Annotated in this window: 54 protein-coding genes and 1 pseudogene (1 of these 55 running past the window's edge); 16 read left to right on the top strand and 39 right to left on the bottom strand. The window is 39.5% G+C overall.

Annotated elements, in window-relative coordinates:
* The 9 genes from urtD to pxpB all read right to left on the bottom strand — a co-directional run.
* Positions 1 to 52 carry the 5' end (the start) of an urea ABC transporter ATP-binding protein UrtD gene (gene urtD, locus ACT6XC_RS03665; protein ID WP_287395292.1) on the bottom strand. The gene continues 815 nt to the left of window position 1, outside the view, so 52 of the gene's 867 nt are visible here — the first part of the coding sequence; the start codon lies at positions 50 to 52; its stop codon lies off the left edge, out of view.
* 120 nt (positions 53 to 172) lie between these two features.
* A complete protein-coding gene (locus ACT6XC_RS03660; RefSeq protein ID WP_443740835.1) occupies positions 173 to 1,279 on the bottom strand; it encodes an ABC transporter permease subunit in 1,107 nt (368 codons plus the stop codon).
* 12 nt (positions 1,280 to 1,291) lie between these two features.
* Positions 1,292 to 2,155: an urea ABC transporter permease subunit UrtB gene (urtB, locus tag ACT6XC_RS03655; RefSeq protein ID WP_288516849.1), complete on the bottom strand. Its 864-nt coding sequence runs from the start codon at positions 2,153 to 2,155 to the stop codon at positions 1,292 to 1,294.
* A gap of 121 nt (positions 2,156 to 2,276) precedes the next feature.
* Complete coding sequence (locus tag ACT6XC_RS03650) at positions 2,277 to 3,446, bottom strand: transporter substrate-binding domain-containing protein (RefSeq protein WP_078931548.1); 1,170 nt, start codon at positions 3,444 to 3,446, stop codon at positions 2,277 to 2,279.
* Positions 3,447 to 3,609: 163 nt separating this feature from the next.
* A complete protein-coding gene (locus ACT6XC_RS03645; RefSeq protein ID WP_443737952.1) occupies positions 3,610 to 4,476 on the bottom strand; it encodes a carbon-nitrogen hydrolase family protein in 867 nt (288 codons plus the stop codon).
* A complete protein-coding gene (locus tag ACT6XC_RS03640) occupies positions 4,476 to 5,633 on the bottom strand; it encodes an iron-containing alcohol dehydrogenase (RefSeq protein WP_443737953.1) in 1,158 nt (385 codons plus the stop codon). Before ACT6XC_RS03640 ends, ACT6XC_RS03645 begins: the two co-directional genes overlap by 1 nt.
* Positions 5,634 to 5,648: 15 nt before the next feature.
* Positions 5,649 to 6,974 (bottom strand): aminotransferase class III-fold pyridoxal phosphate-dependent enzyme, encoded by a 1,326-nt coding sequence (locus tag ACT6XC_RS03635; RefSeq protein ID WP_443737954.1) that lies wholly within the window; start codon positions 6,972 to 6,974, stop codon positions 5,649 to 5,651.
* A gap of 146 nt (positions 6,975 to 7,120) precedes the next feature.
* The gene (locus tag ACT6XC_RS03630) at positions 7,121 to 7,927 is read right to left on the bottom strand and encodes a putative hydro-lyase (RefSeq protein WP_443737955.1); all 807 of its coding nucleotides are present in this window, start codon (positions 7,925 to 7,927) and stop codon (positions 7,121 to 7,123) included.
* A 54-nt stretch (positions 7,928 to 7,981) separates the two neighbouring features.
* Positions 7,982 to 9,664: a 5-oxoprolinase subunit PxpB gene (gene pxpB, locus ACT6XC_RS03625; protein WP_443737956.1), complete on the bottom strand. Its 1,683-nt coding sequence runs from the start codon at positions 9,662 to 9,664 to the stop codon at positions 7,982 to 7,984.
* A gap of 108 nt (positions 9,665 to 9,772) precedes the next feature.
* Here pxpB and sdaAB point away from each other — a divergent pair, with 108 nt between their 5' ends.
* Positions 9,773 to 10,435: an L-serine ammonia-lyase, iron-sulfur-dependent subunit beta gene (sdaAB, locus tag ACT6XC_RS03620; RefSeq protein WP_443737957.1), complete on the top strand. Its 663-nt coding sequence runs from the start codon at positions 9,773 to 9,775 to the stop codon at positions 10,433 to 10,435.
* 21 nt (positions 10,436 to 10,456) lie between these two features.
* Positions 10,457 to 11,326 carry an L-serine ammonia-lyase, iron-sulfur-dependent, subunit alpha gene (sdaAA, locus tag ACT6XC_RS03615; RefSeq protein ID WP_288516837.1) on the top strand — a complete coding sequence of 290 codons (870 nt, stop codon included), beginning with the start codon at positions 10,457 to 10,459 and terminating at the stop codon, positions 11,324 to 11,326.
* 232 nt (positions 11,327 to 11,558) lie between these two features.
* Here the strand turns inward: sdaAA and ACT6XC_RS03610 are convergent, their stop codons facing one another.
* The 8 genes from ACT6XC_RS03610 to ACT6XC_RS03575 form a co-directional block, all read right to left on the bottom strand.
* Positions 11,559 to 12,299, bottom strand: a complete 741-nt coding sequence (locus tag ACT6XC_RS03610) for an ABC transporter ATP-binding protein (RefSeq protein WP_277075872.1) — start codon at positions 12,297 to 12,299, stop codon at positions 11,559 to 11,561.
* Between the two features lie 47 nt (positions 12,300 to 12,346).
* Complete coding sequence (locus ACT6XC_RS03605) at positions 12,347 to 13,183, bottom strand: ABC transporter ATP-binding protein (RefSeq protein WP_288516835.1); 837 nt, start codon at positions 13,181 to 13,183, stop codon at positions 12,347 to 12,349.
* Positions 13,180 to 14,304, bottom strand: coding sequence for a branched-chain amino acid ABC transporter permease (locus ACT6XC_RS03600; RefSeq protein WP_443740834.1), 1,125 nt, complete (start codon positions 14,302 to 14,304; stop codon positions 13,180 to 13,182). Before ACT6XC_RS03600 ends, ACT6XC_RS03605 begins: the two co-directional genes overlap by 4 nt.
* 21 nt (positions 14,305 to 14,325) lie before the next feature.
* Positions 14,326 to 15,237, bottom strand: a complete 912-nt coding sequence (locus ACT6XC_RS03595) for a branched-chain amino acid ABC transporter permease (RefSeq protein ID WP_277075869.1) — start codon at positions 15,235 to 15,237, stop codon at positions 14,326 to 14,328.
* A gap of 134 nt (positions 15,238 to 15,371) precedes the next feature.
* Complete coding sequence (locus tag ACT6XC_RS03590) at positions 15,372 to 16,535, bottom strand: ABC transporter substrate-binding protein (RefSeq protein WP_443740833.1); 1,164 nt, start codon at positions 16,533 to 16,535, stop codon at positions 15,372 to 15,374.
* A gap of 230 nt (positions 16,536 to 16,765) precedes the next feature.
* Positions 16,766 to 17,674, bottom strand: coding sequence for a patatin-like phospholipase family protein (locus tag ACT6XC_RS03585; RefSeq protein WP_443740832.1), 909 nt, complete (start codon positions 17,672 to 17,674; stop codon positions 16,766 to 16,768).
* A gap of 35 nt (positions 17,675 to 17,709) precedes the next feature.
* Positions 17,710 to 19,203, bottom strand: coding sequence for a pectate lyase family protein (locus ACT6XC_RS03580; RefSeq protein WP_443740831.1), 1,494 nt, complete (start codon positions 19,201 to 19,203; stop codon positions 17,710 to 17,712).
* Between the two features lie 324 nt (positions 19,204 to 19,527).
* Positions 19,528 to 21,732: a pectate lyase family protein gene (locus ACT6XC_RS03575; RefSeq protein WP_443740830.1), complete on the bottom strand. Its 2,205-nt coding sequence runs from the start codon at positions 21,730 to 21,732 to the stop codon at positions 19,528 to 19,530.
* 372 nt (positions 21,733 to 22,104) lie between these two features.
* Here ACT6XC_RS03575 and ACT6XC_RS03570 point away from each other — a divergent pair, with 372 nt between their 5' ends.
* Complete coding sequence (locus ACT6XC_RS03570) at positions 22,105 to 22,371, top strand: type II toxin-antitoxin system RelB/DinJ family antitoxin (RefSeq protein WP_443740829.1); 267 nt, start codon at positions 22,105 to 22,107, stop codon at positions 22,369 to 22,371.
* On the top strand, positions 22,371 to 22,673 hold the full coding sequence (locus ACT6XC_RS03565; protein WP_443740828.1) for a type II toxin-antitoxin system YafQ family toxin: 303 nt from the start codon (positions 22,371 to 22,373) through the stop codon (positions 22,671 to 22,673). Before ACT6XC_RS03570 ends, ACT6XC_RS03565 begins: the two co-directional genes overlap by 1 nt.
* A gap of 100 nt (positions 22,674 to 22,773) precedes the next feature.
* Here ACT6XC_RS03565 and ACT6XC_RS03560 read toward each other — a convergent pair whose 3' ends face one another.
* From ACT6XC_RS03560 to ACT6XC_RS03545, 4 genes are all read right to left on the bottom strand, one after another.
* Positions 22,774 to 24,405 carry an MBL fold metallo-hydrolase RNA specificity domain-containing protein gene (locus ACT6XC_RS03560; protein WP_443740827.1) on the bottom strand — a complete coding sequence of 544 codons (1,632 nt, stop codon included), beginning with the start codon at positions 24,403 to 24,405 and terminating at the stop codon, positions 22,774 to 22,776.
* 126 nt (positions 24,406 to 24,531) lie between these two features.
* Complete coding sequence (locus ACT6XC_RS03555) at positions 24,532 to 25,239, bottom strand: tRNA 2-thiocytidine biosynthesis TtcA family protein (protein WP_443740826.1); 708 nt, start codon at positions 25,237 to 25,239, stop codon at positions 24,532 to 24,534.
* 1 nt (position 25,240) lies between these two features.
* On the bottom strand, positions 25,241 to 26,005 hold the full coding sequence (locus tag ACT6XC_RS03550) for a protease inhibitor I42 family protein (protein WP_443740825.1): 765 nt from the start codon (positions 26,003 to 26,005) through the stop codon (positions 25,241 to 25,243).
* A gap of 97 nt (positions 26,006 to 26,102) precedes the next feature.
* Positions 26,103 to 27,824, bottom strand: a complete 1,722-nt coding sequence (locus ACT6XC_RS03545; protein WP_443740824.1) for a GGDEF domain-containing protein — start codon at positions 27,822 to 27,824, stop codon at positions 26,103 to 26,105.
* 187 nt (positions 27,825 to 28,011) lie between these two features.
* Between ACT6XC_RS03545 and ACT6XC_RS03540 the strand changes: the two genes are divergently transcribed.
* The 4 genes from ACT6XC_RS03540 to ACT6XC_RS03525 are packed head-to-tail and all read left to right on the top strand — an operon-like array spanning position 28,012 to position 31,023.
* Positions 28,012 to 29,133 carry a C40 family peptidase gene (locus tag ACT6XC_RS03540; RefSeq protein ID WP_443740823.1) on the top strand — a complete coding sequence of 374 codons (1,122 nt, stop codon included), beginning with the start codon at positions 28,012 to 28,014 and terminating at the stop codon, positions 29,131 to 29,133.
* 22 nt (positions 29,134 to 29,155) lie between these two features.
* On the top strand, positions 29,156 to 29,833 hold the full coding sequence (locus tag ACT6XC_RS03535) for a hypothetical protein (protein ID WP_443740822.1): 678 nt from the start codon (positions 29,156 to 29,158) through the stop codon (positions 29,831 to 29,833).
* A 17-nt stretch (positions 29,834 to 29,850) separates the two neighbouring features.
* A complete protein-coding gene (locus ACT6XC_RS03530; protein ID WP_273329324.1) occupies positions 29,851 to 30,051 on the top strand; it encodes a SlyX family protein in 201 nt (66 codons plus the stop codon).
* A 24-nt stretch (positions 30,052 to 30,075) separates the two neighbouring features.
* Positions 30,076 to 31,023, top strand: coding sequence for an RluA family pseudouridine synthase (locus ACT6XC_RS03525; protein ID WP_443740821.1), 948 nt, complete (start codon positions 30,076 to 30,078; stop codon positions 31,021 to 31,023).
* Between the two features lie 26 nt (positions 31,024 to 31,049).
* On the opposite strand, the gene ACT6XC_RS03520 is transcribed toward ACT6XC_RS03525, so the two are convergent.
* The 6 genes from ACT6XC_RS03520 to metK all read right to left on the bottom strand — a co-directional run bounded on the left by ACT6XC_RS03520 (position 31,050) and on the right by metK (position 37,883).
* Complete coding sequence (locus ACT6XC_RS03520; RefSeq protein WP_443740820.1) at positions 31,050 to 32,549, bottom strand: NAD(P)H-hydrate dehydratase; 1,500 nt, start codon at positions 32,547 to 32,549, stop codon at positions 31,050 to 31,052.
* A gap of 297 nt (positions 32,550 to 32,846) precedes the next feature.
* Positions 32,847 to 34,226 (bottom strand): MATE family efflux transporter, encoded by a 1,380-nt coding sequence (locus tag ACT6XC_RS03515; protein WP_443740819.1) that lies wholly within the window; start codon positions 34,224 to 34,226, stop codon positions 32,847 to 32,849.
* Positions 34,227 to 34,238: 12 nt separating this feature from the next.
* Positions 34,239 to 35,135, bottom strand: a complete 897-nt coding sequence (locus ACT6XC_RS03510) for a mechanosensitive ion channel family protein (protein WP_443740818.1) — start codon at positions 35,133 to 35,135, stop codon at positions 34,239 to 34,241.
* A gap of 61 nt (positions 35,136 to 35,196) precedes the next feature.
* Positions 35,197 to 35,841 carry an endonuclease III gene (gene nth, locus ACT6XC_RS03505; protein WP_443740817.1) on the bottom strand — a complete coding sequence of 215 codons (645 nt, stop codon included), beginning with the start codon at positions 35,839 to 35,841 and terminating at the stop codon, positions 35,197 to 35,199.
* A 27-nt stretch (positions 35,842 to 35,868) separates the two neighbouring features.
* Entirely contained in the window at positions 35,869 to 36,558 is a 690-nt protein-coding gene (locus tag ACT6XC_RS03500) for a YoaK family protein (RefSeq protein ID WP_443740816.1), read from the bottom strand.
* 113 nt (positions 36,559 to 36,671) lie between these two features.
* Entirely contained in the window at positions 36,672 to 37,883 is a 1,212-nt protein-coding gene (gene metK, locus ACT6XC_RS03495) for a methionine adenosyltransferase (protein ID WP_443738809.1), read from the bottom strand.
* Positions 37,884 to 38,120: 237 nt separating this feature from the next.
* Between metK and ACT6XC_RS03490 the strand changes: the two genes are divergently transcribed.
* Positions 38,121 to 38,510: an isoamylase early set domain-containing protein gene (locus tag ACT6XC_RS03490; RefSeq protein WP_443740815.1), complete on the top strand. Its 390-nt coding sequence runs from the start codon at positions 38,121 to 38,123 to the stop codon at positions 38,508 to 38,510.
* A 165-nt stretch (positions 38,511 to 38,675) separates the two neighbouring features.
* Here the strand turns inward: ACT6XC_RS03490 and ACT6XC_RS03485 are convergent, their stop codons facing one another.
* Both ACT6XC_RS03485 and ACT6XC_RS03480 read right to left on the bottom strand, forming a co-directional pair.
* Positions 38,676 to 39,038: a hypothetical protein gene (locus tag ACT6XC_RS03485; RefSeq protein ID WP_443740814.1), complete on the bottom strand. Its 363-nt coding sequence runs from the start codon at positions 39,036 to 39,038 to the stop codon at positions 38,676 to 38,678.
* A 283-nt stretch (positions 39,039 to 39,321) separates the two neighbouring features.
* Positions 39,322 to 42,588, bottom strand: coding sequence for a DNA translocase FtsK (locus ACT6XC_RS03480; RefSeq protein WP_443740813.1), 3,267 nt, complete (start codon positions 42,586 to 42,588; stop codon positions 39,322 to 39,324).
* 311 nt (positions 42,589 to 42,899) lie between these two features.
* On the opposite strand from ACT6XC_RS03480, the gene ACT6XC_RS03475 reads away from it, so the two are divergent.
* Positions 42,900 to 43,826, top strand: a complete 927-nt coding sequence (locus tag ACT6XC_RS03475) for an alpha-hydroxy-acid oxidizing protein (RefSeq protein WP_443740812.1) — start codon at positions 42,900 to 42,902, stop codon at positions 43,824 to 43,826.
* A 37-nt stretch (positions 43,827 to 43,863) separates the two neighbouring features.
* Here the strand turns inward: ACT6XC_RS03475 and pheS are convergent, their stop codons facing one another.
* The 8 genes from pheS to ACT6XC_RS03435 form a co-directional block, all read right to left on the bottom strand.
* Positions 43,864 to 45,420, bottom strand: a complete 1,557-nt coding sequence (pheS, locus tag ACT6XC_RS03470) for a phenylalanine--tRNA ligase subunit alpha (RefSeq protein ID WP_443740811.1) — start codon at positions 45,418 to 45,420, stop codon at positions 43,864 to 43,866.
* 97 nt (positions 45,421 to 45,517) lie between these two features.
* The gene (locus tag ACT6XC_RS03465; protein WP_443738150.1) at positions 45,518 to 45,910 is read right to left on the bottom strand and encodes a hypothetical protein; all 393 of its coding nucleotides are present in this window, start codon (positions 45,908 to 45,910) and stop codon (positions 45,518 to 45,520) included.
* 36 nt (positions 45,911 to 45,946) lie between these two features.
* Positions 45,947 to 46,606: a hypothetical protein gene (locus tag ACT6XC_RS03460; RefSeq protein WP_443740810.1), complete on the bottom strand. Its 660-nt coding sequence runs from the start codon at positions 46,604 to 46,606 to the stop codon at positions 45,947 to 45,949.
* A gap of 38 nt (positions 46,607 to 46,644) precedes the next feature.
* Complete coding sequence (locus ACT6XC_RS03455) at positions 46,645 to 47,280, bottom strand: rhomboid family intramembrane serine protease (RefSeq protein ID WP_443740809.1); 636 nt, start codon at positions 47,278 to 47,280, stop codon at positions 46,645 to 46,647.
* Positions 47,281 to 47,285: 5 nt separating this feature from the next.
* Entirely contained in the window at positions 47,286 to 48,410 is a 1,125-nt protein-coding gene (dgcA, locus tag ACT6XC_RS03450; RefSeq protein WP_443740808.1) for a diguanylate cyclase DgcA, read from the bottom strand.
* Positions 48,407 to 49,993: a hypothetical protein gene (locus ACT6XC_RS03445; RefSeq protein ID WP_443740807.1), complete on the bottom strand. Its 1,587-nt coding sequence runs from the start codon at positions 49,991 to 49,993 to the stop codon at positions 48,407 to 48,409. Before ACT6XC_RS03445 ends, dgcA begins: the two co-directional genes overlap by 4 nt.
* Before the next feature lie 81 nt (positions 49,994 to 50,074).
* Positions 50,075 to 51,055 (bottom strand): tRNA dihydrouridine synthase DusB, encoded by a 981-nt coding sequence (gene dusB, locus ACT6XC_RS03440; protein WP_443740806.1) that lies wholly within the window; start codon positions 51,053 to 51,055, stop codon positions 50,075 to 50,077.
* Positions 51,056 to 51,838 carry a TatD family hydrolase gene (locus ACT6XC_RS03435; protein WP_443738144.1) on the bottom strand — a complete coding sequence of 261 codons (783 nt, stop codon included), beginning with the start codon at positions 51,836 to 51,838 and terminating at the stop codon, positions 51,056 to 51,058.
* 294 nt (positions 51,839 to 52,132) lie between these two features.
* Between ACT6XC_RS03435 and ACT6XC_RS03430 the strand changes: the two genes are divergently transcribed.
* The 4 genes from ACT6XC_RS03430 to ACT6XC_RS03415 are packed head-to-tail and all read left to right on the top strand — an operon-like array spanning position 52,133 to position 55,071.
* A complete protein-coding gene (locus ACT6XC_RS03430; RefSeq protein WP_443740805.1) occupies positions 52,133 to 53,155 on the top strand; it encodes a M23 family metallopeptidase in 1,023 nt (340 codons plus the stop codon).
* Between the two features lies 1 nt (position 53,156).
* Positions 53,157 to 53,564, top strand: a complete 408-nt coding sequence (locus ACT6XC_RS03425) for a bactofilin family protein (RefSeq protein WP_288518142.1) — start codon at positions 53,157 to 53,159, stop codon at positions 53,562 to 53,564.
* On the top strand, positions 53,565 to 54,119 hold the full coding sequence (locus ACT6XC_RS03420) for a DUF327 family protein (RefSeq protein ID WP_443740804.1): 555 nt from the start codon (positions 53,565 to 53,567) through the stop codon (positions 54,117 to 54,119).
* 16 nt (positions 54,120 to 54,135) lie between these two features.
* On the top strand, positions 54,136 to 55,071 hold the full coding sequence (locus tag ACT6XC_RS03415; protein WP_443740803.1) for a PSP1 domain-containing protein: 936 nt from the start codon (positions 54,136 to 54,138) through the stop codon (positions 55,069 to 55,071).
* On the opposite strand, the gene ACT6XC_RS03410 is transcribed toward ACT6XC_RS03415, so the two are convergent.
* Complete coding sequence (locus ACT6XC_RS03410; protein ID WP_443740802.1) at positions 55,068 to 55,796, bottom strand: class I SAM-dependent methyltransferase; 729 nt, start codon at positions 55,794 to 55,796, stop codon at positions 55,068 to 55,070. The two genes, ACT6XC_RS03415 and ACT6XC_RS03410, sit on opposite strands and share 4 nt — an antisense overlap.
* A 573-nt stretch (positions 55,797 to 56,369) precedes the next feature.
* On the opposite strand from ACT6XC_RS03410, the pseudogene ACT6XC_RS03405 reads away from it, so the two are divergent.
* Positions 56,370 to 56,513 (top strand): annotated as a pseudogene (locus ACT6XC_RS03405) (hypothetical protein); the annotation flags it as partial.
* Positions 56,480 to 56,791: a hypothetical protein gene (locus tag ACT6XC_RS03400; RefSeq protein WP_443740801.1), complete on the top strand. Its 312-nt coding sequence runs from the start codon at positions 56,480 to 56,482 to the stop codon at positions 56,789 to 56,791. The pseudogene ACT6XC_RS03405 and the gene ACT6XC_RS03400, both read left to right, overlap by 34 nt.
* A 90-nt stretch (positions 56,792 to 56,881) precedes the next feature.
* On the opposite strand, the gene ACT6XC_RS03395 is transcribed toward ACT6XC_RS03400, so the two are convergent.
* Positions 56,882 to 57,628: a metallophosphoesterase family protein gene (locus ACT6XC_RS03395; protein WP_443740800.1), complete on the bottom strand. Its 747-nt coding sequence runs from the start codon at positions 57,626 to 57,628 to the stop codon at positions 56,882 to 56,884.
* Positions 57,629 to 57,671 lie beyond the last annotated feature (43 nt).

Genomic DNA, 57,671 nt, shown 5'->3' with positions numbered 1-57,671 from the left:
TAAATCCTGAAAAAACAACTGAAACATCTCTCAATTCAAGGTATGAAGCCATTGTCATGCCTCCTTCTAAAACTCCGCGTTAGCGGCGAGCTACGGATGGCGAGAATCACAGTTTGAGAAAGCAACGCTTGAGCAAACTGTGATGATAAAAATTACAAGGACGTAATTTTTATCATGCCTCCTGTTTTTGCTGCGAGATTACTTTTGCAATTCGACGGTTATACTGAATATCCTGCAAAGTTCCAATAATTCCCTTTGGCAAAAAATAAACGATAAGAATAAGGACAGCGCCAAGCACAAGCTGCCACATATTGCCAAAACTTTCCGAAAGCTTTGACTGCAAAAAACTTACAAGAAGTGCGCCAGCCATTGCTCCAGTCAAATTTCCACGTCCACCGACAGCAAGCCAAACAAGAACCATAGTCGAAAAACTAACGCCGGCTGCTTCAATAGAAATAAACGACGTCATTGGAAGATAGACCATTCCGGCAAAACCTGCAAAAAACGCTGCTATTGTAAAGACCGCAATCTTAAACACCGCAGGATTGTATCCGAGAAACTGAAGCCGGGCCTCGTTGTCTCGGACAGATTTTATTACGCTGCCAAAACGAGCCTTTGTAATAAGACGGCAAAGAACATAAACTGCCACAAGCGCAACAAGACCGATATAATACCAGCCTGTAATCGTTATAGGTCTGCCGAAAAATTTTATTTTGTCGAGTCCTCCTGCAATTCCGTTGATTCCGGAAGAACCGCCGGTGTACATCTGCTTTGTGGCAAGAAGAAGCTCAAACAAAGCCGCAAGCGCAAGAGTTATAAGATTATAGAAAACACCCTTAATCTTGCTGTAGAAAATAAAAAGTCCAAGAATAAAGGCGACTGCCGCAGGAACCAAAAGTCCCATCAAAAACGCAAACGGAATATTCTGCAAAGGCTTATATAATAGAGGAATCTGTGTTAGTCCGCCAAATTCCATGAATGCAGGAAGCCCGTTCTGGCACGAGAGAGAGATTCCCAATACATATCCGCCAAGCCCAAAAAAGAGCGCAAATCCAAGGTTCATCAATCCGGCATATCCCCAAAGAATATCAAGCGCAAGCGCAAAAATCATATAGGAGATAAATTTTCCGAAAACCAGCTGGCTATACATTGAACTAAAAAGCGGAATAAAAATAAGAAGCGCAAACATTCCGTATGCAATCCACTTTTCAACGCTTACAGATTTTACAGACGACAAGCATGGCGTCTTCAGTTTTTCAATTTTTTCATCAAAACTCATAATTCACCTCACCTATCTTTTTTCCTTTGAAGAAAACAGACCGTTCGGCCGGAAGCGTACAATCACGATTATCACAACAAAAATTAAAAGCTTTGAGACAATCTGGCTCATATATCCCGACATTATTGTGATTGATTCGTTGATTACAAACGAACTGGCAAATGATCCTATTATTGAATTAAGTCCTCCGAGAATTACAACAAGGAATCCGTCAACGTTGAACGCCGGTCCCATTCCAGGAAAAACGCTCTTTATCGGAGCAATCAACGCACCAGAAAAACCTGCAAGAGCAGCACCATAACCGAATGTAAACATATTTATCCGTGCAACATTGATTCCAAGGCACTGCGTCATGTCGCGGTTTTGTGTAATTGCACGGAGTTGCATTCCAAACGAAGTTTTATAAAAAAGAACAAGCGTAAGCGCAAGCACAACCAAGGCCATTAAAATCAAAACAAGGTTGTAATACGGAATAGAAACTCCAAGAACTGTAATCTGTCCACGCAATGGAACTTCCAAAGTCTGGCTTTCCGGTCCAAAAATCATTCGTACAATCTGCTGGATTATGTATTCAAGTGCGAACGTAACAAGCAGGGTTTCGGCAACTTTTCCGTAAAGTTTTTTAATAACCGCCTGCTCAATTATTATTCCGACAATTCCAGTCACGAGGGCTGCAAGAATGCATGCGAGTGCAAACGGAATATGCAAAGCATTAACGCTTATACAGGCCGTATAAGCTCCAATCATTATGAACTCTCCGTGTGCATTGTTGACAACGTCCATCATTCCAAAAATGATTACAAGACCGATTGTCGTAAGAAACAAAACCGATGAGTTACTGATTCCGTTCAATAGCTGTTGTAAGAAAAGGCTCATCTGTGCCTCCTTTTTGTGTTTGTGTTAAAAAACTCATCAAGCGACTGTGCGCCGCGGCAGTTTTCCGTCATTGTCCACCGCGACGGCAGATTTTTTCTTCAATTTATTTTGTTTAATTCAATTATTCAGGAATAGGAGCTACAAGTCCGTCACTTTTTGCAAGAATCTTGTAAGACAAATCATCCTGAACCTGTCCAATATAAGTGTTAAGCCAGCAGTGATGGTTTTTCTCGTCCATTTTTATCTTTCCTCCAGGTGAATCAACCTCAACACCACTAGCTGCGGCTATAATGTCCTGTGCCGAAAGCGACTTTGCATTTTCTATTGCTTTTGCAAGAATATAGATTCCGTGGTAAGCACCTTCTGCACTGTTTGTAACCGTTGTTGTCGTTCCAAAAAGTTTCTGGTATTTTTCAACAAAAAGTTTACTTTCCGGCGTATCAAGAGAATTAAAATAGTCGAACGAAGCATAGTTTCCGACAGCTGCCGAACCTACAGCCTTAATTGCAGACTCGTGTGACGAAATTGAACAAAGCGGAACTTTTTTTGGATCCATTCCGTACTGAACATAGTCCTTGTAGAATGGAACATTTGAGTTGCCTGCTACACCTGAGAATACACAGTCTGCGCCAGAAGCCTTAATTCTGTTTACAACGGAAGAAAAGTCTGTTTCGCTTGTAGGCGTATATTCTTCTCCAACAATTTGTCCGCCAAATTTTGCAATATATTCCTTTGCAAAGGCGATTGTCTTGCGTGGAAATTCATAATCTGATCCAACGATGTAAATTTTTGGACCGAGATTTTTTATCATCCACGGAATAAAAGCCGCAACCTGCTGGTTTGGACAAGTATTTGTGTAAAGAAGGTTCTTTGAAGGTTTTTCGCCCTCATAATAAGTATTGTAAACAAGAACGCTGTTGTATTTTTCAATCGTAGGAATTACTGCAAGACGCGTATTAGATGCATTTGTTCCAACAATGGCAGTAACGCCATCTTTTAAAATCATCTGCTGAGCCTTTTCCGCCGCCATGGCCGGGTCTGAACCGTAGTCAACATACAAAGGTTCAATCTGCATTCCTTTTACGCCGCCGGCCGCATTGATTTCGTCTATCGCCATTTTAGCCGCATTCTGCATAGGCGTTTCAGAAAGGCTGAAATTTCCAGTCGTACTGTAGAGAATTCCAATCTTTACTGTTTTTGCAGAACTCTTTTTTTCTCCGCAAGAAAAAAATCCAAAAGTAGCCGCAAGGACTGCTAAAACCTCAAGTGATTTCTTAAAGACTCTTTTCATAATTATGCACCTCCATAGATGAACAAAAAAAAGGCGGTTCAATTCACCTCTACGATGAACAGAACCGCCTTTGATTCATAAAATTAAACTTAGTATACAGACATTGCCCCGGACATAAAAATCTTATTTGCACAAATTTAAAATTTTTTTTCGTGCATTTTAACTATATGTCCGCATTATTTTCTGTAGCTTTCTTGCATTCAACAAGCGAATAAACGTCTTTTCTCCGGGCAGCAAGAATTTTATACTGATTTCGGAAATCATCTACCTGTTCAAGCTGCAAATCGCACAAAAGAATATTCTCCTTTTCGTCCAGCTGAGCAAGGATTTTTCCAAATGGGTCGACAAAAAGTGAATGTCCCCACGCGACATAACCAGCATTTTCGTCGCGGGCAGGAGAACACCCTGCCATAAAAACCTGATTGTCGGTTGCACGTGCACGAAACATAATATCCCACCAGGCAGGACCGCTCGTCATGTTGAACGCCGCCGGAACAACAATCAGTTTTGCCCCCTTATCAACCATAAGCCGCGCCAATTCAGGAAACCGAATGTCAAAGCAAATCATAAGCCCGATTTTGCCGAATTCTGTGTCGAATACTGTTACGTTTTTTCCTGGACTTAAGGTTTCGCTTTCATAAAACCGTGCCGAAGGAATATCGCAATCAAACAAGTGCATTTTGCGATGCTTTGCAATCTGTTTTCCGGTTCGGTCAAAGACATAGGAAGTATTGTAGATTTTTTCTACGTGGTTGCCATTTTCCTCACTTATTTCCAGTTCAGGCATTGAGCCGGCTACAAGATAAATTTTATTTTTTCTTGCAGCTGCGCTCAACTTTTGCCAGTTCTTTCCGCCATCTTCCTGAGCATAGACAGGAAAATTTGACGCCTTGTAAGGACAGGAAAACATTTCCGGCAAAACAACAAAATCAGCACCAGAAGCACTTGCTTTTTCAATTTGTTCCAACGCAATTTCGATATTATCATCATTGGAACTTTTTCCTTTCATCTGAATCAGCGCGATTTTCATTATTTATTCCTCAAAATCTCATAAACTGCAATCTGCTCTTCTTTTGAAAGAACTTTGTAGCAGTTTGCAGGTGAACCAGACGCAACGGAATCTGACGCCATTTTCTCTTCTTTTTGAGCAAATTTCTGAAGATCAAGTCCGTATTCGCGGAGAGTTGGAACATTCAAGGATTTTGTAAATTCCTCAAGTTTCTCAAGAAATTTTTCAGAAGCAATCGCAGGTTCCTCTCCGTCCTGAGCCGCTCCAACCAATACGGCAAGTTCTGCAAAACGTGAATATGCTCCTGGAAGCACAGCGCGCAGACATTCAACCAAAAGTATAGCGTTTGATATTCCATGCGGAACATGAAAAACAGCTCCAATCGGACGGCTCATTCCGTGAACAATCGTTGTAGGACTTGTATTTATTGCAACTCCAGCCTCATAAGCGGCAATGCTCATATTTTCGCGGGCAACCTTGTCCGTACCGTCTTTTACAGCGACTGGAAGATATTTGAAAATTCTCTTAATCGCATCAAGACAGTACAAATCCGTAACAGGAGTATGTTTTATACAAGTGTAGCTTTCAATCGCGTGCGTGAGCGCATCCATTCCTGTGGCCAGTGTGATTGAAGCAGGAGAAGAAATCGTATATGTGTAGTCAACAACAGCAATTTTTGGAAGAAGAGCGTCGCCTTTTATTAAGAGTTTTGAATCCGTCGCTGTCTCTGTAAATACAAAATACTTTGTCACTTCAGAGCCGGTTCCAGCAGTTGTAGGAATCAACACAAGCGGCGCAAAATCCCCGGACATCTCCTTTCCTTTATAGTCACCGAGTTTTCCAGGAAGAACCGCCATAGCCGCAATCGCCTTTGCGCTGTCGAGAGGTGTTCCTCCGCCAAGCCCCACAATAAAATCACACTTTTCTTTCTTAAAAACTTCAACCCCGGCATAAATCATCAAATCCGTAGGCTCTCCAGGAAGATCGTTATAGATAACGCTGTCAATTCCCTGTTCTTCGAGCACAGTCTGAACCTGAGCGGCAAGCCCGGTCTTTGTAATTATTTTTCCGGTCACAATCAAAGCTTTGTTTCCAAAAGACTTAAAATAAGGCGCAGCGATTTTTAACGCACCTTCGCCCATTACAGTCCTTGGCGTTGTCGTAAAATTGAATACCATGGGTTTCTCCTTACGTTAAATGTATTTTTCGTCAACAATACTCAAAACATCGTCCAGCTTTTCAAGTTCCTCGTCAATCTGTGCTTCGGTTATGATAAGCGGCGGAGCGACAATAATTACATTTTCGTGTGAATATGTAAAAAATCCCCGGCTTTTGAGTTCCTTTACAATCGCTCCCATTATTCCTTTTGGATCCTGTCCCCAAGGAACAAGAGGTTCACGGGTTTCTCTGTCCTTTACCAGTTCAATTCCAGAAAAAAGTCCAATGTAGCGAACATCTCCAATGCTCTTGTGTTTTGCCTTAAGCTCCTCAAGTTTTTCTCCAAGATGCTTTCCAACTTTCTGAACATGAGATTCAATATCGTTTTTAAGGTAGAATTCCTGGCAAGCAACACCAGCGGCACATGCCAACGGATGACCAGAATATGTAAGTCCGCACGAAAGATACTTGTCGTCAAAGAAATGCGCAATTTCGTTCTTTACGATACAGCCACCCAGCGGAATATAGCCAGAATTTACGCCTTTTGCAAAAGTTATAATATCTGGAGTTACGTCAAAATTCATGTATGCAAACATTTTTCCAGTTCTGTACCAGCCAGCCATAACTTCATCGCAAATCATCATGATTCCAAATTCATCACAAATCTTGCGGACACCTTTTAAGTAGTTCTTCGGATAGATGATAATTCCGTTTGAACCAACTACAGTTTCAAGAATAATTGCAGCAATTCTGTCGCCACCTTCAAAAGTAACCTGTTCACGCAGACGTTCTACATAATATTCACATTCCTCATCTTCCGACTCAAAGTGAATTTTTTCCTGATAAGGATAAGGTCCGCGGAAGTGAATAAAGCCCGGAATAGCCGGCTCAAGCGCAAAATGGCGTGGTTCACCGGTCAAGTTTCCGGCTCCAAAAGTTGAACCGTGATAAGAACGGTACTGGCTCATTACCTTGAAACGTCCAGTGTACATTCTGGCAATTTTTATCGCATTCTCGTTCGCATCTGCTCCACCGTTTGTAAAGAACACTTTTCCAAAACAGTCAGGCAAACGGTCAATAATAGATTTTGCAAGTTTTGCACGGCTTTCTGCTCCCCACGAGCCCTGAACATAAGCAAATTTATCAAGCTGAGCCTTTATAGCCTCGGTCATTTCCTTGTTTGCGTAACCGGCATTAACATTTACCTGCTCAGAAGACATATCCGCATATCGTTTTCCGTCGGTATCATAGATATAAATTCCTTCGGCATGATCAACAACAATCGGGTCTAATCCGCCCTGCTTGCTCCATCCCAAAAGCACATTCTCTGTCTGCATTTTTGCAATCTCTTTTGCATTCATATTCCTGCCTCCAAATTAAGTTCAGTTTTAGCGTAAAAAACTTCTGCCTTCACGCTTTTGTTTATGACACAACATTAGCACGCTATTTTTTCGTGCACGATAGCAAATATGACAAACATTCATTTATTTTTTGTGCATTTTTTACATTAGTTCTGAAGAAAACTCTCAGGAATATCAGTTATGAGCATATGTCCAGGCGCATGTGTTATACAAAAGTCAGGTTTTGAATTCATAACGACGCTTTGAGGAGTTACTCCGCATGCCCAGAACACAGGAACTTCATTTTCCTTGATTGTGCTCATTTCTCCAAAATCAGGCTTATTTATATCTTTTATTCCGATAAGCTCTGGCAAACCAATATGAACCGGAGAACCATGAACCTTTGGAACCCGCGATGTAATTTCGACGGCACGGACAATCTTGTCGTACGGAATTGGCCGCATAGAAACAACCATTTTTCCGCTAAAAATTCCGGCCGGAGCGGTGTCTATATTCGTAACATACATCGGCACATTGTGATTTTCAGAAATATTCCGGACATCAATTCCACCGTCAATCAAAAGGCTCTCAAAAGAAAAGCTGCATCCAATCACAAAAGAAACAAGATCATTCCTCCAATACGAAGAAACGTCCGTACATTCATCAAAAAGTTTTCCATTTTTCCAAACCCTGTACCTTGGAATTTCTTTGGCAATGTCTGCTCCTGGCGCAGAAGTTTTTAGGAACCTAGAGCCGCAATCGCTTACCTCAAGCAGCGGACAAGATTTTTGATTGCGCTGACAAAACAACAGAAAGTCATAAGCATATTTTTCAGGCAGAATGCAAAGATTTGCCTGGGCATAACCGTCACACATTCCAGAAGTCTGTCCTGTAATCTTTCCGTCGCTTATCAATTGGCGGACTTCCTTTGGCAAACTTTTCCGATACGGATTTGAATTTTCAATTTTTTCCATATTTTTCTCCCAATTTTTCGCAAATTTTTTGTCTTAAATCAAAACTTTCTTAAGTCAACAAAACACAAAACGCACTTTTTTTCCAGGACGTGCCTGAGCCAGTTCACGCATACTCCGCTGCAAAACCGTGGCAATTTTCGCATAGCCTCCGGTCGTCTGTCTGTCCGCCGCCATTACAACTGGCAGACCGCTTGATGTTATCTGCACTGCTCCAAATGGAATCGCATCAGAAATTATGTCTGTCTTTCCACAATCAAGGCTGTTTCCTAAAAAGCGGATTCCCATTCTGTCGCTCTCAGAACTTACCTCATAAACCGTCGAAGTAAATTTTTCAATTATTTTTTTGTCAAAAAAATCGTATTGGGCGCCAGGAAGAACTTTTAGCATAAGCGGAGAATTTTCATCGTCTTTTATTTCAATTTTTTCATTTTCTATGTTCAAAGATGATGAATTAAATTCGCTGTTTTTTAAGTCATACAAACTTTCTCCAAAAGCAAGTTGTCCGCCTTTGACAAGTTTTCCACCATAACCGCCCATTCCGCTCTTAACGTTTGTCGACGCGCTGCCAAAAACAGGAGGAACAAGGATTCCGCCGCTAAATGCAATGTACGAGCGCAAACCTTTTACTGCAAAACCGCATTTTAGAACGCTTCCGGCGCTTGCCCTGACAGCTGTGTTCATTGCGACAGTTTTACCGTCAAGGCTGGCATTCAATTCTGCGCCGGTGATTGCAAACACGCAGTCCGAAGAAAATTCGAGTTCAGGACCGCACAAGGTTGTTTCAAGACAGGCTGTATTCAAATCGTTTTTAACAAGAGCATTTGCAAGGGCAAGACTTTTTCTGTCCATCGCTCCGCTCTCTCCTATTCCGTATTTTTGAAAACCTTTTCTGCCAAAATCCTGAACAGTGGTCAGCAATCCGCCGTCAATAATTTTTGCTCCTCCGCCGCAGACAAAACGCACTGTTTTTTTGGGTGAACTCATTTTATTTTCTAAATAGCCGTTTTTTTCCAGCCAGTCCAACTCATCAAATTCGTCAAATTCTCGTCTTGTAACTGGCACAAATCTAATTTTGTCTCCTGCCGAATATAAAAAAGCAGGATTTCTAAACTGACTGAACACTTTTAAAGGAGTGCGCCCGATTATCCGCCAGCCGCCGGGAGAATCTACAGGATAAAGTCCTGTCTGGCTTCCGCCAATCGCCACGCTTCCAGCCTGTATTTTTGTACGGGGAGTTTTTAGACGCGGAGTTTCAAGGCGCGGGTCAAGTCCGCCAAGATAAGCAAAACCCGGCAAAAAACCAAGCATATAAATCAAATAATCCGTTGATGAGTGAATTCTGACAACTTCTGTCTGCGAAAGCCCTGCGTTCAAGGCAACATCTTTCAGGTCGGGAGCAAATTCTTCATCATCGTAGCAGACAGGAATTTTTACAATTCGGCCAGAATTTTCTGTCTTTTTTTCTCCATCCGAAAGAACCCTGTCCAAAATCCGCCGGGCAGCTTCAAGAATTTTTTTGCGCCCTTTATCTTCATTTTCTGCGCAATCAAAATAGACGGTAACGGCGCAATAAGTCGGAACAATCTCTTCAATTTTTGCGTCAGAAATTTCAACTGCCGCTTCTTCAAAAAGTTTGGCAAACTCAAAAACCATTCGGTTCACTTCGATACAAATTTTCTGCTCAAATTGAACTTCAATTGAATTTTCGCCCGAAAAAACTATTTTACAACCTGTCATTTTCGTCTGCTCCCATATTCAACGCAAATCATAAAACCAAACAAAAATTTATTCAATACATCGTGCACGATTGTTTGTTTTTTTGAATATTTATATTATTATTTAATTATGAATATTTTCGATATTATCGGACCTGTTATGGTCGGACCGTCCAGTTCCCACACGGCAGGAGCTGTAAAAATCGGCTATGTTGCGAGAAAACTTCTTGGAGAGCCTGTAAAAAAGGCGCAGATTCTCTTGTACGGTTCATTTCTTGCAACTGGAAAAGGTCATGGAACTCATAAAGCGATTCTGGCTGGACTGCTTGGAATGAAGCCGGACAACCCTGAAATTCCGCGGAGTTTTGAAATTGCGGAGAAAAATGGGCTTGAATTCAGTTTTGGCGAAGCAAAATTAAAAGATGTTCACCCAAATTCTGTGCAGCTTATTCTGTATGGAATAAACGGAAGGCATCTGGAAGTTGTCGGCGAATCTCTTGGAGGCTCTCTCATAAACATAGCGGCCATAGACGGACTAAGCGCCAATTTTTCCGGAGAATATCCGACACTTATTGTCCACAACCTTGACCAGCCGGGACACATTGCAGAAGTTACAAGCATGCTGAGCCATAAATCCGTGAATATTGCCGAAATGCAGCTCTACCGTTCAAACAGAGGCGGAAACGCTGTCATGATTATCGAATGTGACCAGGAAATTCCGGAAGAATCTATAAAATGGGTTTCGCATCTGGAAGGAATCGAAAAAGTTACCTATTACAGCCTTGAAGAATAAAGTTACAGACAGAGGTTTTAAATGAGTTTTAAAAGTCTAAGTGAAATAGTTGAAAAAGCAAAGACCGCAAAAAAAGAATTTTGGCAGATTATCATAAAAGATGACATGAAAGAACAGGGAACAAGTTTTGAAGTGTCGTTCGCAAAAATGAAAGACATGTATCTAGCAATGAAAAACGCGGACAAAAACTACGATCCTGCCCTTCGCTCAGCAAGCGGTCTAAGCGGTGGAGACGGCGCAAAACTGGAAGAATTCAAAAAACAAAAAAACCGTCTTCTTGGCGATTTTATGACAGAGGTAATGGAAAAAGCCGTAAAAATGGGCGAAAGCAACGCATGCATGAAGCGGATTGTAGCCGCTCCAACTGCAGGTTCCTGCGGAATAATTCCGGCAGTTCTGTTAACCTACGAAAAACAATGCAACGTGAGCGAAGAAAAAATCGTACAAGCTCTTTTTGTCGCAGCAGGAATTGGAGAAGTAATCGCTCAAAATGCGTGTATAAGCGGTGCCCAGGGTGGCTGCCAGGCAGAAATCGGCTCCTCAAGCGCAATGGCGGCAGGAGCGCTCACAAGCCTTGACGGCGGAACAAACGATGACATCTTGAATTCCGTGGCACTTGCCCTAAAAAGTATGCTTGGACTTACCTGCGATCCGGTTGCCGGACTTGTAGAAGTTCCCTGCATAAAAAGAAACGTGAGCGGAGCGGTAAACGCAGTTGTCGCCTCTCAAATGACAAAAGCCGGCGTAAAAAGCGCAATTCCGGCAGACGAAGTAATAGACTCCATGGGAAGAATCGGAAAACTTATACCTGCCTGTCTTAGAGAAACAGGAGAAGACGGTCTTGCGGCAACTCCAACAGGACTCACGATAATGCAAAAAATGAGACAGTAATAAATTTAAAAATGCGTTAGGGATAGTAGGGGCGCGCCGCAGGCGCGTTCCGGAGCAAATGCGTAGGAATAAAACCCCGGATAGCCCGGTGCCTGGCATTTGCCAGACAAACGCCCATAATTCAAGCAAATCTGTCTTTAATCAAAATTAAAACAAAAAAACCGCCCCCTTTCCTTGTGTTTGACAGCAACAGTCGGTCCAGGGACGGCCACAAAAAGGAGCAATTTTAGTTTTAACCGCCGAGATATGCTTTCTGTACCTCGGGATTGTTACGGAGCTGTTCACTTGTTCCAGATGCGATTATCTCGCCAGTTGCAAGTACATATCCACGGTCAGCAAAATCAAGCGCAACCTTGGCATTCTGCTCTACAACGAGAATTGTCATCTGCCTTGTAAAGTTGAGCTGTTTAAGCGCGCGGAACATTTCGAACATAAGTTTAGGCGCAAGTCCCATGCTCGGCTCATCAAGCATTATAAAAGGGCTGTCCGTCATAAGCGCCCGGCCAACTGCAAGCATCTGCTGCTCACCGCCTGACAAAAGTTCACTTCTCTGCCGGCGACGCTCGTACAACCGCGGAAAAAGGTCGTAAACCTGGTCATAAAGTTCAGCTGTCCGCGCCTTTGAGTCCGGATTTTTTCTGCGTCCATAGCATGCCATCTGCAGATTTTCCTCGACGGTAAGATTGCCAAAAATGTGTCTTCCCTCAGGAACAAGACACATCATCTTTTTCTGTATCAGTTCATAAGGTTCAGTCTTTAAAATGCTCTGCCCTTCAAACAGAATATCGCCGGCTTTTACGACAGGCGCTTCCGGCCGGCCAAGACGGGCAAGACTCATTAAAGTCGAGGTTTTTCCAGCTCCGTTCGCACCGATTAGTGTTACAATTTCTCCACGGTTTACATCAAAACTTATTCCGTGGAGAGCTTCTATATTTCCATAGGATACTTTTAAGTCTTTTACTTCCAAAAGCATATTCGCCTCACATAAAAAGTCAAAATTAAAACTTCAAAATACAGCCGTTATTCTGGTTTTCTGCTCTGAGATGCAATCTCGATTGGTTTAAAAGGCGCTTCAGCCTCTTCAACAATCTTCGAATTTCCAAGATACGCGTCGATTACCTTCGGGTTTTTCTGAATTTCTTCCGGAGTTCCTTCAGCAAGTTCCTTTCCAAAATTTATAACTTTTATATTGTCACAAAGAGTGTTTACAACCTGCATCTGGTGTTCAATCATCCAGATTGTAACTCCGAACGTGTCGTGAATCCATTTTATGTAACTTATAAGTCCGTCAAGGTCAGAAGTCGAAAGTCCGGCAGCTGGTTCATCAAGCATAAGAAGTTTCGGGCTCAAACTCAGGGCACGGGCAATCTCAACACGGCGCTGAATTCCATACGGAAGATTTTTTGGATAATCCAGGGCAGAATCCGCAAGAGAAAATTTTTCGAGAAGCGCCCATGCTTCCTTATGAATTTCCGCTTCCCGCGACTTGTATTTCTTAGTCCGTAAAAAAACATCCTTTAACGAAAAACCAAGACGCGAATGCTGGGCAATACAAATATTATCAAGAACCGTCATATCGCTCCAAAGGCGAATGTTCTGAAAAGTCCGTCCAATATGAAGGTCGGCAATCTTGTGCGGACGCAGACCGTTGAGCTTAGTTCCGTCAAAGGTGATTGTTCCTTCAGAAGGCACATAAAATCCGCTCACCAGATTGAATACAGTCGTCTTTCCAGCTCCATTTGGTCCTATAAGTCCGTTGATTGTTCCCTGCTTCAATTCCACATTTATGTCGGTAAGCGCCTGAAGCCCGCCAAAACGGTGTGTAAGATGCTCTATTTTTAACAATGTTCCACTCATGCCGCACCTCCTTTAGCAGAAAATTCCACTGGCTTAATCTGATTTTTGTTTACTGGAAAAAGTTTTTTGAGGAACGGAAAGAAATGTGTAAGTTCCTTTGAACCCATAATTCCTTCCGGATGAAATTCCATTATCAAAATCAAGATAAGAGGAATTATTACCCATTTCCAAATCTGAGCAGGACGAAGAAGTTCAAGCAAAATCGTAAAAATCATAGCAGAAAGAACAGAACCGCTCAACGAGCCCATTCCGCCCAAATAAACCATGACGAGAGATTCTGTAGACTTCATAATTCCGAACGACGATGGGTTTATAAAACCAAGAAGATGGGCAAAAAGACCGCCGGCAATTCCTGCAAGGAACGAACTAAAAGTAAACGCAATGAGCTTCATTCTGTTTGTGTCTACCGACATAATTTCTGCCGAAATTTCATCGTATCTTACGGCGCTTATTCCCTTGCCGAGAGTTGAATTCATCAAATAATAAATTGAAAGAATCGAAAGAACAGCAAAAACAAGTCCCCAAACTAAAATCCAAGGCACATCGACAACATCAGCCATTGAACTCATAACGGATTTCATTCCCATAAGTCCACGGCTTGCACCTACTGCCGGAATATTGTTAATCGCTGTAGTTACAATAAAGTTTGCCGCAACCGTAATAATTGCAAGATAGTCATCACGTGTCTTAAACGAAGGAATCGCAACAATAAGACTTACGAGCATTGCTCCAAGACCGCCGGCAATAATCGAAAGCGGAAAACCAAGAATGGACAGACTTTCTGGCAAAAGAGCACTACCTGTAATAGAATTTCCGTCCTTAAACAGAATAAGCGAAATTACGGACGAAACATAAGCTCCTGTCGCCATAAAGCCGCCGTGTCCGCAGGAGAATTCTCCCATGTAGCCGTTTACAATGTTAAGACTTGCAGACATTATTATGTTTATGCAGATTGTAACGATAATCGTCTGAAAATAATTGTTAATAATCTCAAAATGCGCCAGAACCGTAATCAGCAGAATCATGACAATTGTCGAAACTGGCATAAAAAGTTTCTGTGCACGGACAGAAGGATTCAATCTTCTATCCATCATACTGTTAAAATTTTTAATGAACGTCATTTTTTCACCTCCTGCGCCAGATTAGATTTTTGTCGATTTAGCCACACCAAAAAAGCCAGTCGGTTTTATAGTAAGAATCACAAGAAGAATTACAAACGAAACCAAATCCTTATAGCTTGAAGGAAGAAAAGCCGTAACAAAAATTTCAATAAAACCAAGAAGGAATCCGCCTATAAACGCGCCTTTTATATCTCCAATTCCGCCGACAACAGCCGCAATAAACGCTTTCCAACCAATAATCATTCCCATGTAAGGGTCCATAACCGGATAAGACATTCCAAAGAGAATTCCGGCAACAGCCGCAAGGGCAGAACCAAGACCGAACGTAAAAGTAATTACAGTGTTCAGAGGAATTCCCATAAGAGGAATAGCAAATTTATCGAACGATATTGCCCTCATGCTCATTCCCAAAGTTGTAGTCTGAACAACAAACTGCAACAAGGCAAAGATTACAACTGCGCTTACAATTACAAGAACTTTGAGCGAAGTAATAGTAACCGGGCCGATATTCCATACGTGTTTTGGAAGAATATCCGGAAAACTCCGTGCAGAAGCTCCGAGAAGAGCGAGGTTTCCGTTCTCAAGAATAAAACCTATCATCAGCGCTGTAATAACAACATAAAGACGGTTTGCACCCTTAGCCCTTAGAGGACGGTAAGCAACACGCTCAATTCCAATTCCCAGAAGAGCAGTCAATGCAACTGTCGCAACAAGTGTTATTACAAAAAGAGGAATACCTGTAAGACCCGCAAAATGCGCTGTCAATCCTGCCACAACAAAAAAAGCGATGTAGCAGGATGTCATAAAAATATCTCCGTGGGCAAAATTTATGAGTCGGAGAACGCCGTAAACAAGACAATAGCCCAATGCAATAATTGAATAAAAACTGCCCCACTGAAGGGCATTAAAAATATTTTGAATCAAAAATGTCACAGTCTGTCTCCTTTTTGTGTTTTTGTGTCTGTTTTTAATTGATTAAAACCAATTCGGATAAAACCAAATCCAGCAATCTGAAATCCAGCCCAAAAAGAGCAGATTCCAGATTCTCAAAAAAGCAGCGCCTAAAACTATGGCTGCAATGACTTTACATATTCAAACTCGCCTTCAGGTGTAACTTTTACAACAACAGCATCTTTAATAGGATCTCCGTCTGGAGTAAAGCGCATATTGCCTGTAACTCCGGCAAAGCTTGAAATTTTTCCCATAGCCTTCATAACGTTAGTGCGGTCAGCCTTGATTTTTCCAGTAAGACCGGCATCCTGAATCGCCTGCAACACAATGTGAATCGCATCGTATGTAAGGGCGGCAACATCGTCAGGAGTGTAGCCATAAGCCTTTTCGTACTTTTCGATAAATTCCTTGGTTTTGCCAGTTGCACCTTTTGCCGCATAATGGGTTGTAAAATAATCGCCAACAACCGCACCCTTAGAAAGTTTGAAAAGATCGGCCGAACCCCAGGAATCGGAACCCATAACAGGTTTAGACCAGCCCAAATCCTTGGCCTGCGATGTTATAAGACCAACATGGTTGTAATAGCAAGGAAGATACAGAAAATCAGCGCCAGAATTTACAACCTTTGTAAGCTGAACCGAAAAATCCTGGTCTTTTTGACCAAACGACTCAAAAACAACAACTTTTCCGTATTTCTTTTCCCATTCAGCCTTGAACAGTTCTGCAAGAGTTTTAGAGTAGTCATCTTCAAGATTGTAGATAATGGCAACAGACTTAGCAGAAAACTGTTCGCTTGCAAATTTAGCAGCAACAGGAGCCTGGAACGGGTCAAGGAAGCAAGCCCTAAAACAATAAGACCGGCCAGCAGTAGCCGCAGGGTTTGTCGCCCAAGGTGTAATCATTGGAACTTTTGCATCGTTGTAAACTTCACCGGCAGGAATAGCACGTCCAGAGCCTTCCGGTCCAATCGAAGCAAGAACTTTATCAATATCAATCAGTTTGTTCGCAACATTTATAGCAGAGTCAGCCTTAAGTTCATTATCAACATAGATAAAATCAAGAAGATATTTTGTGCCTTTTACATCCAGACCACCGGCAGAGTTAATTTCATTCTTTACAATCTCACCGGCACACTTTGCGCCCTCACCTACTTTTGGCGAGTCGCCTGTCAACGGAATATTAAAACCAATCTTTATAGTCTTCTGTTTTGCAGCAAATGCACTGCAAACCGCCATTGAAGCAACCGCTCCAAGTGCAAAAAATTTCCAGATCTTTTTCATAAGTGGCTCCTTTCTTGCGAGAAGCCCTTGTCCAAGGTTTCCCGCATATAAAATAAAGGGCTATACAGCTCTTTTTATGCGCAACAACCTTGTTGACTTTAAAATACATCGTGCACGATATAACTTATGAAAAAATGTTACAGTTTAGTTTTTTTAGTGTCAAGAATTTATTTTTATAATCTTGCACAAATTTTCATATTCTTTTTTATGCAAAATAACCAGTCAGGAAATCACTTACGGGCAATAAATTCTTTTATTTCAGAAAGCATTTTTGTTGCAATGTTTCGGCCAATTTCATAAACACGCTGAAGTTCATCCGGATTTTTTTCGGTACGGCTAATTCCTAGAGGATTTTCAGGACAAATTACGAGAACATTTCCTTTTTTTTCCTGTTCAAAAACATATTCAGTTTCTAAGTTGTACATTTTGTGCCGATTTTGCATAGCTTGAACAAGCGCCGGATACTTTCTTAGCGACATTTTTATAAACGGCATAAGAGCGTTCGGAGATTTTTTGTAGTCGCGCGGCTGAGTAAGAACTACAATATTGCGAGAAAAACCAAGTTTTTCAAAAAATTCCAGCGGAATAGAATCTGTCATGCCACCGTCAAGCAATTTATATCCGTCAACCTCGACAGGCCGGCTCGCAAGAGGCATAGAAGCGCTCGCACGCATCCATTTAAGGTCGTTTTCGCCGCAAGTTTCGAGTTTTTTGTAAACACATTTACCAGTCTGGCAATCACTTGCAACAACATAAAAAGGAATCGGATTTTTTTTGTAAGCTTCAAGGTCAAAAACGTCAAGTTCATTTGGAATTCTGTTATAACAAAAATCAGTGCCATAAAGGTCGCCAGTTTTTAGAAGCGACCGAATTGAACAATACCGCCAATCGCCAGCAAAACGCTTGTTGTAACGAATCGTCCGTCCGATTTGCCGCGACTTGTAATTACAGCCAAAAACCGCACCAGCCGAAACACCGACAACACCGTCAGTATAAATCTCATTTTCCATAAGAACATCAAGCACGCCAGCCGTAAACATACCGCGCATTGCACCGCCTTCAAGCACAAGCCCAGTTTTAGGAAAATTGCCAGAACGAACGGTCTCGCCTTTGATATTTTTGTCAGTATTATATTCCATATCATGAACTCCAGTTCAAAATCTGCAATAAGCACTTAATGTTCAATATTTACGTTCACTTTTCCAGCGCCAGCATTTTTCTTTATCCAAGATTTGACGTCTTTGTTTTCAAGCGTAACATATAAATAATATTCGGTCGGATTAAAATTCGAGTTTGGCGAATACAAAATTGAACCGCCGGCTTCATTTGGACTTGCAACACTGTCAAAAGAGTTATTTTCCGCACAAACAACAGAACCAGCCCTTGCGTTTATTGAAGTCTGACTTTTATAAATTCGGTTGCTGTCGCTGTCATAAAAGTTATTCAAAACATGACAGAGCGAATTTCTCACAAACGGACAACGCTGTCCGCAATTAAGCCAGTAATTGTAAAAAAGCGAAATTTTTCTTGCAGTCGGATCAGTTTGACCATCTTTATCAGAAGAACCAATTAGCATAGTTTTGTCGTGATTTTTAAAAACGCAGTTAGAAACCGTCACATTTGTCGTAGTAGACTTCATATCACAAAGACCGTCGTAAACCTGCCATTTTTCGCTATTTGCCGCTTTTCCAAGTGTAAGAGTATCTTCAAAAGTACAGTGATCAATCCAAATATTTTTTCCCTTATCAATGCTGATTAAATCGTGCTGAGCATTCCAGCCGTCACCTTTTTCATAATGAGGAAAAGGATCAACAGCATCTTTTAGCAAAATATTTCTAATAACAACATTAGAAACATTTTTAACGCTAAAACTTCCCCCACGAACACACGCACCGTCCAAACCAATAATTGCCGTATTATTTTCAACTGTAATCTGAATAATTTTTTTATACGCATTGCTAATCGAGGTCGTTTCTGTATCATCACTGGCAGAAACATTTGTCGTATTTTTAATCCATTCTCCATAAGTAGGATATTCAGATTTACTCTTAACAAAAGAATTCATTTTGTCAGTAGCACTTGAACCGTCCATTTTAGAACCTTCGGCCGGCAACATTCCTTCCGACATATCAATATTGCCTTGTACAAAAATCAGATAACCGCCTATTTTCGCGTATTTTTTTAATTCAGAGCCTGTCGAAACAGTAACCTTATTCACCATTTTAGACATATCAACTCCAAGCCCAGCAAAACCAAGAGCCTTGTCAGAAACCAAACTTTCTTCAGAAGGCTTAATTCCAAAAATCTTGTACGCAGAAGAACCATTACATTCCGCCACAATTTTTACAAAACCGCCGGCAACCAATCCCATTTTTAGCGAAACATATTCTCCGCTTTTTGCACTTTTGCTTTCCAAAGAAGCGCCGCCAGTCGAATCACTTTCAACACAAAAATTTACAACTTCGCTAGAATCGGCACTTCCATCTTTGTAAAAAGCAGCACAAAAAGAAACTTCCCCTCCAGCTTCAACAAAACTATAAGCGCTAGAAATTATCAAACCGTTAAATTCATCCTCTTCCTGCCTGCAACCAGCCAACAAAAAAGCCAGCGCCAAAACCATACCGATTCTCTTAAGCATTTTCATAACTACCCCATCAAAAAATTCCATCTGTAATTATAATAAATTTTTAGAATTCTCCACAACTGCAAAAAAAACACCTCCGGCTCTTAAAAAACCAGAGGTGTAATATAAAATTTGGGCGTACCGGCAACAAGTTGCCGTCGGGCTTTTCAGGGTTGTCATTCGCAAGCGAACGGCTCCGCCGCCCTTACAATCCCTTACGCATGAGTTCAAGGACAAGGGGGCTGTCTCGTACTTTTGAGACAGCCCCATGACATGGACGGCAAGCACGGAAATGACAAAAAAAAGCGGCAAATGTTTTATTTTTTTTAACAAAACATTCACCGCCGGGATTTTTTTTATTCAAAAAGATTAGCGTTCAACTGTCCACGTGCCGGCACCTGCGTTGCTTTCTGCATTAGTTTTTGCTTCACTTGCGGAAAGTAAACTATAAGTATAAGAAGGTGTAAACGGCTTTGTAGTAGTTGTATCTATAGTACAAGCCGTGCTTTCACCTTCTGCAAAATAATTGCCGCTTTGGTAGCATTTACCAGCAGCCTCTGAAGATGGAGTAATCGCTTTTTTTATATTGCTTCCAAAATAATTATTTTCTGCAACAATTGTATAAACATCATAACGTGCTGCGATACATGCGTTTTGAGAATATTTTGCTTCTGAATCACGGTTGTAATAATTATTGAAAATATGCATATTTGCGTAACAAGTCAATGGAAGACGCTGTCCACAGTTGTAAAAAAGATTATTGCTGATTGTAATGTAACCACCAGCTTTGTCAGATTTACTTGACCCTATCAACATAGTTTTGTCATGATTTTTGAAAATATTATAAGAAACTACAACATTCTTGGATGAACTTTTTATATCACACAAACCGTCGTAAGTCTGCCATTTTTCTTCGCTACCGTCAGAAATTGTAACTTTTGAGTAATACATTGTATCTTCAAAAGTACAATGATCTATCCATACATTTGAAGCCCCTTCAACTACAACATTATCATGCTGAGCATTAAAGCCGTCATCCTTTTCATGATGAGGGAAAGGATCATAAGCATCTTTAAAATTGATATTTCGAATTACAACATTACTTACGCCACTTCCAATTTTTACTGAACCGCCCTTGATTGATACATCGCCGACGCCAATAATAGCAGTATTGGACTTAACATCGATTTTTATTGAATTACCATATGTTCTGTTCAAAGACCACAAAGTTGAACCAAGGGAAGACTCTGGGCTTGAAGAAGATTTATCCTCTGTAGTTGAAGAACAGCTTTTTGCATAAGCCGTCTTGAAACTTTCATAAGTTGAGTATTTACTGCTAGTATTTGTTTTAACAAAAGAATCCAGAGCCGAAGTTGTTCCGCCGGGAGTTGTCGGTAACATACCTTCTGTCATATCAATATCTTTTGTAATGTAAATCAAATGACCACCCTTTTTAGCATATGAAACTAACTCTGCTTTTGTTGAAACTTCTCTTACAGTTGCAAATTTTGAAACATCAATTGAAGCAAAACCTTCAGGCACATCACTTGCTTTTATAACATTCCCTGTAGCAGCAACTTTCTTTTGAACTGTAACAGTTTTTGTAGCAGTTTCTGTATTTGTTCCGTCAGTTGCACTTACGTTTACAGTTACACTCTGATCAGACTCAGTTGTATTTTTTCCTGTAAGAATAACAGAACTTCCTGTTGTTGAAGAAAGCGTTGCGTATTCGACACCTTCGATGATTTCCCAAGTATAAGAGATTTCAGGATTGCCAGAATATTCTGCTTTTGCGGTTAAGGTTGTGTTTCCGTCGCAAGCAATCGAGCTTATTTCTGCGCTAACACTTACAGAAGTAACCTTGTTTTCTACCGTCTGTCCTTCTGCAAGAATTTTTACAGTTTTTGTTGATTCCTTAGTTGTTCCGCCGTAAGTTGCACTTACTTTTACAGTTACACTCTGTTCAGACCCAGTTGTATTTTTTCCTGTAAGAGTAACAGAACTTCCTGTTGTTGAAGAAAGAATTGCATAGTCGCCACCTTCGATGATTTCCCAAGTATAAGTTACAACTGGTGAAACTCCTTCAACAGTAAAAGCCGGAGTTGCCGTAAGATCTGTTTCTGCTTTTGATGCAATTTCTTCTGAACCCGCAATCGAAACACTTTTTAATTCTGCGTTTGCTGCGCTCACAGTTACGATTGCTTCTGCAGATTTTGTGTTCGAAGCAAATGTTACAGTACATTTTACTTTTACGCTCTGAGCACTTGCTGTTGTGTTTTTGCCGGTAACAACACAAGTTGAAGAAGTTGCATTTTCAAGTTTTGCGTATTCGCTGCCAGATGTAATTTCCCACTTATAAACTGGAGTACCAGAGCCTTTTTTGTCAACCTTTGCAGAGAGCGAAGTCTGTTCATTTGCGTTTATTGTCGCTTCTGAAGGACTAATTGTCACGCTGTTCAATTCATCTTCGTCACTGTTTGTCTTGCAGGCTACTGTCGAAAAAAGCACTGCAAATAATGCGGCAAGACTTAATAAAATTGTGCCGAATTTTCTTTTTTGAGAGTTTTTTTTCATCGATTACCTCGTTAGAAATAAAATTCTGTCGTATTGATTGAGTTTACTCTTTCCTATAATTCTGATGATAATCAAGAAAATGTCGATTTTCTATATAAAACCTCGTATTTTTATATAAAATATGCTTTATAAGGGAGAATTAACTGTTATTTAAGATTTTTTGAAAACACAAAAAATGCGTTAGCGGTGGAAGTAGCGCACAGAAAGCGCGTTATGAAGCGTAACGTATGTGAGAGCGGAAGAATGGAGATAGCACAAAGTGCGTACGGCCCCCTGGAAAGCCACCCAGATAAAAAAATCACTTGAAAAACACATAAAATTCACTTATATTCGATGTGTAAACACTTGTTTTTTTTTAATTTGGAGGAAAATATGGCGAATCTTACAATTACTCTTGATGACCAGGACAAAAAGGACATTGCGACTTTCTGCGAGCAGATTGGAATGACGGTTTCGGGGCTTTACAATGTTTTTACGAAGCAGGTTATCCGCGAGGGGCGAATTCCGTTTGAAATCGGTGTTGACAGGCCGAACCGCAAAACGATAAAGGCGATGAAGGAAGGCGACAGGATTGCGGACGATCCGAATGTGAAGGGATATAACAATGTTCAGAACTTGATGGAGGCGCTGTTAAAATAATGGAATTTTCAACAAAAAGAACAAAATATGAAGTAAAATTCACTTCGGCAATGAAAAAAGATATGAAACTAGCGGCAAAACGCCATTATGACTTGAACTTGTTCGCCGAAATCGTGGAAAAACTCGCGAACGACCTTCCCTTGGATGAAAAATACCACGACCATGCGCTGGAGGGAAACTGGGCAAACCATAGGGAATGTCACATCAGAAGCGACTGGCTTTTGATTTACCAGAAAAAAGGAGAAGTTCTTGTGCTGGAGCTTTCGCGCACTGGAACACACGCCGACTTGTTTGGAAAATAATATGGCGACTTCAAAGGAATACATTGATTTTGTGCACGGGCAGATTGCGCAGTACGGCGATTCCCACAAGAAAAGCCACAACGCCAAAAATACTTAAAAATTACGCCAGTTCGTAAGTTTCACCGTATTTTACAATCTGAACGTGCTTGTATCCGTTTTCTTTCAGATAGTTTTGCAGATATTCCTGGGCTTCTTTTTCGCCGTGAACCAGATAGATTTTTTTAAGGCGGCTTGTATCAACCTGTTTGAGCCATTTTACCATTTCTTCGTAGTCGGCATGGGCAGAAAATGCGTTGATTGTTTCAACATGTGCATTTACCTGATACCATTCGTCCATAATTTTTACTTCTTTTGCTCCATCACGGATTCTTCGGCCAAGCGTGTTTTCTGCCATATAACCGACTATCAAAATTGTGTTTTTCGGGTCGCTTATATTGTTTGCAAGATGATGCACAACACGTCCAGCTTCGCACATTCCGTCCGCCGAAATTATAATCATTGGTCCGGATTTTTGGTTCAATGCCTTTGATTCGTCAACGCTAGTAACAAAACTTAACTGGTCAAAGCCAAATGGATTTTTGTGCCTGTCAAGGAAGGCTTCTTCAACTTCGCGGCTGTAACATTCCGGATGTACCTGAAAAATACTTGTTGCGTTTACTGCCATTGGCGAATCCACATAAATTGGAATCGAAGGAATTTTTCGCTGGTCTACAAGCATATGGAGGTAATAAACAATTTCCTGAGTGCGCTCAATTGCAAATGACGGAATTATGATTTTTCCTTTACGGTCGATTGCCCGGCGAACCACTTTTCGAAGTTCTTCCATGGCAATTTCTGTGCCTTCGTGTTTGCGGTTACCGTAAGTGCTTTCCAAAAAAATGTAGTCTGGTGCAGGAATTTTTACGCTTGGATCACGGATAATCGGTTTTGAAGAACGTCCCAAATCACCTGTGTAAAGAATCCGAAGTTCGTCTTTTCCTTCGCGGCGGTCGTAGCCAGAACGGCGTTCAATCCCCGAATACTGAGCCTGCTCTTCTGCGGTGGCTTTCCGCCTGTCGGCAGTTTTGCGTCTATCGGTGTCTTCATTTTCTGCAAGCCTTTCTGCCCGTCTTTCTGAAATCGAATTTTTCCAGCCAAAAAGTTTGTTCCAGATATTTATTTTGTTTATCGAATCTATTTTTTTTGATGCGCCACGCTGACCTTTTATCGTTATAAACGCAAATGCCGAACCCAAAATATGTCCTGCGTCAAAAAATTCGAGTTCTACATCGGGCGCAATATACATCTGGCGGTTATATCCGAGAGTTACAATCTGATTTTCTGCCTTAATGCAGTCTTTTTCATTAAAAAGCGGCTGCCATGTAAATTTTTCGCCTTTTTTTTGAGCCTGCTTGCGAAGATATTCGGCATCACGTGCCTGAATTCTTGCTGAATCCATCATTACAAGGTCGGCAAGGTCGCGTGTTGCAGGAGTTGCGTAAATATTACCGTCATAGCCTTTTTTGGCGAGCATTGGCAAAAGTCCGCAGTGATCGTAATGAGCATGCGTTAAAATTACGGTTTCGATTTTGTCGACTGGAATTTCAAAATTCCGGTTTTTTGCATCGGCAACGGCACGTTTTCCCTGAAAAGCCCCGCAATCAACCATAAAAGCCCGGCCATCAATTTCAAAAATATGTTTTGAACCAGTCACTTCTTGAGCCGCACCGAGAGAATAACAAACAACTGACATAAAACCTCCCAAGAAAAAATCGCCAAAATTGACAGCATTTAATCTTTTTTAAATTTTAAGATTTCTTTTACTCAATTTTAAATCCGAAAAAACAAATTCTCAAGATTTTTTTATGACAGATTTCTTTTATGGTAAATATTCTGGTCTTATGTTTTTTAGCGCTTTAAAGAATCTTTCTTTCTTTTTTCTGTCTCCGCCAGTCAAAAGTTCAAGACGGCGACGGGCATCTTTTCTTGTGCTGTTATCCTGATAAGTACAGGTACATGTCCAGCCAAAATAGCCGCCTTTTTTTGAGTGTTCAACGATTGTCTGCACACCAGCGTAACAAAGCGGGCGAATAATTTTTACAGGGTATTTTTCGAGTTTTAGGGAAGGCGTCATTGTGCTGAGCTCACCTTTATTTAAGACATTCATCAGCAGAGTTTCCAAAATGTCGTCAAGATGATGTCCAAGAGCAATTTTGTTGAATCCATTTTTTACCGCAAAGTTAATGAGTTCTTTTCGGCGCAAGTTTGAACACCAGTAACAGCTCATTTTATAACCGTCACTCAAGCGTCCTGTCACATCTACAAAAATAGATTCTACAGGAACATTCCACTCCTTAAAAAGCGCCTGAATGTTAGGTGGAAGTCCGCCGCCAAAATCAGTCTGAATATTCAATGCCAAAAATTCAAAATCGGCATTTTTTCTTTTTTGACGGTTTGCAAAATACTCTATGAGTGCAGTGGAGTCTTTTCCTCCAGATGCACCCACAAGAATTTTATCGCCTTTTTCAATCAGTTTATAGTCAAAAACTGCCTTATCAATCAGATTGTATAAAAAAGGCTGCGGCATTTTACTGTCTTTCTACCAATGGTTCGTTTACAAGGCGATATTCTGCCGACAAACCGTTTTTTAGATTTGCAATTGTAAGAATTTCTGTTCCGTTTTTAACTGCCGGAATTACATAAAAATCTCCGTTAAAAAGCTGGATGTAATTGTCTTCAAAAGACATTGCGTCTGCCGGTCCCATCATTTTGGTCAAGGCAAAACCGCCTTCGTCTTTTCCAAGATTTCCTAAAAGTTTTATATTTCCGTTAAAAATATTAACTCCAGCTTCTCCAGCAACAAAAAAACCGTCCTTTTCTTTTTTTAAGTTGAGGACAACATCGCAAATCGCCTGTGCTTCATCGTTTTTGTAAAAAGAATTTATTCTCCAGTTTCCTTCGATTGTGCCCTGAGCTAGAATTTTTCCATTTTTTACTTCGATTTTATAAACTATTGTATCAAGCGCATCATCTGCTTCAAAAGGACGTTTGTAAACAAAAATTAAATCTGTAGTTCCGTCTTTTAAGGCTTTTAGTGAATATTCAAATTTTGAAGGCGCACCTGTGCTTCCGTCTTTTCCAAGATATGTTACTTTTTCTTTTACACTCACAATTTCTTCATTTGTAAGTGTATTTTCCCAGGAATATCCGGTCGTTGCGTTTCCTTCAAGAACTATTTTTAGTTCTTTTGAATTGCTTTCGCTCAAGCTACTCTTTGTTGAAGCACATGAACTTACTGCAAAGGCTGCAATTCCTGCACAAATCAAACTGAATAATGCTGGTGTTTTTTTCATTTTGTTACCTCGTTAAATTTATTTTATATACAGTTATATAAAATAAACAAAAACTCTTCTGGAGAGCAACAGTTATTACAATTATTTTATTACGAGTTTAGCCAATATTAAAAGCACTTACCAAAAGCCGCGCAACTACCAGCATAAAAATAACTCTGTCTTTTGGAAAGGTTCGTGCAGGTTTAAAAACGTCAAAACAAATCAGCGTTTTTTTATTGCATAAGACTTCTAAAGTTGATGATATGCAATTTTTTTGATAAAAAACATATTTTTCCTGCGAAACCGAATCCAAAACGTTCGTATTATCTAAGTGTAGATAATCAAATTTATTAAAAAACGAAAAATAGTTTTCCTGCTTTAATGCTTCTTCCCTAAAATTCTTTTCTGTATGGCCTGCACTGCAATAAAGGCGGTGTGCTGAATCGTAAATCATAATCGTGCTTATGCCGAGATAATCGACCAATTTTTGAAGAATCGGCTGCAATTCGTCTTCTCTCCTTTTTTCGCGAATTGCTTTTAAAATTTCAAATACATCGTCCGCCGCTTCGTTGTAAAGCTGTCCGCTTGCAATTTTGCTTTCGTTCTGTCTGTTCTGAATAAAAATGCAGTCATGAAGTTCAGGTTTATAGATTATATAACAGTTGCGTCCCTTGTTTTTAGCAATGTAAAGGCATTTGTCAGCAAGGTTAAAAAGCGAATCATAATCTTTTACGTTCACTGGAAATCTTGCAACTCCCATTGAACAGGTTACGGTGCTTCCAGGTTCAATTGAAGTAATATTCCACTGAATTCCAGTGCGAATGTTCCGCGTAATATTGCGAATATCGTCTTCTTCAGTTAAGTCAAGCAAAACCAAAAATTCATCGCCACCAATTCTTCCTGCAATTCCTTTCGTGCCGATTGCATCTTTTATGCAACTGGCAACCGAAGCAAGAACCCTGTCGCCAAAATTATGACCAAAAGTGTCGTTACATTCCTTAAAATGGTCAACGTCAATTATAATCATTGAACACGGAACTTTCTGCTCATTGATTTTTTTGACTGCAATTTCGGTTATTGCCTTTTTATTGTAAAGTCCAGTTAAACCGTCGTGGCTTTCAACATAAGCATTTTCTGCCGGTGCAATTTTCTGTCCAAAATTTACGCTGCCGACAACAATTGTCTTTTTGCGCGTACTCGCCCGAAGCGTATGAACCGTAAGCAATTTTTTGTCTGTCTGCAAAAAATTGTAATATTTGCCGGTTTCCAGGTTGCGGATATTTGCAAGCATGGCAATAAGTTGTTTACTTTCTTGTGTGAATGACTTGTTAAGATGAAAAAAATTCTCGAAATATTCTTTAAACTCATCGCAATTTCCGACAAAAAGCGTATTAAGATCTTTTGTGTTTTTTACGGTGAATCTTTCATGCTCGTAAACAAAATAATATGCATCAAAATTTTGTAAGAGAGTCGAATATTCCCGGCTTTCTAAAAGTGCCTTGTCCAAAAGTTCCCGCGAATACGAAAGTTCTTCAACACTTACTTCAAAAAGATTTTCGCCTGCCTTTATAACTGTAAAAATGCAGGTTATTAAATAAATTCGTGCCCTAAGTTTTGCAACAAAATTAGCGGATTCGTTTAGAACTTGAGGATTAAAACTTGAAAGAAAATGCTTAAAATTTTCTGCATCATTTTCTGAAAGAAATTCGGAAAGATTTATGCCAGAAACCTCTGTTTTGCGAAGGAAAATGGAAAAACTGCGGTTTCCCGCCGTTATATTTAAATCTTTGTCTATGGAAAATGAGATGTCACTTATGCGTCTTGCGTTCTTAACATCCAAGAATTACCCCCCCCCCCGCAAAAAAAATGCGCTCTACCTTTTAGTTTAGCATAAATTTTATATAAAGCAAAGTTTTTTATAACTTTGTCAAAAAAATCAGCTGCTATATTGACAGAAATTTGTATCCTTAAATAAAAAATCGTTCATTTTGCTTGTTATGGCTTTGTTTTTTTACGATAATTAAACTATGACGAGAAATGACAGAAATCGACTGGTTGTATGGTTTTGGCTTGGCGCTTTTATTTTGTTTACTCCGCGACTATGTGCGCAGACAATGGCGGCCAACGAAGAAAACGCTGCTGCAAACCGACAGACTTTTGTTGATTACGGAAAAAAATACATTGGTCGTCCTTATGTAAATGGCGCAACTGGTCCGAATTCTTTTGACTGTTCAGGATTGATTTATACGGTTGCAAGAGAATCTATCGGTTATCAGTTGCCAAGAACTGTAAAAAGTATTTATTCGTTTTGTAAAATAATTGATGAATCTGAACGTGAACCAGGAGATTTAGTTTTTTTTAGAACAACAGCCACTGGAGATCCGAGCCATGTTGGAATTTACATTGGAAACGGTCAGTTTTTAAATGCGGCTTCTGACGGTCCAAACACTGGCGTAATTTTAAGTTCGCTTAAAGAAAATTATTGGAAAGGAAAATATTACAAAACTGGCCGGTTTTTACCGCCTTCAAAAGTTTTAGCCGAAAACAACACTTCTTCCATCAAAAACTCCGAATCGGTTTCTAAAGCTGGTTTTTCCAGAAAAAACAACAATCCTCACCAGACAAGCCGTCAAAATGGAAGTTTTACAGACAAAATCGTCCTGGATGGAATGTTCTGTCTTGACTGGAACTTTTTTACTCCTGACAATTTTATGCTTACTTTCCGCGGGATTGCTGGAACCGTGCATGCAACTTACGAAGGAAAAAATCTAAAACCAGGAATCGGAACAACGGTGCGTTGGGACAGTGGAACTGGCGTAATTCAATTGCCATTGATTTTTAGCCTTACGATGACCGACTATATGCGGATTTTTGCAGGTCCTGTCTTTACAATCGGAACTCCGTATCTTCCAGGCAACAACGACGAAAGAATAAAAGCCTCTGTTTTTCCAGGAATTTTGGGAATCAGTTTTAATTCACCTTCGTTTAAAGCCGGAAAAACCAACATAAGTTTTGAGCAAGACATTCACTACACGGTTTTTAACGACACCGATGGAAGTGCATTGAACGCTCTTAAAAGTTTTGCAACTGGACTCGTTTTTTCTTCTGGCATACGTGTAACTATTCCGTTACGCGAATTGATTAAATAAAGAGAAGTTTTTTGAGGGATTTATGAATTTTTTTAAAACCAAATTTTTTGCTCTTATCAGTTTTTCTCTTTTTTTAATTTCGTGTTCACCTTCAATTTCTGTCAAAGCAGAAAATTCCGACGCCACAACAATAGTTTTTTCGGCAAATTTTTCGCTGTCAGCAAACTCTGCTTTTAAGGAATTTTTAGATCTTACTCAGGAAAACTCTGGTTTGACCGAAAACACAAATTCAACTCTCTTTTCAAAACAAGAACTTGAAAATTTCCTGATTTCCGCTGGTGCAAAAAATGTTTCTGCAAATGTCGAAAAGGACGGAAAAACAAGCGCTTTTGGAAAAATCGAAAATCTTTCTAAATCTCTTCTTGCTTCATCAAAAATTCTTTCAAAAACTCAGTCTTCGCTCACTCTTTCTTTGGGACCGGAACAATTCAAGTCAATTTACGAAAAACTGGACGAAGAAACCCAGGGCTATTTTGATCTTTTGATGATTCCGTGTCTTAATGACGAAAAAATGAACGTTGAGGAATACGAAAATCTTCTTTCTTTTGTCTACGGTCCGGACTTGGCAAAACAAATTGTTTCTCAAAATCTTCAAATTGAATTAAAAAGTCCTGATTCAAGAAAAATTCTCTCTCAAAAAATCCAACTTGGAGAACTTTTAACACTCAACGAACAAAAATCGTGGTCAGTTTCGTGGTAATTCGTTAAAATAAAACTATGGACACAGAAAACCGCTTTATTGCTCTCGAAACAAAGATTGCTTTTATGGACGATTTTATCAACAAACTTCAGAACGAAGTCGTAGAGCAACAAAAATTAATTGAAATTCTGCGCGAAGAAAACAAAATTCTTTCAAGCAGAATTATGGATTTGTCGGAAAATATCGAAATTCCAAACAGGAAACCGCCTCATTACTAGATTTTTTAATCGAAGGACAGGACTATGGCAAATTTAAGTGCACACACAAATGCCAAAACAAAAAAAGATTTTGGCCACGAAAAAATTGAAATTCTTTATTCAGACGAAACAATCTGCGTAATCAACAAGCCTTCCGGTTTGCTCAGCGTTCCGTATCCTGGAAGCCGAATCAGAACGGCACAAAACATTCTCGAAGAAATTATGCACAAAAACGGAACTTTCAGCAGTTCGCACAGACCGTTTGCTGTCCACCGTCTTGACCGCGACACTTCCGGTGTAATGATTTTTGCTCTTACCGAAAATGCGCAGAAAAAAATTATGGACACCTGGCATCAAATGGTAACAGAACGGCTTTACCGCGCAGTTGCAGAAAATCCGCGTAGCAAAAAACTTATCTTGCCGGATTGCGGTTTAATCGACGACGAGCTTGCATTTAACGCACACAACGTTGGCTTTGTTCCAAGAGAATCCGAAAACAATTCCGACTCTTATGGCGAAAACCGCCGTTTAAAAACTGTTCCGGCACGCACAAATTATAAAATTTTGCAGTCAGGCCCAACACATACGCTTTTTGAACTTTCGCTCGATACTGGAAAAAAGAACCAGATTCGAGCTCATCTTGCGTCAAAAGGGTATCCTCTTGCAGGAGACGAAAATTACAGGGCTAGAACAGACCATTTTGGCAGACTTTGCCTTCACGCTAGAACTTTGGAATTTGTCCATCCGTTTACGGGCGAAAAAATGAAATTTGAAGTTTCTGAACCAGAAACCTGGCTCGAATACGTAAAAAAAGGCGATCCAAATCCAAAAACTCCGCTCTGGATTGAATCATTGAAAAATTCTTTCGATAAAAAAGGCGAACGTTTTCATGGAAGACACGAAAATTCACTGGACTTAGGTCAAAAACGCCTAAGCAAAAAAGACCGCGCCCATATGAATTTTATTGAAGCAGGAAAAAAAGGCAGAAAATAAAACCAGACGTTTTGCGTTCAATTTTTCTATAATTCTCCAATATTTTGAATTAAATCCATCGGTGTAAGAGCAAAATTATTTTTTATTTTGCAGGCAGCGAGAGAATGAGCAAGGCAGGCTGTTATTGCGGCATCTTTTGCTTCGTAATTTTGAGCCAAAAGCGCACAAATCATTCCTGCAAGTGCATCTCCGCTACCACCTTTTGCAAGTGCCGGAGAACCGAAACTGTCGATAAAAAGATTAAAATCTTCTTTTGCGGTAAACACACCGATAGCAGAATTTGCGCCTTTTGCAACCAAAACAGATTCTGGAAAACGCCGACAAAACTTTTCGACAAGTTCCGCCCGCCGAAAAATACACTCATCGACACTGTAATTTCCAAAACCGCAAAGACGCAGAAGTTCGGAAAATTCTTTTGGATGAGGAGTCAAAACACAGCCTTTTGGACGCCGCTCCAAAATTTCAAGAAGCAGTGGAGAATATAGAATATCTGCATCGAGCACACAACGCACATCTGGCGAATGCAAAAGAAACTTTGCATAAAATTCAGTGATTTTTTCGTCATAGCCAAGTCCCATTCCAACGCAAAGCGCGCTAATTCGTGGTCCAAAATTATTTGTTACAAGAAATTCCATCGAAAGACCGGGAATTGGAGTTTTTGAAAAATTTTCATCTGGACGAATAAGAGTTACAAGACCTGCTCCAAATTTCAGACAGGCATTTGCTGCAATAATGCTCGCCCCAGATTTTTCGCCACATGCAATATAAGCGTTTCCAAAGCTTCCTTTATTTACAAGATTATCCGTTCGGTACGGCAAAATCATATCTTTTTGTTCAAGAAGAAAAAGATTTTTTTTTCTTTCTTCTAAATTTTCAGCAGATTTTTCAAAAAGTTCTCTCGAAATACCAAGTTCGCAAACCTTTATTTTTCCTGTAAAATTTTTTGCCATGTCACTGTAAAGACAGAATTTTTGCGCTCCCATTGTAAGAGTAACATCCGCCTTAAAAACAGATTGCGCCAAAGTTCCGTCGGCATGAAGTCCTGTCGGAACATCGCAGGCAATTTTTAAACATTCTGAAGAATTTACAAAAGCAAGAAGGTTAATGAGTTTTTCGCCTGTTTGATCGGTAAATCCACCTTTAAAACCGCTTCCAAAAATGCAGTCTACAACAACAACCGAATCCAAATTTTCTGCAAAAAAACTGTCCGCTTCAAAAACCGAAACTCCGCACAACCTTGCGCGTTCAGCCTGCAAAACACAAAGAGAAGACGAAGGCTTGCTGCATTCAAAAACACAGGTTTTAAAAGAACTAGAAATCAGTCTGGCAAGCGCATAGCCGTCGGCTCCGTTATTGCCACTACCGCACAAAATCAAAACTTTTTGAATTTTTCTGGTAAGCGAGATAGAGCAAATTTCGTCTTTAAGGGCAGCAGCAGCATTTTCCATCATAATTTCTTCGGAAAGAGCATATCTTTGCCGGCAGGCGCAATCCAAAGTGCGCGTATCATAAAACATTTTTTGCATAAAAAAATTATAGCACGAAAAAACAAAAAATGTGAAAAACTAATTTTTAGCGCACGTCCGGGCTTGCAGCCTGGATGCTTGCATGCTCACGCATGCTGCGGCTTTTGCTTACGCAAAACCCGTTTTTTTTCGTGTGCGCTTTAGCGCACGTCCGGGCTTACAGCCCGGATTGGAAGGGCGCAGTCCGCTTTTTGGCGGATGGAGCGTTAGCGGAACCCTGGAAAGCCGGTTTTTGCGACAACTGGACGGTTCTGACTGACAAACTTTTCTTTTGCGCTAATTGTGCTCCAAAAATTTTTAAATTACTTTTTTTTCAAGCCATTTTTTGCCACAAAAACGCACGTAGAACATAATTCCGCGGAAAATCCAGTCCAAAAACATTCCAATCCAAATACCAAAAAACGCAAATTGTGTGTTTCCCGGATAAATGAGCAAAATCCATTTTGAAATCAAAAAACTGCCAAGAACGCGGAAAAGCCACATGCTTATGTTTGAAATTATCATTGTGTACTTTGCATCGCCTGCTCCACGAAGAATATTTGGCATTGTAAAACTCATTGGCCAGAAAAATATGTTTGCAACCATACAAGCACGAATTACAAACACGGCCAAATTTTGAGCTTGTGGCGTCAAATTGAAAATTTTTGTAACAAATGGTGCAAGTCCAAAAACCACAATTGCCGTAACAAACATTCCGCCATAAGACAAAAGCATCATCTTTCGGCCATAAGATTTTGCCTGTTCTTTTTCGCCAGCACCAATGCACTGTCCGACAATTGTTACGCTTGCAAGACCGATTGCGTTTCCTGGAATATTTGAAAAACTTGCAACTGTATTTGTAATTGCATTTGCAGCAATTACCGTAATTCCAAAAGTGGACATAAACGAATAGACAAGTGTTTTTCCGATATGAAAAACAGAATTTTCAATTCCGCTCGGAACTGCAATTTTTAAAATTCGTCCCATGAGCGTAAAATCAAACTGCGGCTTCCAGATTTTTTCTAAAAAAAGCGGCCATTTTTTTTGGCTTAAAATGCAAAGCATTACAACGGCGGCAATTCCGCGGCTTACGAGGGTTGAAATTCCTGCTCCTGCAACTCCAATTTTTGCTCCGTAAATCAAAATCGCGTTTCCGGCAATATTTGTCAAATTCATTATAAGGCTGACTTTTAAACTTATTTTGCTGTTTCCCATTGCCCGGCACAACGCGGCGCAACTGTTATAAATTCCAAGCATCGGAAAACTAAACAAAATCCAGACAAAGTAAGTTAGAGCATTATCCATAATCTGCGGTTCAAGAGCGCCAAAAATTCCGTTCAAAATAATCCGGCGCAAAGGCAGACATATCGCTATAAAAAAAGCTCCAGCAATCACGCACAAATTTAAGAGCTGTTTTGCAGAAGCCTGGGCCTTTTTTTGTTCCTTATGACCGAGGTACTGGCTTGCAACCACCGCTCCACCTGTAGCAAATGCCGCAAAAAGCTGAATTACAAGCTGTCCAAGTTGATCAATCAAACTTACTCCGCTAACGCCAGCTTCTCCGACAGAGGAAACCATAACTGTATCACAAGCACCGATTGTCATTGCCAAAAATTGCTCTGCAACCAAAGGCCAAATTAAGCGATTGAGAAAATTCTTACTGAACAGCTGATTTACTGGTTTCGCCTGACTTTGCATTCAATTCACTTCCTATTTTTTTTCGTTTAAAATTGCAACGTCCATACGGTTAAATGGAATATTGATTTGAGCTTCGTTAAAAGCTTTTAAAGTATTTATTGCAATATCGCTTTTCGTCTGCAAAAAATCTTCTCTCTTGCTCCAAACGATAATGTTCAAATTCACTCCACTGGCTCCGTGGGTTGTCCAAAGAACTTTTGGAGAATACTCTGGTTTATCAAGCACAACAGTCGGACAGCGTGCAGGAACAGTTTTTGCAACTTCCATAACCTTGTCAAAATCGCTGTCATAATCAACACTGGTTTCAAAAGTGTAGCGTCTGTACGGAAAAGCCGAATAATTTTTTAGTTTTGTGTTGATGATTGTTGAATTTGGAATTCGCACAAGCTGATTGTCGCCAGTATGAATTTTTATAGAAATTACTCCTATTGAGTCAATCGTTCCAGAAATTCCGTCAACTTCGATAAAATCGCCGATTTTCATTGCCTTGTCGGTAACGACAAAAAGACCGGAAATCAAATTGCTTACGGAAGTTTGCGCCGCAAAACCAATTGCAACTCCAGCTATTCCCGCAGCACCCCAGATTGCGCTCAATTTAATTCCAAAAAGTCCGAGAACATACATTACGATTAAAACGTAAAAACAATAACTGATCGCTTTTTCAATAAGCAAAACTGTTTTTTTCTGCAAAGTTTTTGAAGCCGTTTTTTTTACAAAATGCCGGATTATGCGATAGAATACCCAGAAAATAAGAATTGCCACAACGCTTGTAATCACTTTTGCAAGGTTTGCCCAGGTAAAATAAGCTGACAGTTCGTCGAGATGGAACAGCGACTTTACTTCATTTGCTGTTCCATTTGCAAGCGCAATCGCACCGTTTGCTGCTTCCGCAATTACGTTTTCTTCCATTTCTATTATGTCTCCAACAAAAAATATTAAAACTTTTTACAATAATTTATCAATTCAAAAATCAATCGCCTTTAAGACTGCTGCCGTTAAGACACAAATCTCTTATCAAACATTCATTGCACTTTGGATTTCGAGCTGTGCACACATAGCGACCGTGAAGCAAAAGCCAATGATGAGCATATTGCAAATATTCGCTAGGAATATTCTTTAAAAGTGAATTTTCAACCTGCTCCGGAGTTGTGCCTTCTGCAAGCCCAATCTTCGGACAAATCCGCAGAAGATGAGTGTCGACTGGCATTGTATTTTGACCAAAAACCACATTCAAAACAACATTCGCAGTTTTTCTTCCAACTCCCGGCAAAGACATAAGTTTTTCTCTGGAATCCGGAACAATACCGCCAAAAACTTCAATCAGTCTTTTAGAAAGAGCAATTATGTTTTTAGATTTATTTTTCCATAAACCGATGGGTTTTATAAACTCAATCAATTTTTCCTGGCCGAGAGCAAGAATTTTCTGAGGACTGTCGGCAACTTCATAGAGCGGTTTTGTATAAAAATTTACAGATTTGTCGGTTGCCTGAGCACTCAAAACCACCGAAACAAGCAAAGTAAACGGATTCTTAAAATCAAGTTCGCTCTTTGGATTCGGATTTTGAACCTTAAAACGTTCCATAATTTCAACAATCTGCTGCTTTGAAAGAATCATTTTTTCAACCTTACAAAATCACAAAAACTATTTTGCAGAATCCTTTGGAAAAGTCGCAAGCAAAATCGCAATTATCGCACAAGGAATCGTAACCAGCGTAAAACAAAAATTTCCGAGTTTTTCAAAAAGCTTAAATCCAGCAAAAATTCCAAGATAATAGCCTGCAAGAACTGCGCCATAAAACTGCGCCTTCAATTTAAATTCACTTTTTCCGTTACAAAAATATTCCGTCAATGCGCTGATTGTCTGCTTAAAATTATTCGTACAAAAATTCGTCGAAGCAGCATAACCGTAACTTCCTGAAAAACTGCTCCACTGAAGCGACATTGCAAAAAAAGTAGGATAAAGATAAACAACCTTTGGCAAATTCGTCGGCATAAGCCACATTAAAAAGCCCATCGCCACATCAACCAAAAGAGCCAGATATTTTACATTAATTTTTGAGTGCTCTTTTGCAAAAGTAACAAAAAAAATCGGGATCGCAAAAACCAAAACGCCTAAAAACCTAAGTCCAAGTTCAAACCAGTCTTTTCCAATCAAAAGTCGCACCATTTCAATCAAATGCGTTGTCTGAGAAGAACCAAAACTCTTTACAATATTCTCCAGCGGAAAAACCGTCAAAAAACCACCGCAAAAAGCAACAATATAATGAATATGTGCGTCCCGTTTTGCTTGTGGCGTAATTCTCGAATCAATTTCAACAGTTTTTGACTTCATTTTTTATTGGCGTTCCCTGGCATTCTGCCAGGTCGCTATGTCCGTGGTTCGCTACGCTCATTGCGGAGCAGTTTCGCAAACTCAACCGCTCCACAACTCCGCCACTCCCAGCGCTAACGCAACACCTCTTTTTTTAGTTCTTCAACTTTGTCTGTTTTTTCCCACGGGAAACCTTCGCGTCCAAAATGTCCATAAGACGCTGTTTTTCTGTAAATCGGCTGTTTCAAATTCAAAGTTTTGATAATTCCAGCCGGCGTGCAATCAAAAATTTTCTCTACGGCAGCAACAATTTTTGAACGCTCCGCCTTTTCAGTTCCAAAAGTTTCCACAAGAATCGAAACAGGGAACGGAACTCCAATTGCATATGCAAGTTCAACTTCTACTCTTTCGGCAAGTCCTGCGGCAACAACATTTTTTGCAATATAGCGTGCCATATAAGCAGCCGAGCGGTCAACTTTAGAAGGATCTTTTCCAGAAAAAGCTCCGCCGCCATGACGACCCATTCCGCCGTAAGTATCAACAATGATTTTTCGACCGGTTAAACCAGAATCTCCATCTGGACCGCCAATTACAAATTTTCCAGTCGGATTTATAAAAAATTTGGTATTTGCGTCCAAAAGTCCAGTTGGTTCAAGAACAGGTTTTACAATTTGGTTGATAATAGTTTCTTTAATTGTCGCATAATCAACTTCTGGCTCATGCTGATGAGAAACAACAACCGTGTCAACACGAACCGGCTTGTGATTTTCATCGTATTCAACAGTAACCTGAGATTTTGCATCAGGTCTAAGCCAGGTAATTGCTCCGTTATGACGAAGTTCATTTGCTTTTAAAAGAATCTGGTGCGAATAATAAATAGGCGCAGGCATTAACGATGGAGTTTCATTGCAGGCAAAACCAAACATCATTCCCTGATCTCCAGCCCCCTGCTGACCTTCGTATTCATCAAGACCTTTACCGACAACGCCCTGATTTATGTCCGCAGACTGAGCGTGAAGACGGTTCATAAAAAGACAGTTTCTGCCGTCAAGGCCAACTTCTGGCGAAGTATAACCAATATCAACAGCAACCTGACGTGCAATTTTTTCAATGCTTGCATTAAATTCTTTAGGATTTACCTTGTAATTCTGAAAACCAATTTCGCCACCAACAAGTAAAAAATCCGTTGTAGAAAAAGATTCACAAGCAACGTGAACATCAGGATCCAGCGAAAGACAATAATCCAAAACAGCATCAGAAACCTGATCACAAAGTTTATCCGGATGACCTTCGCCAACCGACTCAGATGTAAATAAATAGTGATTTTTGTTAGAAAGACTGCTCATAGCCGAGCCTCCATTTTAGCAAGATTTGCCAGCTCAAAAAAAACTGGTCTCCGCTCTGCAATTCAGGTTAAATCGGCGGAAATTTTTTATTTTTATCTATTTACTTTTTAATATATAATTTATTGGCAAGTCGGACAATAAGTTGTATACTTTTAAATGAATTTATAGCAAATAGTTTTTAAAATGCCCCGTAAAACGCAAGTTTTTAGGGTAAATATACTTTTAAAGGAGAATGTCATGGCATTAAAAAAAGTTTATTCAGCAGACGCAACAAAATGCAAAGTGACTTTCATTGTTGAAAAAGATGCCGCACAGGATGCAACAACTGTATCTCTTGCCGGAGATTTTAATAGCTGGAGTTCAACAGAAACTCACCTCAAAAAATCAAAAGACGGTTCTTTCTCTGTAACACTCGAACTCGATGCCGGAAAAGAATACCAGTACCGCTATCTTATGGACGGAACCCGCTGGGAAAATGACTGGAAAGCCGACAAATATATTCCAGCGCCTTTTTCAAACACAGACAATTCAGTTGTAATTTGTATTCCTTCAGAAGCAAATTTAAAAGTTGCGGCAAAAAAAACGGCTGCAAAAAAAACAACTAAAAAATCTGCTGCAAAAAACTAAACAAAAAACGGTCAAAGCGCACATTGCATTTTGACCGTTTTTTTATGTTGGGTAGCTTTTTGCGTTCGCAAAAACCGGGCTATCCAGGGCTACGGCTTTCGCCTCCGGTATTTTTGCAGGCAAAAACACGCGCTGCGCGCCCCTTCCTATCCCTGCTACCTTAATTTAATCGTCAGATTTTAACCATTTTCCAAGAGCCTGAGCAATCGCCTCAGGATTTGCCATAACCGACTGCCTGAATTTTTCTTCTTCAGAAGCAGCAGTTTTTATAAATCCATGCGGAACATCCTTATAAATTCCACGAAGCTCACCAAAACTTTTAAGTTCTTCAAGAACGGCAACTTCTCTGTTTACCTGAGATTTATCTTTAGGGTTGTAAATTTTTCCGTCATAACTGCGAAGTTTTTTAGTAGCAACACTGATTTTTTTAAGTTGTTCAGAAGAAAAATTAAGCTTTTCAAGAACAGCCTCGCGCGCGCCATTTCCCAATTCCGCAAGCAAAATAGCAATTTTGTCATACCCAGTCATAAAAAAGACCTCCCAACCGCCAAACATTATAAACTAGAAAAAAAATCCTGTCATTTCATTGAGGAAAATATAAAAGCGCACGACCGGGCTTGTAGCCCGGATGCTTGCATGCTCGCGCATGCTGCGGCTTTTGCTTACGCAAAACCCGTTTATTTTTTATGTGCGCTAAAGCGCACGACCGGGCTTGTAGCCCGGATTGGAAGGGCGTAAGCGTCCGCCGTGGCGGATGGAGCGTTAGCGGAACCCTGAAAAGCCGGTTAGACAGTGCGGTGTGCTCCAAATTTTATGGAACATAGATTACTTCGCGCGGTTTTGAGCCGTTTTGAGGGCCTACGATTCCTCGTTCTTCCATTTCTTCTACGAGGCGGGCTGCACGGTTATAACCGATTTTGAGCCTGCGCTGAAGATATGAGGCGCTTGCTTTTCCTGACTGCACTACTATTTCTAGCGCCTTATCGTAAAGAGGATCATCGCCTTCGCCAAAGAGTCCAAGGTTTCCGTCATTTTCTTCATCTTCGTCTTCAACAAAAATTTCGTCGTCGATATAATCTGGTTCTCCATACTGTTTTACGTAATCCACGACTTTTTCAACTTCATCATCGCTAACCAAAGTTCCCTGGATTCGCACTGGGAATGGATCTGTTGCGCTAGCATAAAGCATATCGCCTTTTCCCAAAAGTTTTTCGGCTCCAATCTGGTCAATAATAATGTTTGAATCCGTACGGCTTGCAACCATAAATGCAATTCTGCTTGGAATATTTGCTTTTATAAGACCGGTGATTACGTTTACTGACGGTCGCTGAGTTGCCAAAACAAGATGAATTCCAACTGCACGCGACATTGCCGTAAGCCGTGCAACTATTGATTCAAGTTCGCGGCCTGTCGTTGCCATTAAATCTGCAAATTCATCAATAATTACTACAATATATGGCAGTTTTTCCTGCATAAGATGCCGTTCTTCTATGCGGCGGTTAAAATTTGAAATATCGCGCACTCCCATGTTATCCAAAAGCGCGTATCGGCGTTCCATCTCGCAAAGACAATACTGAAGCGACTGCAATGCTTTTTTTGGCTCGGTAATTACCGGAGTTAAAAGATGCGGAATATCGTTGTAAAGTTTTAATTCTACGACTTTCGGGTCAATCAAAATCAATTTTACCTGATTCGGATTGCGTTTGTACAAAATCGAAAGAATAAGCGAATTTACACAAACCGATTTTCCAGAACCAGTTGAACCTGCAATCAGAAGATGCGGAGTTTTTGCAAGATCGATTAAACGAGGCTCGCCAGAAATGTCTTTTCCCAAAATCACAGGAATCGCCATCTTCTCAAAAGCCGGATTTTTCTGTTCCATAATTTCACGGAAACTTACAACTGCACGATTTTTGTTCGGAATTTCGATTCCAACTGCCGATTTTCCCGGAATTGGCGAAACTATGCGGACAGAAGTTGCAGCAAGCCGGAGCGCAATATTGTCCTGCAAAGAGCGAATTTTGTTTACATTTACACCTGGAGCTGGAAGAATTTCAAACATCGTTACAACAGGGCCTTTTCGGATTCCTGTAACCTTTACTTCGATATTAAATTCGGCAAGAGTCTGAGCCAGATCGGCGGCTTTCTTCTTTGTTTCGGCATCTACAACCCAATATTCGCCGTTATCATATTTTTGCAAAATTCCTTCGACTGGAATTTTATAATCTGCAATTCTGAGCTTTGGTTGCGGCTTTTCAGGCTGAACTTTTTCGCTTTCAACTGCATTTTCTGACAGAGTTTTTGCAACTGTCAAAGCAGAATTCTGAGTCGACAATGCAGAAGAATTTTTTGCCAAAGAAGAAGTTGGTTCTTCGCGGAGAATTGCATTCTTTTTTTCAAACGGCACACCGTTACTGTCTACGACAGGTTTTGCCGTCGGATTAAATTCAAAATCCGAAAACGTGCTGTCAAAATCGTCATCGTCCGCTTTTTCCGCATTTTGCGATAAGTATTCATTTTTTTTCTCAGGCTGAGTTTCAAAATCAGGATTTTTTTGTACAACCATTGGATTTTTTTTAGCGTCGCTATCCATTTTTGCAAAAATCGAAGCAAAATTATTATTTCTCTGCTCAATAAAACTTGAAAGGTCGCCGCCGCCGTTTTCGCAATCCAAATTATCGTTGCCAAAACCGTCATCGTCGTCTTTGTCAAAATTATCATCAAAACCAGTATCACTGTCAGAATTTTCAACTTCGTTTTCAGACCCATTTTCCGCAAAACCGGCATTTTCGTTCTCGAAATTTTCTTCCATTTCTGAATTTTTTGGCATTACTGGCAGATTTTCAGCTTCATTTTCCGCAAAATCTTCGTCATCATCAAAAATTTCAGCATCAAAATAATCTTTTACATCATCTAAAATCTCAGTTTCGTTTTCATCCGAAAGAATTTCGCCATCCACTTCTTCTTCATTTTTCTCTTCCGAAGAATAATCAAAATCTTCAAAAGGCTGATTATCCAATTCACCGTAATTTTCTTCGTCAGGAACTGCAATTTCCGGAGTTTCCAAAATTTCGCCGTCAGAATTTTCCAGAAAATCTGCATCCAAAGAATCCGAAATTTCAGTTTTACCAGAGTCGCTCATAAAATCGTCAGTCAAATCTGGCAAATCAAAATCTTCATCGTTTACAGGAATTTCTTCCTCGACAGGCTCAAAAGAATTTTCTTCGTTTTTTTCGGAATCTTCTATTTTTAGTTTTTGAACTTCATTTTCGTCCTGCTCATCAAAAATATGCTCAAAAGGATTTTCTTCAATTTCTGATTTTTCTAAAATTTCACCGTCTTCAACTTCGTTTTTTTCTTCATTTTCCAAATTCTTTGGAATTTCAAAGCCAACATTTTCCTCTTTTTCTGGCACATCCCCAGAATTTTCAATTTCTGCATTTTGTTCTTTTTCCGATTCAAGTTCTTCGTTTTTCGCATCGGGTTGAACTTCGTCCGATTTTTCGTCAAAAATGGCCTTTTTTGCGTCAAAGTTTTCAGCCGCTAAACCGGAATTTTCGTATTTTTGAGCAAATTCTTCAATTCCACCAATTTCATCAGAATTCTCGTCAAAATCAATTTCCTTGTTTTTTTTGCCAGCGTTTTCAATAACATCGCCAATCATAGAAAGAACCAGATATTCGACAACGACAATAATCGCTCCAGTCACAAGCGCAACCAAAAGTTTCATTACAAGCACATCGCCCGAATTTTCTGCAACAAGCATCCGGCAAATATGTTCAACCGCATCAAGAGTAAAAAACGGAATTACAGAACCGGCAAGAACAACTCCATTTCGTACGTGCCATGAACGCATAAAACATTCAAAAGCCGCAACCAGCAAAAACAGAGGAATCAAAACTGAACAAATTCCGTAAACTCCCGTAAAAAGTTTTCCAAAACGCCACAAAGCAGAAAAACGCACCGTTTCGAGCCCGCAAAAATCCAAAAGCACAAATAAAAGCGAAATACAGAAAAAAGTAGCAATGGCATATAGAATAAATCCGACAACCGCCGAAACTTTCAAATTTTTATTCATCAAAAAACTCCACGAGAATTTTCATTTAAAGTTACTTTTTATTTATCGGCAAAAAAAAATCGAAGTTTAGAATGATTTTGAACCAGAAAAAGCCTGGTCTTTCCATTAAAAAATCAGACCGCAACTTTCCGACCGCGACCGGCTTTTCACGGTTCCGCTTTCGCTCCATTGCTTCGCAACTGGCGCCGTTACAATCCGGGGTAAATTTTTCCGCAAAACTTCATTCACTTTTCGCGCCTTGTTGTCAGTTTATACAAAACTTTCCATAATCTATATTACAATTTGTTCATTTATCTTATAATTCTTCTAAAATGAACAAATTTAAGTGCCACTTTTGCAGAATTTGCAACGGAACAGGCTGCATCGACCAGCTTCCAGGCATGGGCGGTGTAAATAGAAACATAAATTTTCGTCTCAACAGCGACGGCTGGGAAGTTCTCCGCAAAGAAAATCCTCTCGTCTTTATAAATTTTATTGAACGTCCGGTAAATGAACGAATTCCTCAAATTGCTTTTGCACCAATCACTGGAGCAGTAGAAAACATCGGTTTTTCCAGCGAAGAAGAATATTACAGTTCAATTTTTTCAGCAATCCATAAAAGCGGAATTGAACTTTGCGTAGGCGACGGATTTCCAGACGACAAAATCATATTCGGTCTACAGGCCATAAAAAAAATTCAACAAATCGAAAAAAATACAAAGGCAAATTTCTTTATAAAACCTTTTCAAAACAAAAAAATTTTTGAACATATCGAAATGGTTCTGCCGTTTGCAAAATCAATCGGAATAGACATAGATTCTTACAATATTGCAACAATGCAAAATCTTGTTCCGCTCGAAAAAAAATCCGCTTTGCAGTTACAGGAAATTCAAAAATTCTTGAACTCAAAAAATATTCCCTTCGTTTTAAAAGGCATTTTTGACAAAGACGGAATAGATCTCGTTAAACAGGTCAAACCAGATGCCGCCTACATTTCAAACCACGGTGGACGCATTCAAACCAGAATCGGTTCAACTGCCGAGTTTTTGCAAAATCACAGCAGAGAACTAAAAAATTATACAAAAAAAATCTGGGTAGACGGAGGAATCCGCACAGCCCTCGACGTAGCAACAGCCATGGCTTTCGGTGCTGACAAAATTTTAATCGGACGTCCCTTTGTAACCGCTTATTGCAAAAACGGCGAATCTGGAATCTGCCAAAAAGCCCTCGAATTCAGTCTTTTGCAATATGCAAAATAAAAAAGACTGTCCGAGCCAGACAGTCTTCTCAATTTGCCTAGAATTTTGCTTTTCTTAAACGAACTTCCTCTATATCTTCACTGAAGAGTTCACGCAAATCGTTCAATCCCAGCGCCATGAGAGCCATACGGTCAATTCCCATTCCCCAAGCAAGAACCGGACAGTCAAGCCCCTGAGCTTTTGTTACTTCTGGTCTAAAAATTCCTGCTCCGCCAAGCTCAAACCAACCCAAAACAGGGTGCTTGATATGAACTTCTACAGAAGGTTCTGTAAATGGAAAGTATCCTGGAACATATTTAACTTCTGTTGCGCCAGCAACTTCTGTTGCAAACATTTCGAGCATGCCGAGCAAAGTGCGCAAATTTACATCATTTCCAGCAATAATTCCTTCTGTCTGATAAAAGTCAGAAAGATGGGTTGCGTCAACCTTGTCATAGCGGAAACAGCGGGCAATACCAAAATATTTTCCTGGAACTTTTGCCTTGTGCAACTGATGAGCCGAAAGAACGGTTCCTTGCGAACGTAAAACCAAACGGCGCGTAAATTCGTGGTCAAAATCATAATTCCAGCCACGGCTTCCTGTGTTTCCACCGTTTTTGTGAGTTTCGGCAACGTTTGAAAGCCAAGGTTCTTCTATTGATTTTGCATGTGTCGGATTTTTTATGCGGTAAACATCGTGAATATCGCGGGCAGCGTGGAACTGAGGCATAAAAAGCGCATCACCGTTCCAGAATTCTGTTTCTACAAGCGGACCGTCATATTCTTCAAAACCAAGCGAGCATAACTTGTCTTTTACATGTTCAAGAAACTGCACATAAGGGTTTGTGCGTCCAGGAATAATGCGTGCTGGCGGAATTGCAATGTTATAACCGCGGAATGTGCCTTTTTTCCACTCGCCTGTTTCAAGCATTTTTGGAGTAAGTTCTCCAATTTCGTTTCCGGTAATTCCTGCTTTTTTAAGAGCTTCAACAACTTCTCCAATCGCTGGAGTAAATTTATAAATTACGGTTTCGCGTTCAATGATTCTAAAAGCACTGTCGGCCGCACCGCGTTTTTTTGCGTAAGATGCAATTGCATTTTTTTCTTCTTCGGATAAAGAAGCACTTTCCAGCTGACCGTTTTCTGCTCCAACTGCCTTTTTAAGAACTTCACGGGCAAGCGTAATTCTTGCAGGAGTCTGAGCACCTGTATATTCGGCTTTTTTTTCAGCATTCATTTTTAAAACGCCATCTTTTGAGAGCGGACCAAAGGCAGAGCCAACATCTCTCTGTTCAAGACCAGTTCCAGCTGCAATTTCTGGAAGAGTTTTTGCTCCATTGTCTTTTACATATGCAATGATTTTTTCTTCTGGGGTGCCATTTTCTGCAAAATTGCGTCCCAAATCCGTAATTTCGTAAAAAGTATGTGGAATACGACGTTCAACGTTTAAAAGTTCTTTTCCGCCAAGCCAGCTAAAAGCCTGATTGGCATGACCTTCTTTGTAGCCAAGCTCTTTTTGAAGTTTTTCTGAACTCAATTCATCTTTTTCTGTATATTTTAAGAGAACTTTTATTTCGAGTGGGTGAAGATTTTTAATAATATTCTGAATATCCATTTTTAATTCCATTTTCCAGCAACGCCGGTATAAAAAATTTGAGCCAGTTTCCGTTTGGAATCCAGCTCATAGTTCTTTCAAAAAATTTGTTTTTTATTTAACGCTGAAATCTAACGTAAGACTGATACATAGCCCACTTAAAGCCTGTTTTTTCGTCTTTGTAGTATTTTACGGAATCGCGTTTCATATATTTGTATCCGTAATAATCATACTGATCCTGAAAATCTTTCAAAACAGCAAGCGCTGTATTCATTGCTTCGCCCTGATCAAAAGCTACTGCATGACAAGTATAGAACAGCCGTACTTCGTCAGTAAGCGGAGTATATTGAAGTTCAACCTTGGCGGTTTTATTTGTAACATGCTGATCTTCCGGAATAATTGTCTCAATTCCGTTATCCGGCTTTGGTTTTAAAAGATCGTCAATTTCGTCTGCAAATGCAACGGCAGAAAAACAAAATACTGCTGCTACAAGGGCACAAATTTTTTTCATTATTAAATTCCTCCCAAACCCCGATAGTTTTATGTTTCAAAACATTTCGTAATTTAGTATTTTATCGGTTTCCATAAAAAAATCAAGCATAACACGATATCGGCCAGCTTCAACACCAATCACTGGAGCACAACAGATTAAAAGTCTGCTTTCTATTTCTTTTGGTTTATTTTTTATTTGTGAGCGCCAATATTCTCGAATTGCATTTTTTATTGCTTCTGCGCAAGCCTGCTCAATTCCAGCAAATCCGTCTTGAAGTTTTCCATAGCCAACACCACGAATCCTCGGATTTTTTACAGTTTGCCACGATTTATAAAGATTTTGCTGAAATTCACTTCTATCAAACTCAACGCGACAGTAAAGCCTGTCATCCTTAAAAGCTGAATTTTTATATTGAATAGAATTCAATTCGCTTTGCGTAAGCTCTTGAATCGGCTCAAAATTCAAATATTCTTTAACTCCGCGGGCTTTATCGTAAGGCGTATATTCAACCTTCCAGCCGTAAAGCATTCCTTGAACAAAAAAAGGCGCAGTTTTTTTTAAACGGTTTACCGGAAGAGCGTTTTCGTTTTTTTCCAGATCAAGATTTTTTTCTTCTTCATTCCAAACAAAACCTGGAAAAGCTTCTTTTTCTGCCCACAAAAGAATTTGAATTTTCTGCTCCTGATTTAAATTCTGGGCAAAGGCTGAATTCAAATTCACGCTCAAAAAAACAAAAATCGAAAAAAATAAAATTAACGGTAAGCGTTTTTCCATACTTTTAACGGATTTATTCCAAACCTTACAACAAAATACAACCAAGCAAATGCAAATCCTACTAAATGAACAGAATGAGCAACTCCGTCCCTAAACGAGAAAAACTGTTCAAAAAATTCAATCAGAGCATAAGAAAGAACCAAAATCGGCGCAGGAACCGGAATCAATCCCCAAATAAAAATTGTGCTTCTCGGAAAAAGAATCGCATAGGCAAGCAAAATTCCGTAAACCGCTCCGCTGGCGCCCATCAAAAAGACTCTGTACAGTCCAAAAAAATAATAAACCGCCAAAGAAAAAATTCCGCCTGCAAAACCAATCAAAAGATACATCAAGACAAATTCTTTTGTGCCGACTGTCTTTTCAACCGCAAGTCCAAAACAAAAAAGTCCAATCATATTAAACAAAACATGAGTAAAACTTCCGTGTATGAACATATAAGTAAAAGGCTGCCAGAACATCTTATATGCAAGACAGGTATAGACGTTAAGTGAACAAAAATATTGAATTTGCGGAAACATTTTTTCAAGCAAAAAAATTCCTGCATTTATAAGAACAATTATTATTGTCGCATTTTTAAAACTGTATTTAAAAGGTTTTCGTATTATCGATGCCATATTTTTTATTCAGTAATTTTAATTTCAGAAATAAGTCTCTCGTCCGCAAAAGTCACACGGTTTCTTCCGCTGCGTTTTGAAACATAAAGCGCCTGGTCAGCCTGATCAACAAGCTGCTTTGGCGAAGAAACAAGATTTTTTTCAGAATCAAAAACCGTAACGCCAATCGAAATCGTAACTTTTACATGCTGATTTTCGTAACAAAAATCATATTCTTCAACATGCCGTCTGATTCTTTCCGCAACAGTCATCGCGTCGTCTTTTCCGGTTTTGTCCAGCATGACGGTAAATTCTTCTCCACCGTAACGGCTTGCCAAATCGCAGGAACGAATGCAGGAGCGTATAATTTTTGCAACTGTCTGCAAAACATAATCTCCGCAGGCATGACCGTAAGTGTCGTTGAATCTTTTAAAAAAATCAATATCGAACATAATTACGGCAAGCGGCAAATTTTGCGCCATTGCGGCATCAAGTTTGTCCGTAAGCACATTGTAGAAAAAATATTTCAGCTTTAAGTGCGTCATCATATCGGTAGAAGAACGTTCGAGCAAAGTTGAATTATAAATCGCAACAGCAGCAAGAGAGGCAATTGTCAAAATCAATTCCTTTTCGTACGAACTGTAGCCCTGTTCTTCTGGCAAAGAAATTTTTTCGCCAAGCACCAGAATTCCGTCAAGATGATTTCTTTGAACGAGAGGAACAATCAATGACGGTTTTAAAGAAGTAATCGGCTCTAAATCCGCATAGGCAGGAACTTCCGCCTTTAATTCATCAATCGTAAAAACTCTGTCAGTTTTTGTAATAACATTTATAAGCGGATTAGACACTGAAATTCTATAAGTTACATTCGGGTCAAGTTCAAGACCGTTATAGTTTCTGTTCAAAACAAAATAATCCGAATCCAAAGGCTCAGGAACAAAAACACCAGCTCCCAAAACCCTAAACTGCCCCATGCAAGTATAGAGGATTGACTCAATCAATTGTGAAAATTCAATTGTCGAACAAAGCGAACGAGAAATTTCCAAAAGCGTCTTTAAATCATAAATCTTCTTTTCATACTGGCTGACGATTTCAGCATATTCTGGATTTAAACTTGGAGTTAGCTCTGAATGTGATAAATCTTGACTCATTTTCTTTCGACCTCTCCAACTATAACGTAATTCTTCATTATTTCAAGAAAAATTGCCCATTTTTCCAGCTGAGTTTCCAGCCTGTTGGAATTTTCTCTGTTTCGTGAAGAGCCCAGCAAAACTTTTATATTTGAACACAAATCTGGTTTTACTTTTTTTGAATCAATAAAAAGGTCGCCAATCTGCTTGTACAAATCAAAGAACTGCGATGCAAAATTTTGAACAGTTTCATAAGCCTGTTCATTTATATTATCGACAGTTGCTTCTAGTTTTTTTACAAAATCCGCATTGCGCTGACCGTCACGGATAAAACCTTCGATAACTGCCTGATCGTTTTTCCCCTCACGTTTAAACGAACTGTCAAATTCGTCCAAAGCCTTTACACATTCTTCGCAACTGTAAACCGCATCCGAAAAAGATTTTTTAATCAACGGATTTTCAAAAAAACCTTCAATTACAATATCTTCAAGAAGATTTTGAATCGAATCCGTAAAATAATGAACTGCAAACGTTTTTTCAATTTGTAAAGGCGTAATCCAATTGTATGATTTTGTACAATTAGATCGTATATTCGCACTGTTCTGACTATTATAAGCAAAAAGTTCTTCAAGCGGATTTTCTTCAAAAAGTTTTTTTAAATCTGTCGAAATCGTGCTGTCCTTAATTTCGGTTTTTATCCTCGTCTCATCGGAAACAAATTTTTCTTTCATAAAATCTGCAAAACGATGGCGAGAACCAGGCTTATATCCTGCAACCTGTGGAACAAGTTCGGGTTCTTTTTTTGCAAGGCGAATCACTTTTAACTGAATTTCCGGCTTAAGAAATTTTACAAGAATCGAATTCATTTTTTTTAAGGCTTCTAAATATTTTTCCGAGCTTGCAGAATCAAGTCTTTTTCCGCCGCTGGATATTTCCGTCAAAGCAACAACAGCCCGTCCGAGCGACGAGGTTATTTTAAAATGCGCCGTAAGATAATAAAAATCTAAAAGAGAAGCAGCCATTGCCTCTGGAACGCAGGCGAAAAAATCCGCCTTATAATCGGAAATCAAAGCGGAATAATTCGGGTCAAAATTGTGAATTATATTCAAATAATTAAATTGACAGATGTCATTCAACTGCTGCAGCGATGCAATAATTTCATCAATTTTTAAAAATTCTGGTGAATTTAATTCTTTTAGAAGATATTCCAAGGTATGCTTTTGGTTTTCAAAAACCCTGTTCATCGGCAAATTCGAATCAAGGACTTCCTGCTTTCTTTTTTCCAAGTCCAGATTTTCGAGTTTTTCCTGATTTAGGTTAGAAAACCCGGTTAACAAAAGCTGTGCTTCGTAAAAAGTTTTTCGCTTTATGTCTGTGCTGCAAATTGTCTGAGAAAGCAATTCTTCAAGAATTTTAGAATTTTCAAAGAGAATTCTAAAAAGTTCGGCAAAATTCGGTTGCAAAAAACCGTTTTTAAAAATCACTGGCTGAATCAGCTTTAGTTCCTGTTCAATTTTATGCAAAGCCTGTTTTTTCTTTACTTCCGGGGACGAGGCCATAAAAATCGATTCAAAAATGTCAGTTAAAAATGATAAAATCCCCATAACAACTATTTATTCTAAAATTAAAAAAAGTTTTTTACAACCCAACAAAAGCATATGAAAAACAGTTTTTAGATTTAGCCATTACAGATACTGCTGCAAAACCTCTTTGAACTCAGTTTGGGTTGAACAGGCAATCACTTTTAAGCGAAGTTCTTTTGCTCCATCAAAACCTTTTATATAGTTGCTAAAACGGCCACGCATTTTTAGGCAAGCGGCTTTTTCACCGATTGAATCAATCAAAAGTTGCATTTCCTTAAATCCCATTGCCAGACTTTCTGACATTGAAATTTCAGAAATTGAGCCTTCTGTCAGAAATTCTCGCACTCGCTTAAAAATAAAAGGGTTTCCCTGTGCGGCTCTTCCAATCATTATTCCGTCGCATTTTGTTTCTGTAAGCATGCGTTGTGCATCCTGAGGAGTTTTTACATCGCCATTTCCAAAAACAGAAATTCTACCATTAACATATTCAACAAGTTCCTTGATTGAATTCCAGTCGGCACTTCCGCCATAACCTTGAACCGCTGTTCTTCCATGCAAAGTAATTGCTTTTGCTCCAGCTTCAATCGCCGCCTGAGCACATTCCTTAAAAGTTATGTGTTTTGAATCCCAACCTGTACGAATTTTTACAGAAACTGGCACATTAACGGCCTGAACAACAGCTTTTGTAATTGAATAGAGTTTTTCCGGCTCACGAGTCAAAACGCTTCCAGCTCCAGTTTTTGTAACCTTAGGAACTGGGCAACCACAATTTATATCAATACATTCGCATCGAGTTTCTTTATGGACGATTTCCGCAGCACGAGCCATAGTTTCTGGCAAAGAACCAAAAATCTGAACAGCATAAGCCTTTTCGTTCGGCGCGCGCCTCATCATCTCAAAAGTTTTTTTATTGTCCCGAACCAAAGCTTCAGAACTGATCAGTTCCGTATATCCAAAATCCATGCCACAGTCAGCACAAATACTTCGATAGCTTGCATCGGAAAAATCCGCCATAGGTGCAAGAAAAATATTTCCGTCTAAATAGAGAGAACCGATAGAAACAGGATGATAAAGCGAACTCATTTATTCCGGCAAATTGAAAACTTTACAGCTGTTTGTCCAAAGCTGCTTACTCAAATCTTCCAGAGGAACTTCCAGCATTTCTGCAAGAAATTTTGCAGTCGAAGGCAGATAAGCCGGCATCGTGCGCTTTTTTTCGCGGAATTCGGCAGGAATCATGAACGGACTTTCTGTTTCGATTAAAATTCTGTCTTGAGGAATATTCAAAACCGTTTCATGCAAATTTCTTGCATTGCGATAAGTCAAATTTCCTGCAAAAGAAAAATAAATGTTAAATCCAGCTTCAAGACATTTTTTTGCAAAAGGAGCATCTTCGCTATAACAATGCAAAATTGCGCCTTTTGAAGGAATTCTGTGCTTTAATACATCAAAAATATCTTTTCCGGCATCGCGGTTATGAATAATTACAGGAAGCTGATGCTTTTCTGCAAGTTCAAGCTGAGTAATAAAAAGTTCCATCTGAGTGCGTTTGTCGCCAAACTGTTTAAAATAATCAAGACCAGTTTCGCCAACAGCAACAACATTTGGCAGAGAAAGGCTTTCTTCGATAGTACCAATCCAATCTTTTCCTGGAGTTGTAACTTCAGAAGGAGCAACTCCGACAGCATGATAAATTCCAGGAATTGCTTTTAAAGTCTGGTAAACTTTTTTAAAATCAATCAGAGAATTATTGATAGAAACGATGCGTGTAACTCCAGCAAGGCGTGCCTGAGTAATAACGCGTAATTGTTCAATAGGATCATCGTAAATAAGCCCGATGTGAGCATGAGTATCAAAAAATTGCATGGCTTTTTCTTCCGAAATAGAAAATGATATGACAGACACCTGCAAAAAAACAAGTAATCTGTAAACTACTTTATACCGATAGAATATACGAGAAATTATATATTGTCAAATTAAAGGGACTTTGAAAAAAAATTGCATTTTGCGACAGCTAAAAAGACGTTATTTCACAACAACAGCGCTAAAATTGACATATTTATAGTGCTTTGTTATGATAAAATGTTAATGGTATATTTGGGGACAACTGTTCCTAAATGTTTCAGTAATTTATGATGAAATGCAATCACCGGAGAAAAAATGGCTAAAACTCGGCATTATAAAAAAATAGAAAAAAACATCGCTTCTTCTTTTATGTCTGTTTTAAAAGCAGGTTTTTCGAAGACAGGTCGTTTTTTTGTTAGGTTTTTCAAGATTTGCGACAGCAGGCTTACAATCATGATTGTTCCGCATTCGCAGAGCAAAGTTGTAAATTTCCAGACGAATGTCTTTGCGCTCTGCTTTGGAATCGTGCTTATAGTAGGAATTATTTCTTCATTTGTTTATTTTAACAGACAGGCCGCTGGTTCAAGCGCAGAAATAAGCCGTTTAATGAACGAAAACCGTCAGACACTTGCAAGCCTTGACGAACTTCGTGACGAAAACAACAATCTTTTACAGACAGCAAAGCGTTTTCAGTCATCACTTTCGCAGTCTCTTTCGCTCCTTGGAATTGACAACTCAAGCTCAGTTTCAAAAGCGTCAATGAACGACTCCGACCTTTCTTCGCTTTTTGACACAAAAAGTCAGGTTACAGGCTCAACAAGAGAAGCAACAGATATTCGCCAGTTGAATTCTTATCTTGAAAATGCGGTTCAGCCAATTGAACAGATTGGAAAAATGCTCGAAAGCCAGGGCACACTTTTTACAGATATTCCAAACATCTGGCCAATCCGCGGAGGAATCGGACACGTTTCCATGCCTTTTGGACAGAATATGCACCCAATTACAGGTCAATGGTATATTCATAAAGGACTTGACCTTTCTACCTGGCGCAGTGGCGACCCGATTGTAGCAACCGCAAACGGACAAGTCGTTTCTGTAGGTTATGATTTCAGTTTTGGAAACTTTGTAATCATCAAGCACAAACACGGAATTTACACACGCTATTGCCATATGCAGACAGCGCGCGTAAAAAAAGGAGAATTTGTTTCGCAAAGACAGATTATCGGAACAATCGGTAACACTGGAATTACAACAGGTCCTCATCTTCACTACGAAATCCACATTGGTTCGGATGTAGTAGATCCTGCAAAATACGTAAACGTAAAATTTTCAAAATAAAATGGCATTCACTTCCGACGATATTTCAATCAATACACTCATTGGTCCTGGTTCATTTGTTTCAGGGGATATAAAGATAAATGGATTTATTCGAGTTGATGGAGATATAAAAGGAAAAATCGAAAGTCCTGGAAACATAATAATTGGAGAACGTGCGAAAATTCAAGGCAATATAACGGCTTCATCAATTGTTGTCGGCGGAATCGTTCTTGGCGACATAACCGCTCCAAAAGGAATCAAACTTCTTTCAAATTCCGTAGTTATTGGCGACATTATGACAAAAAGTCTTCAAATTGAAGAAGATGTAATCTTTAACGGACATTGCATTTCTCTCAGCAACGAAGAAGAATTCAAGGCTTCAAGCAGGCAATATTTGGATCAGCAGGCAATTCGCAGCAAGGTTATTTAAATGGCTGGAATCGACGCAATAAAAAATCAGTCACTTTATTTTGCAGCAACTCAAGAAGCCGCAAGACAAAAAGCCAGAGAAGCTGGTAAAAATTCAAAAACGGCAACGACAAAAAAAAGTGTTTTTGCAAATTCCCTTCAAAAAAAACAGGAAGAATTCAATCTTGCAAGCGAAGGTCTTCCAATAGAGCTTGCGGGAATGGAAATTGAAGAGGCCGTTGTTTTTTTAAAAGACGAATTGGACTCTGCTGGAGATAAACTCGCTTCAGATCAAAGTTTGGAGCAAATCGAGAATTACCGAAAAAAACTCAGCAACTTTATGAAATATGTAACCCGAAACAATTATGAAGTTCTGATTTATAAACGAAAAAAACGGGGTTTTCCGCTGATTGACACAAAAACAGGAAAACCAGCATATTTTGTGCAAATTCAGGTTATAAACGAAAAACTTGAAACTCTTACAAACGACATAATTTACAACCACAGAAAAAACCTGAATATACTTGCAAAAATTGAAGAATTAAACGGGCTAATCGTAGATTTACTTGCCGATTAAAATTCTGGAGGAAAAAATGAGCGACATTTTTGAAAACGATATAGATGACGAAAGCGAAAACCTTGCCACATTGGAAGATTCGGACATTCGCAAAAACACTAGCGGAACAGACGAAAATTTTGTTTACCCAAAACCGCTTTACCTTGCAAAATTGGAATATTCGAGCGAAGGTGTGTACTGTTCTGTTCCAAAAAAATTCCCAGAACTAAAAAAAGGCGATGCCATCATAATCCCAACGCGCTACGGCAAAGACCTTGCAACAGTTTTAGGAAAAGCAGACCGCCCAATCGGCATTAAACCGTCAGACATTGTAACCGTAGAGCGAAAAGCAACAGACGCAGATTTAAAAAAATACGAGGAACTAGCAGAAAAAGAAGAATCTGCATTTAAAACCTTCCGGGAAAAAGTTGCTCTCCACAAACTTGATATGAAACTTGTTTCCGTGCACTTTCTCCTGGAAGAATCAAAGGCTCTTTTCTTTTTTTCGAGCGAAAACCGCGTAGATTTCCGCGAACTTGTAAAAGACCTTGTAAGCATTTTTAAAATGCGCATTGAATTAAGACAGATTGGTGTACGCGACGAAACTAGAATTACTGGCGGACTGGGAGTTTGCGGAAGACCTTGCTGCTGCCACTGCGTAAGCGACAAACTCGCTCCAGTTTCAATCAAAATGGCAAAAGAACAGGGGCTTTCCCTAAATTCCATGAAAATCAGCGGACAGTGCGGAAGACTTTTGTGCTGTCTGAGTTACGAATTCAACTGGTATTCGGAAGCAAGAAAAACCTTGCCAAACGAAGGTGTTCATGTTTTTTACGACGGAACCCAGTTCAAAATCACAGACGTAAATCCGCTTACAAAAATGATAAAAATGCTCGGCGAAGACGGCCGCATTCTCGAAATTCCAGCAAAACGGTTTGAAAAAGAAAATTCAAACCGCTGGAAAATCAACTAGCTTACAACGGCAACAACTCTCTGGCTTTTTTCTGCAAATGGATTTTCAGCAAAATCGCTGTACAATTCAACCTTAGAAAAGCCAGCTTCGAGCGCAAAACTTTCAATTTCGGAAGGTTTTAAAAGGTAAACCGGCGCATCCTGGGTTACAACCAGTTTTTTGTCATTGCTGTTCGTCAAAACCTGTTCAAGATAAAATTTTTCGCCACGTTTTTCGATTACAGATTTTAAACTCGAACGAATGCTTTCCCGAACTGGAAATTCAATTTTTTCAAATTCAGAATAATTTTCAAAATTTGGCAATTCAAGAATCAAAAAACCGTTTTCGGAAACCAATTGTCGACAATCAAAAAAAAACTTTTTCATTAAAGTTTTGTCATGAGTAAAAATAATTCTGCCATTTAAAATCGAAATAATATTGTAAAATTTTTTGCCCAGAAAACGGGTCATTTCCAGCGATGACATCGAAAAATAACGGACAGCCATTAACTGAGTCCGCCTTTTCCGGTTTGCACTTTCCAAAAGTTCCTGAGAAGTTTCAATTCCCGTAACGTCCGAACCTTCCCGTGCAAGATTATGTTCAAATGTTCCCGAACCGCAGCCAATCTGCAAAAATTTAACCGGTTTTTTGAACAGAATCATTTTTTTTTGATAAAACACTTTTTGTTCTTCAGTAACAGGATATAACTCATCATAGTATTCGGCTATGTTCTGATTTATTTCCATATTAAAATTATAAAGTCAAATTTCAAATTACGAAAGTTTTATTTTCTTAAATTTATGGAGCACATTTTTCGCTCTAACCGGCTCTTCACGGTTCCGCTTTCGCTCCATTCAAAAGCCGGAAATTTTTCCGCCTTTTGAACGCTCCGCGCCGTTCCGATCCGGGCTAAGTTCACGAATTTTATTGTACCTTGTAAAGAATAATTCCCCGGTTTTCTGTCAGAAATTACAACATTTTATATATATCATGGCAGGAGTTTTTCCGCCGTGAATCCGTCTTGGATAATTGTTCATCCAGTGCTCCGCCTTGGAAACTTCCTCATCCGTGACTTTCGGTTAATTGTCAATAAAAATTTGCTGAAAGTATAATAAAACTTTCTAAAAAGTATATCAAAATCTTTCCGATGTACTGTCAGAATGATTTGGATGTACTTGCCAGGAGAATGCCGCAAGCCTTGGGGAAAAGACGTTTTTTTTGTTCTGGCTAAAAAACTATTTAAAATGTTATATTATATATTTTGAATGTTGAATTTTTAAAAGAACTGTCATTGCGGTGTCAGGCACGGTAACGGTGCGAGACACACAAAAGTGCATAAGCCTGTAAAATTAGTTTATACCGAATATTTTGACACAGAGCAAGAAGCCCTTGCAAAAGAAAAATATCTAAAAAGCAGAGGTGGCAGAGAATGGCTGAAAAATATGATGAATTGTGCAAAATGACGAAAAAATCAGACACTCCGGCAATTAGATTTAAGGGCTTTACCGACGCTTGGGAACAGCGTGAGCTGGGGGATTGCTTTACAGAACGAGTTGAAAGTATGCCGGGTTGTGAATTGATTTCGGTTACTATCAATGATGGTATTAAAAAATTTTCTGAACTTGGCAGGCACGATAATTCAAATGATGACAAGTCAAAATATAAGAAAGTATGTGTTGGAGATATTGCTTACAACTCGATGAGAATGTGGCAAGGTGCAAGTGGTTATTCACCATTTTAACTTTACAAAGACACAACTCATTGTCTTGGAAATATTCCACCTTACTTTCTTTTCAATCAGTTCAGTTTCATTCATAAAAAACACCTCTTATTACAAAACAATCCCCATATGATAAAGCGGAACAAACCTGCTGTTCTCATAATTATTGAATCCCCAGTCGCTGTGCCAGTGGCCAAAGAACCATTTCTTATAAGAAATCATGGCTTCAACCTCATCATTAAAAGCAACCGTCGTATCTTTTATTTCAGAATCATCAAAAACAGAAATTCCTTTTCTTGGTCCTGTATGTGAAAGCACATAATCAAAACTACAGCCGTACTGTTTAATCTTTTCAATGCAATGCTCTTTTTCCTCAAGGCTCAATTCTTCCTGCTTCCACCAGGATTCATGTGGTGTACGGTAAACCTTATCATCACTCATTGCACCACCCAAAACAAGAAAGCTTTTACCTTCAATCTTGTAAACTTCCCCTCGTTTGAGATAAAAGATATTTTCGCTGACTTTAAATACCATACCGTCAAACATTTCAACTTCTGGCAAGTTTGCTATCATATCGTAATTATCATGATTTCCCATAACAGCAAGAATTGTAAAAGGCTTACTCTTATACCATTTGAGAAGATATTTTTCTGTCGGGTTCGTTGGTTGGATTCCATTTTCATCAACAGGGCATTTATACCAGGGGAGTCCAAAATCTCCAAGAATTATTACTGTAGAAATCCTTTTATAATCTGCCTGTAAATTTTTGCAACAGAATCTTATATGCTTTCCTGAGACGTTTGACATATCAAGCGTATTATGTGTATCACCGGTTATATAAATCAAATCTGCCTCCACTAAAAATCAATCGAAAGACATACTTTAAAATCATCTTCAATCA

This window comes from Treponema berlinense, from assembly GCF_052273165.1.
In the GTDB taxonomy this organism is placed as follows: Bacteria; Spirochaetota; Spirochaetia; order Treponematales; family Treponemataceae; genus Treponema_D; species Treponema_D berlinense_A.
The sequence above is the reverse complement of the archived record's forward strand: the minus strand, read 5'-3'. Positions and strand labels throughout refer to the sequence as shown.

Excerpts from the sequence above, each read along its gene's own strand:
- ACT6XC_RS03660 (WP_443740835.1), bottom strand. The coding sequence starts at position 1,279 with ATGAGTTTTGATGAAAAAATTGAAAAACTGAAGACGCCATGCTTGTCG.
- urtB (WP_288516849.1), bottom strand. The coding sequence starts at position 2,155 with ATGAGCCTTTTCTTACAACAGCTATTGAACGGAATCAGTAACTCATCG.
- ACT6XC_RS03650 (WP_078931548.1), bottom strand. The coding sequence starts at position 3,446 with ATGAAAAGAGTCTTTAAGAAATCACTTGAGGTTTTAGCAGTCCTTGCG.
- ACT6XC_RS03645 (WP_443737952.1), bottom strand. The coding sequence starts at position 4,476 with ATGAAAATCGCGCTGATTCAGATGAAAGGAAAAAGTTCCAATGATGAT.
- ACT6XC_RS03640 (WP_443737953.1), bottom strand. The coding sequence starts at position 5,633 with ATGGTATTCAATTTTACGACAACGCCAAGGACTGTAATGGGCGAAGGT.
- ACT6XC_RS03635 (WP_443737954.1), bottom strand. The coding sequence starts at position 6,974 with ATGAATGCAAAAGAGATTGCAAAAATGCAGACAGAGAATGTGCTTTTG.
- ACT6XC_RS03630 (WP_443737955.1), bottom strand. The coding sequence starts at position 7,927 with ATGGAAAAAATTGAAAATTCAAATCCGTATCGGAAAAGTTTGCCAAAG.
- pxpB (WP_443737956.1), bottom strand. The coding sequence starts at position 9,664 with ATGACAGGTTGTAAAATAGTTTTTTCGGGCGAAAATTCAATTGAAGTT.
- sdaAB (WP_443737957.1), top strand. The coding sequence starts at position 9,773 with ATGAATATTTTCGATATTATCGGACCTGTTATGGTCGGACCGTCCAGT.
- sdaAA (WP_288516837.1), top strand. The coding sequence starts at position 10,457 with ATGAGTTTTAAAAGTCTAAGTGAAATAGTTGAAAAAGCAAAGACCGCA.
- ACT6XC_RS03610 (WP_277075872.1), bottom strand. The coding sequence starts at position 12,299 with ATGCTTTTGGAAGTAAAAGACTTAAAAGTATCCTATGGAAATATAGAA.
- ACT6XC_RS03605 (WP_288516835.1), bottom strand. The coding sequence starts at position 13,183 with ATGAGTGGAACATTGTTAAAAATAGAGCATCTTACACACCGTTTTGGC.
- ACT6XC_RS03600 (WP_443740834.1), bottom strand. The coding sequence starts at position 14,304 with ATGACGTTCATTAAAAATTTTAACAGTATGATGGATAGAAGATTGAAT.
- ACT6XC_RS03590 (WP_443740833.1), bottom strand. The coding sequence starts at position 16,535 with ATGAAAAAGATCTGGAAATTTTTTGCACTTGGAGCGGTTGCTTCAATG.
- ACT6XC_RS03585 (WP_443740832.1), bottom strand. The coding sequence starts at position 17,674 with ATGGAATATAATACTGACAAAAATATCAAAGGCGAGACCGTTCGTTCT.
- ACT6XC_RS03580 (WP_443740831.1), bottom strand. The coding sequence starts at position 19,203 with ATGGAATTTTTTGATGGGGTAGTTATGAAAATGCTTAAGAGAATCGGT.
- ACT6XC_RS03575 (WP_443740830.1), bottom strand. The coding sequence starts at position 21,732 with ATGAAAAAAAACTCTCAAAAAAGAAAATTCGGCACAATTTTATTAAGT.
- ACT6XC_RS03570 (WP_443740829.1), top strand. The coding sequence starts at position 22,105 with ATGGCGAATCTTACAATTACTCTTGATGACCAGGACAAAAAGGACATT.
- ACT6XC_RS03565 (WP_443740828.1), top strand. The coding sequence starts at position 22,371 with ATGGAATTTTCAACAAAAAGAACAAAATATGAAGTAAAATTCACTTCG.
- ACT6XC_RS03560 (WP_443740827.1), bottom strand. The coding sequence starts at position 24,405 with ATGTCAGTTGTTTGTTATTCTCTCGGTGCGGCTCAAGAAGTGACTGGT.
- ACT6XC_RS03555 (WP_443740826.1), bottom strand. The coding sequence starts at position 25,239 with ATGCCGCAGCCTTTTTTATACAATCTGATTGATAAGGCAGTTTTTGAC.
- ACT6XC_RS03550 (WP_443740825.1), bottom strand. The coding sequence starts at position 26,005 with ATGAAAAAAACACCAGCATTATTCAGTTTGATTTGTGCAGGAATTGCA.
- ACT6XC_RS03540 (WP_443740823.1), top strand. The coding sequence starts at position 28,012 with ATGACGAGAAATGACAGAAATCGACTGGTTGTATGGTTTTGGCTTGGC.
- ACT6XC_RS03535 (WP_443740822.1), top strand. The coding sequence starts at position 29,156 with ATGAATTTTTTTAAAACCAAATTTTTTGCTCTTATCAGTTTTTCTCTT.
- ACT6XC_RS03530 (WP_273329324.1), top strand. The coding sequence starts at position 29,851 with ATGGACACAGAAAACCGCTTTATTGCTCTCGAAACAAAGATTGCTTTT.
- ACT6XC_RS03525 (WP_443740821.1), top strand. The coding sequence starts at position 30,076 with ATGGCAAATTTAAGTGCACACACAAATGCCAAAACAAAAAAAGATTTT.
- ACT6XC_RS03520 (WP_443740820.1), bottom strand. The coding sequence starts at position 32,549 with ATGCAAAAAATGTTTTATGATACGCGCACTTTGGATTGCGCCTGCCGG.
- ACT6XC_RS03515 (WP_443740819.1), bottom strand. The coding sequence starts at position 34,226 with ATGCAAAGTCAGGCGAAACCAGTAAATCAGCTGTTCAGTAAGAATTTT.
- ACT6XC_RS03510 (WP_443740818.1), bottom strand. The coding sequence starts at position 35,135 with ATGGAAGAAAACGTAATTGCGGAAGCAGCAAACGGTGCGATTGCGCTT.
- nth (WP_443740817.1), bottom strand. The coding sequence starts at position 35,841 with ATGATTCTTTCAAAGCAGCAGATTGTTGAAATTATGGAACGTTTTAAG.
- ACT6XC_RS03500 (WP_443740816.1), bottom strand. The coding sequence starts at position 36,558 with ATGAAGTCAAAAACTGTTGAAATTGATTCGAGAATTACGCCACAAGCA.
- metK (WP_443738809.1), bottom strand. The coding sequence starts at position 37,883 with ATGAGCAGTCTTTCTAACAAAAATCACTATTTATTTACATCTGAGTCG.
- ACT6XC_RS03490 (WP_443740815.1), top strand. The coding sequence starts at position 38,121 with ATGGCATTAAAAAAAGTTTATTCAGCAGACGCAACAAAATGCAAAGTG.
- ACT6XC_RS03485 (WP_443740814.1), bottom strand. The coding sequence starts at position 39,038 with ATGACTGGGTATGACAAAATTGCTATTTTGCTTGCGGAATTGGGAAAT.
- ACT6XC_RS03480 (WP_443740813.1), bottom strand. The coding sequence starts at position 42,588 with ATGAATAAAAATTTGAAAGTTTCGGCGGTTGTCGGATTTATTCTATAT.
- ACT6XC_RS03475 (WP_443740812.1), top strand. The coding sequence starts at position 42,900 with ATGAACAAATTTAAGTGCCACTTTTGCAGAATTTGCAACGGAACAGGC.
- pheS (WP_443740811.1), bottom strand. The coding sequence starts at position 45,420 with ATGGATATTCAGAATATTATTAAAAATCTTCACCCACTCGAAATAAAA.
- ACT6XC_RS03465 (WP_443738150.1), bottom strand. The coding sequence starts at position 45,910 with ATGAAAAAAATTTGTGCCCTTGTAGCAGCAGTATTTTGTTTTTCTGCC.
- ACT6XC_RS03455 (WP_443740809.1), bottom strand. The coding sequence starts at position 47,280 with ATGGCATCGATAATACGAAAACCTTTTAAATACAGTTTTAAAAATGCG.
- dgcA (WP_443740808.1), bottom strand. The coding sequence starts at position 48,410 with ATGAGTCAAGATTTATCACATTCAGAGCTAACTCCAAGTTTAAATCCA.
- ACT6XC_RS03445 (WP_443740807.1), bottom strand. The coding sequence starts at position 49,993 with ATGGGGATTTTATCATTTTTAACTGACATTTTTGAATCGATTTTTATG.
- dusB (WP_443740806.1), bottom strand. The coding sequence starts at position 51,055 with ATGAGTTCGCTTTATCATCCTGTTTCTATCGGTTCTCTCTATTTAGAC.
- ACT6XC_RS03435 (WP_443738144.1), bottom strand. The coding sequence starts at position 51,838 with ATGCAATTTTTTGATACTCATGCTCACATCGGGCTTATTTACGATGAT.
- ACT6XC_RS03430 (WP_443740805.1), top strand. The coding sequence starts at position 52,133 with ATGGCTAAAACTCGGCATTATAAAAAAATAGAAAAAAACATCGCTTCT.
- ACT6XC_RS03425 (WP_288518142.1), top strand. The coding sequence starts at position 53,157 with ATGGCATTCACTTCCGACGATATTTCAATCAATACACTCATTGGTCCT.
- ACT6XC_RS03420 (WP_443740804.1), top strand. The coding sequence starts at position 53,565 with ATGGCTGGAATCGACGCAATAAAAAATCAGTCACTTTATTTTGCAGCA.
- ACT6XC_RS03415 (WP_443740803.1), top strand. The coding sequence starts at position 54,136 with ATGAGCGACATTTTTGAAAACGATATAGATGACGAAAGCGAAAACCTT.
- ACT6XC_RS03410 (WP_443740802.1), bottom strand. The coding sequence starts at position 55,796 with ATGGAAATAAATCAGAACATAGCCGAATACTATGATGAGTTATATCCT.
- ACT6XC_RS03400 (WP_443740801.1), top strand. The coding sequence starts at position 56,480 with ATGGCTGAAAAATATGATGAATTGTGCAAAATGACGAAAAAATCAGAC.